General features: G+C 70.2%; 57 protein-coding genes and 1 tRNA gene (2 of these 58 running past the window's edge). 14 read left to right on the top strand and 44 right to left on the bottom strand.

The annotated features are described in order from the left end of the window. The 3 genes in view from EFK50_RS12715 to EFK50_RS12705 are tightly spaced (each overlapping or abutting the next) and all read right to left on the bottom strand, a layout consistent with a single transcriptional unit that may run on beyond the window. Positions 1 to 222, bottom strand: partial view of a PaaI family thioesterase gene (locus EFK50_RS12715; RefSeq protein ID WP_221177372.1) — the beginning only. It extends 405 nt beyond the left edge of the window; 222 of the gene's 627 nt are visible here — the first part of the coding sequence; its start codon is at positions 220 to 222; the stop codon falls past the left edge of the window. Continuing rightward, a complete protein-coding gene (locus EFK50_RS12710; RefSeq protein ID WP_123227912.1) occupies positions 219 to 2,174 on the bottom strand; it encodes an oxidoreductase in 1,956 nt (651 codons plus the stop codon). The genes EFK50_RS12715 and EFK50_RS12710 overlap by 4 nt, the downstream gene beginning before the upstream one ends. Next, positions 2,167 to 3,267 (bottom strand): NAD(P)H-dependent amine dehydrogenase family protein, encoded by a 1,101-nt coding sequence (locus EFK50_RS12705; RefSeq protein WP_123227911.1) that lies wholly within the window; start codon positions 3,265 to 3,267, stop codon positions 2,167 to 2,169. Before EFK50_RS12705 ends, EFK50_RS12710 begins: the two co-directional genes overlap by 8 nt. An 80-nt stretch (positions 3,268 to 3,347) precedes the next feature. Here EFK50_RS12705 and EFK50_RS12700 point away from each other — a divergent pair, with 80 nt between their 5' ends. Next, complete coding sequence (locus EFK50_RS12700) at positions 3,348 to 4,214, top strand: TIGR03619 family F420-dependent LLM class oxidoreductase (RefSeq protein ID WP_221177371.1); 867 nt, start codon at positions 3,348 to 3,350, stop codon at positions 4,212 to 4,214. Here EFK50_RS12700 and EFK50_RS12695 read toward each other — a convergent pair. Further along, the gene (locus EFK50_RS12695) at positions 4,204 to 4,803 is read right to left on the bottom strand and encodes a TetR/AcrR family transcriptional regulator (protein ID WP_221177370.1); all 600 of its coding nucleotides are present in this window, start codon (positions 4,801 to 4,803) and stop codon (positions 4,204 to 4,206) included. The two genes, EFK50_RS12700 and EFK50_RS12695, sit on opposite strands and share 11 nt — an antisense overlap. A 155-nt stretch (positions 4,804 to 4,958) precedes the next feature. Between EFK50_RS12695 and EFK50_RS12690 the strand changes: the two genes are divergently transcribed. After that, the gene (locus EFK50_RS12690) at positions 4,959 to 6,191 is read left to right on the top strand and encodes a cytochrome P450 (protein ID WP_123227909.1); all 1,233 of its coding nucleotides are present in this window, start codon (positions 4,959 to 4,961) and stop codon (positions 6,189 to 6,191) included. A gap of 99 nt (positions 6,192 to 6,290) precedes the next feature. Here the strand turns inward: EFK50_RS12690 and EFK50_RS12685 are convergent, their stop codons facing one another. Beyond that, positions 6,291 to 6,932 carry a TetR/AcrR family transcriptional regulator gene (locus EFK50_RS12685; RefSeq protein ID WP_183407801.1) on the bottom strand — a complete coding sequence of 214 codons (642 nt, stop codon included), beginning with the start codon at positions 6,930 to 6,932 and terminating at the stop codon, positions 6,291 to 6,293. Positions 6,933 to 7,025: 93 nt separating this feature from the next. Between EFK50_RS12685 and EFK50_RS12680 the strand changes: the two genes are divergently transcribed. Beyond that, entirely contained in the window at positions 7,026 to 8,969 is a 1,944-nt protein-coding gene (locus EFK50_RS12680) for an FAD-dependent oxidoreductase (protein WP_123227907.1), read from the top strand. Here the strand turns inward: EFK50_RS12680 and EFK50_RS12675 are convergent, their stop codons facing one another. The 12 genes from EFK50_RS12675 to EFK50_RS12620 all read right to left on the bottom strand — a co-directional run bounded on the left by EFK50_RS12675 (position 8,970) and on the right by EFK50_RS12620 (position 21,926). Next, positions 8,970 to 10,241 carry a cytochrome P450 gene (locus EFK50_RS12675; protein ID WP_123227906.1) on the bottom strand — a complete coding sequence of 424 codons (1,272 nt, stop codon included), beginning with the start codon at positions 10,239 to 10,241 and terminating at the stop codon, positions 8,970 to 8,972. A 99-nt stretch (positions 10,242 to 10,340) separates the two neighbouring features. Then, a complete protein-coding gene (locus EFK50_RS12670) occupies positions 10,341 to 11,420 on the bottom strand; it encodes a branched-chain amino acid ABC transporter permease (protein WP_123227905.1) in 1,080 nt (359 codons plus the stop codon). Beyond that, positions 11,417 to 12,289, bottom strand: a complete 873-nt coding sequence (locus EFK50_RS12665; RefSeq protein WP_123227904.1) for a branched-chain amino acid ABC transporter permease — start codon at positions 12,287 to 12,289, stop codon at positions 11,417 to 11,419. The genes EFK50_RS12670 and EFK50_RS12665 overlap by 4 nt, the downstream gene beginning before the upstream one ends. Before the next feature lie 4 nt (positions 12,290 to 12,293). Continuing rightward, positions 12,294 to 13,007: an ABC transporter ATP-binding protein gene (locus EFK50_RS12660; RefSeq protein ID WP_123227903.1), complete on the bottom strand. Its 714-nt coding sequence runs from the start codon at positions 13,005 to 13,007 to the stop codon at positions 12,294 to 12,296. Beyond that, positions 13,004 to 13,732, bottom strand: a complete 729-nt coding sequence (locus tag EFK50_RS12655) for an ABC transporter ATP-binding protein (protein ID WP_123227902.1) — start codon at positions 13,730 to 13,732, stop codon at positions 13,004 to 13,006. Before EFK50_RS12655 ends, EFK50_RS12660 begins: the two co-directional genes overlap by 4 nt. Positions 13,733 to 13,737: 5 nt before the next feature. Continuing rightward, complete coding sequence (locus tag EFK50_RS12650) at positions 13,738 to 14,940, bottom strand: ABC transporter substrate-binding protein (protein ID WP_183407800.1); 1,203 nt, start codon at positions 14,938 to 14,940, stop codon at positions 13,738 to 13,740. Between the two features lie 125 nt (positions 14,941 to 15,065). Then, on the bottom strand, positions 15,066 to 15,509 hold the full coding sequence (locus EFK50_RS12645; RefSeq protein WP_148046145.1) for a cupin domain-containing protein: 444 nt from the start codon (positions 15,507 to 15,509) through the stop codon (positions 15,066 to 15,068). 85 nt (positions 15,510 to 15,594) lie between these two features. Then, a complete protein-coding gene (locus EFK50_RS12640; RefSeq protein WP_123227899.1) occupies positions 15,595 to 16,401 on the bottom strand; it encodes an SDR family NAD(P)-dependent oxidoreductase in 807 nt (268 codons plus the stop codon). Further along, on the bottom strand, positions 16,398 to 17,582 hold the full coding sequence (locus EFK50_RS12635) for a glycine C-acetyltransferase (RefSeq protein WP_123227898.1): 1,185 nt from the start codon (positions 17,580 to 17,582) through the stop codon (positions 16,398 to 16,400). The genes EFK50_RS12640 and EFK50_RS12635 overlap by 4 nt, the downstream gene beginning before the upstream one ends. After that, positions 17,579 to 18,124: a cysteine hydrolase family protein gene (locus tag EFK50_RS12630; RefSeq protein WP_123227897.1), complete on the bottom strand. Its 546-nt coding sequence runs from the start codon at positions 18,122 to 18,124 to the stop codon at positions 17,579 to 17,581. The genes EFK50_RS12635 and EFK50_RS12630 overlap by 4 nt, the downstream gene beginning before the upstream one ends. Then, positions 18,121 to 19,851 carry a hydantoinase B/oxoprolinase family protein gene (locus tag EFK50_RS12625; protein WP_123227896.1) on the bottom strand — a complete coding sequence of 577 codons (1,731 nt, stop codon included), beginning with the start codon at positions 19,849 to 19,851 and terminating at the stop codon, positions 18,121 to 18,123. Before EFK50_RS12625 ends, EFK50_RS12630 begins: the two co-directional genes overlap by 4 nt. Further along, entirely contained in the window at positions 19,848 to 21,926 is a 2,079-nt protein-coding gene (locus tag EFK50_RS12620; RefSeq protein WP_123227895.1) for a hydantoinase/oxoprolinase family protein, read from the bottom strand. Before EFK50_RS12620 ends, EFK50_RS12625 begins: the two co-directional genes overlap by 4 nt. Positions 21,927 to 22,077: 151 nt before the next feature. On the opposite strand from EFK50_RS12620, the gene gcvH reads away from it, so the two are divergent. Next, entirely contained in the window at positions 22,078 to 22,455 is a 378-nt protein-coding gene (gene gcvH / locus EFK50_RS12615; protein ID WP_123227894.1) for a glycine cleavage system protein GcvH, read from the top strand. 176 nt (positions 22,456 to 22,631) lie between these two features. Here the strand turns inward: gcvH and EFK50_RS12610 are convergent, their stop codons facing one another. After that, positions 22,632 to 23,777 carry a pyridoxal phosphate-dependent aminotransferase gene (locus EFK50_RS12610; protein WP_221177369.1) on the bottom strand — a complete coding sequence of 382 codons (1,146 nt, stop codon included), beginning with the start codon at positions 23,775 to 23,777 and terminating at the stop codon, positions 22,632 to 22,634. A gap of 115 nt (positions 23,778 to 23,892) precedes the next feature. On the opposite strand from EFK50_RS12610, the gene EFK50_RS12605 reads away from it, so the two are divergent. Further along, positions 23,893 to 24,654 (top strand): GntR family transcriptional regulator, encoded by a 762-nt coding sequence (locus EFK50_RS12605; RefSeq protein ID WP_123227892.1) that lies wholly within the window; start codon positions 23,893 to 23,895, stop codon positions 24,652 to 24,654. A 12-nt stretch (positions 24,655 to 24,666) separates the two neighbouring features. On the opposite strand, the gene EFK50_RS12600 is transcribed toward EFK50_RS12605, so the two are convergent. Genes EFK50_RS12600 through EFK50_RS12590 form a run of 3 tightly spaced genes read right to left on the bottom strand, consistent with a single transcriptional unit; the run spans position 24,667 to position 26,956 of the window. Further along, positions 24,667 to 25,482, bottom strand: a complete 816-nt coding sequence (locus EFK50_RS12600; RefSeq protein WP_123227891.1) for an SGNH/GDSL hydrolase family protein — start codon at positions 25,480 to 25,482, stop codon at positions 24,667 to 24,669. Continuing rightward, positions 25,479 to 26,189 carry a hypothetical protein gene (locus EFK50_RS12595; protein WP_123227890.1) on the bottom strand — a complete coding sequence of 237 codons (711 nt, stop codon included), beginning with the start codon at positions 26,187 to 26,189 and terminating at the stop codon, positions 25,479 to 25,481. Before EFK50_RS12595 ends, EFK50_RS12600 begins: the two co-directional genes overlap by 4 nt. Continuing rightward, complete coding sequence (locus EFK50_RS12590; RefSeq protein WP_123227889.1) at positions 26,186 to 26,956, bottom strand: SDR family NAD(P)-dependent oxidoreductase; 771 nt, start codon at positions 26,954 to 26,956, stop codon at positions 26,186 to 26,188. The genes EFK50_RS12595 and EFK50_RS12590 overlap by 4 nt, the downstream gene beginning before the upstream one ends. A gap of 63 nt (positions 26,957 to 27,019) precedes the next feature. Between EFK50_RS12590 and EFK50_RS12585 the strand changes: the two genes are divergently transcribed. Then, the gene (locus EFK50_RS12585) at positions 27,020 to 27,523 is read left to right on the top strand and encodes a MarR family winged helix-turn-helix transcriptional regulator (RefSeq protein WP_123227888.1); all 504 of its coding nucleotides are present in this window, start codon (positions 27,020 to 27,022) and stop codon (positions 27,521 to 27,523) included. An 87-nt stretch (positions 27,524 to 27,610) separates the two neighbouring features. Here the strand turns inward: EFK50_RS12585 and guaA are convergent, their stop codons facing one another. The 11 genes from guaA to EFK50_RS12530 all read right to left on the bottom strand — a co-directional run bounded on the left by guaA (position 27,611) and on the right by EFK50_RS12530 (position 38,669). Beyond that, positions 27,611 to 29,167: a glutamine-hydrolyzing GMP synthase gene (guaA, locus tag EFK50_RS12580; RefSeq protein WP_425454383.1), complete on the bottom strand. Its 1,557-nt coding sequence runs from the start codon at positions 29,165 to 29,167 to the stop codon at positions 27,611 to 27,613. A gap of 79 nt (positions 29,168 to 29,246) precedes the next feature. After that, the gene (locus EFK50_RS12575; protein ID WP_123227886.1) at positions 29,247 to 29,654 is read right to left on the bottom strand and encodes a hypothetical protein; all 408 of its coding nucleotides are present in this window, start codon (positions 29,652 to 29,654) and stop codon (positions 29,247 to 29,249) included. A gap of 288 nt (positions 29,655 to 29,942) precedes the next feature. Next, entirely contained in the window at positions 29,943 to 31,691 is a 1,749-nt protein-coding gene (locus EFK50_RS12570) for a GMC oxidoreductase (RefSeq protein ID WP_123227885.1), read from the bottom strand. Next, positions 31,691 to 33,292, bottom strand: a complete 1,602-nt coding sequence (locus tag EFK50_RS12565; RefSeq protein WP_123227884.1) for a succinic semialdehyde dehydrogenase — start codon at positions 33,290 to 33,292, stop codon at positions 31,691 to 31,693. The genes EFK50_RS12570 and EFK50_RS12565 overlap by 1 nt, the downstream gene beginning before the upstream one ends. A 67-nt stretch (positions 33,293 to 33,359) precedes the next feature. Next, a complete protein-coding gene (locus tag EFK50_RS12560; protein ID WP_123227883.1) occupies positions 33,360 to 34,061 on the bottom strand; it encodes a hypothetical protein in 702 nt (233 codons plus the stop codon). A 30-nt stretch (positions 34,062 to 34,091) separates the two neighbouring features. Beyond that, positions 34,092 to 35,045 carry a non-homologous end-joining DNA ligase gene (ligD, locus tag EFK50_RS12555; protein WP_123227882.1) on the bottom strand — a complete coding sequence of 318 codons (954 nt, stop codon included), beginning with the start codon at positions 35,043 to 35,045 and terminating at the stop codon, positions 34,092 to 34,094. Between the two features lie 4 nt (positions 35,046 to 35,049). Next, positions 35,050 to 35,844 carry a 3'(2'),5'-bisphosphate nucleotidase CysQ gene (locus EFK50_RS12550; RefSeq protein WP_123227881.1) on the bottom strand — a complete coding sequence of 265 codons (795 nt, stop codon included), beginning with the start codon at positions 35,842 to 35,844 and terminating at the stop codon, positions 35,050 to 35,052. A 46-nt stretch (positions 35,845 to 35,890) separates the two neighbouring features. Continuing rightward, complete coding sequence (locus EFK50_RS12545; RefSeq protein WP_148046144.1) at positions 35,891 to 36,655, bottom strand: Ig-like domain repeat protein; 765 nt, start codon at positions 36,653 to 36,655, stop codon at positions 35,891 to 35,893. A 118-nt stretch (positions 36,656 to 36,773) separates the two neighbouring features. Further along, positions 36,774 to 37,367 carry an aminoacyl-tRNA hydrolase gene (gene pth, locus EFK50_RS12540; protein ID WP_123228649.1) on the bottom strand — a complete coding sequence of 198 codons (594 nt, stop codon included), beginning with the start codon at positions 37,365 to 37,367 and terminating at the stop codon, positions 36,774 to 36,776. A 5-nt stretch (positions 37,368 to 37,372) separates the two neighbouring features. After that, entirely contained in the window at positions 37,373 to 38,020 is a 648-nt protein-coding gene (locus tag EFK50_RS12535; protein WP_123227879.1) for a 50S ribosomal protein L25/general stress protein Ctc, read from the bottom strand. Positions 38,021 to 38,231: 211 nt separating this feature from the next. Beyond that, entirely contained in the window at positions 38,232 to 38,669 is a 438-nt protein-coding gene (locus EFK50_RS12530; RefSeq protein ID WP_246004139.1) for a MarR family winged helix-turn-helix transcriptional regulator, read from the bottom strand. Positions 38,670 to 38,750: 81 nt separating this feature from the next. Between EFK50_RS12530 and EFK50_RS12525 the strand changes: the two genes are divergently transcribed. Continuing rightward, positions 38,751 to 39,380, top strand: a complete 630-nt coding sequence (locus EFK50_RS12525; protein WP_123227878.1) for a maleylpyruvate isomerase family mycothiol-dependent enzyme — start codon at positions 38,751 to 38,753, stop codon at positions 39,378 to 39,380. Next, positions 39,373 to 39,990, top strand: coding sequence for a hypothetical protein (locus EFK50_RS12520; protein ID WP_123227877.1), 618 nt, complete (start codon positions 39,373 to 39,375; stop codon positions 39,988 to 39,990). Before EFK50_RS12525 ends, EFK50_RS12520 begins: the two co-directional genes overlap by 8 nt. Here the strand turns inward: EFK50_RS12520 and EFK50_RS12515 are convergent, their stop codons facing one another. Together EFK50_RS12515 and glmU are read right to left on the bottom strand one after the other, a co-directional pair. Further along, on the bottom strand, positions 39,991 to 40,971 hold the full coding sequence (locus EFK50_RS12515; protein WP_281274024.1) for a ribose-phosphate diphosphokinase: 981 nt from the start codon (positions 40,969 to 40,971) through the stop codon (positions 39,991 to 39,993). 110 nt (positions 40,972 to 41,081) lie between these two features. Further along, complete coding sequence (glmU, locus tag EFK50_RS12510; RefSeq protein WP_123227875.1) at positions 41,082 to 42,527, bottom strand: bifunctional UDP-N-acetylglucosamine diphosphorylase/glucosamine-1-phosphate N-acetyltransferase GlmU; 1,446 nt, start codon at positions 42,525 to 42,527, stop codon at positions 41,082 to 41,084. Between the two features lie 67 nt (positions 42,528 to 42,594). Here glmU and EFK50_RS22205 point away from each other — a divergent pair, with 67 nt between their 5' ends. Next, positions 42,595 to 43,611: a hypothetical protein gene (locus tag EFK50_RS22205; RefSeq protein WP_183407799.1), complete on the top strand. Its 1,017-nt coding sequence runs from the start codon at positions 42,595 to 42,597 to the stop codon at positions 43,609 to 43,611. Between the two features lie 3 nt (positions 43,612 to 43,614). Here the strand turns inward: EFK50_RS22205 and EFK50_RS12500 are convergent, their stop codons facing one another. The 3 genes from EFK50_RS12500 to EFK50_RS12490 form a co-directional block, all read right to left on the bottom strand. Continuing rightward, positions 43,615 to 44,064 carry an SRPBCC family protein gene (locus EFK50_RS12500; RefSeq protein WP_183407798.1) on the bottom strand — a complete coding sequence of 150 codons (450 nt, stop codon included), beginning with the start codon at positions 44,062 to 44,064 and terminating at the stop codon, positions 43,615 to 43,617. Positions 44,065 to 44,101: 37 nt separating this feature from the next. Next, positions 44,102 to 44,180: transfer RNA gene (locus EFK50_RS12495), tRNA-Gln, on the bottom strand. A gap of 74 nt (positions 44,181 to 44,254) precedes the next feature. Further along, positions 44,255 to 45,229, bottom strand: coding sequence for an NAD-dependent epimerase/dehydratase family protein (locus tag EFK50_RS12490; protein WP_123227873.1), 975 nt, complete (start codon positions 45,227 to 45,229; stop codon positions 44,255 to 44,257). A gap of 94 nt (positions 45,230 to 45,323) precedes the next feature. On the opposite strand from EFK50_RS12490, the gene EFK50_RS12485 reads away from it, so the two are divergent. Further along, positions 45,324 to 46,313 carry a glycosyltransferase domain-containing protein gene (locus EFK50_RS12485; RefSeq protein ID WP_123227872.1) on the top strand — a complete coding sequence of 330 codons (990 nt, stop codon included), beginning with the start codon at positions 45,324 to 45,326 and terminating at the stop codon, positions 46,311 to 46,313. Positions 46,314 to 46,315: 2 nt separating this feature from the next. Here EFK50_RS12485 and EFK50_RS12480 read toward each other — a convergent pair whose 3' ends face one another. Beyond that, the gene (locus EFK50_RS12480; RefSeq protein WP_123227871.1) at positions 46,316 to 47,176 is read right to left on the bottom strand and encodes a thioesterase family protein; all 861 of its coding nucleotides are present in this window, start codon (positions 47,174 to 47,176) and stop codon (positions 46,316 to 46,318) included. A gap of 167 nt (positions 47,177 to 47,343) precedes the next feature. Here EFK50_RS12480 and EFK50_RS12475 point away from each other — a divergent pair, with 167 nt between their 5' ends. Next, positions 47,344 to 48,303 (top strand): acyl-CoA desaturase, encoded by a 960-nt coding sequence (locus tag EFK50_RS12475; protein WP_123227870.1) that lies wholly within the window; start codon positions 47,344 to 47,346, stop codon positions 48,301 to 48,303. Here the strand turns inward: EFK50_RS12475 and EFK50_RS12470 are convergent. Continuing rightward, positions 48,293 to 48,865, bottom strand: coding sequence for a DinB family protein (locus tag EFK50_RS12470; RefSeq protein WP_123227869.1), 573 nt, complete (start codon positions 48,863 to 48,865; stop codon positions 48,293 to 48,295). The two genes, EFK50_RS12475 and EFK50_RS12470, sit on opposite strands and share 11 nt — an antisense overlap. Positions 48,866 to 48,954: 89 nt before the next feature. Between EFK50_RS12470 and EFK50_RS12465 the strand changes: the two genes are divergently transcribed. Beyond that, on the top strand, positions 48,955 to 49,551 hold the full coding sequence (locus EFK50_RS12465) for a TetR/AcrR family transcriptional regulator (protein WP_123227868.1): 597 nt from the start codon (positions 48,955 to 48,957) through the stop codon (positions 49,549 to 49,551). A 15-nt stretch (positions 49,552 to 49,566) separates the two neighbouring features. Here the strand turns inward: EFK50_RS12465 and EFK50_RS12460 are convergent, their stop codons facing one another. After that, complete coding sequence (locus EFK50_RS12460; protein WP_123227867.1) at positions 49,567 to 49,959, bottom strand: VOC family protein; 393 nt, start codon at positions 49,957 to 49,959, stop codon at positions 49,567 to 49,569. 78 nt (positions 49,960 to 50,037) lie between these two features. Between EFK50_RS12460 and EFK50_RS12455 the strand changes: the two genes are divergently transcribed. Continuing rightward, the gene (locus EFK50_RS12455) at positions 50,038 to 50,535 is read left to right on the top strand and encodes a MarR family winged helix-turn-helix transcriptional regulator (protein WP_123227866.1); all 498 of its coding nucleotides are present in this window, start codon (positions 50,038 to 50,040) and stop codon (positions 50,533 to 50,535) included. Here the strand turns inward: EFK50_RS12455 and EFK50_RS12450 are convergent. Continuing rightward, on the bottom strand, positions 50,507 to 50,821 hold the full coding sequence (locus EFK50_RS12450; RefSeq protein ID WP_123227865.1) for a hypothetical protein: 315 nt from the start codon (positions 50,819 to 50,821) through the stop codon (positions 50,507 to 50,509). The genes EFK50_RS12455 and EFK50_RS12450 overlap by 29 nt on opposite strands. A 114-nt stretch (positions 50,822 to 50,935) precedes the next feature. Here EFK50_RS12450 and EFK50_RS12445 point away from each other — a divergent pair, with 114 nt between their 5' ends. Continuing rightward, positions 50,936 to 51,964 carry a helix-turn-helix transcriptional regulator gene (locus EFK50_RS12445; protein ID WP_221177368.1) on the top strand — a complete coding sequence of 343 codons (1,029 nt, stop codon included), beginning with the start codon at positions 50,936 to 50,938 and terminating at the stop codon, positions 51,962 to 51,964. A gap of 18 nt (positions 51,965 to 51,982) precedes the next feature. Here EFK50_RS12445 and EFK50_RS12440 read toward each other — a convergent pair whose 3' ends face one another. The 3 genes in view from EFK50_RS12440 to EFK50_RS12430 are tightly spaced (at most 54 nt apart) and all read right to left on the bottom strand, a layout consistent with a single transcriptional unit that may run on beyond the window. Beyond that, positions 51,983 to 52,627: a LysE family translocator gene (locus tag EFK50_RS12440; RefSeq protein WP_123227864.1), complete on the bottom strand. Its 645-nt coding sequence runs from the start codon at positions 52,625 to 52,627 to the stop codon at positions 51,983 to 51,985. A gap of 54 nt (positions 52,628 to 52,681) precedes the next feature. Further along, the gene (locus EFK50_RS12435) at positions 52,682 to 54,463 is read right to left on the bottom strand and encodes an ABC-F family ATP-binding cassette domain-containing protein (protein WP_123227863.1); all 1,782 of its coding nucleotides are present in this window, start codon (positions 54,461 to 54,463) and stop codon (positions 52,682 to 52,684) included. Between the two features lie 34 nt (positions 54,464 to 54,497). Next, positions 54,498 to 54,683 carry the 3' end of a 4-(cytidine 5'-diphospho)-2-C-methyl-D-erythritol kinase gene (locus EFK50_RS12430; RefSeq protein ID WP_123227862.1) on the bottom strand. It continues 729 nt past the right edge of the window, so the window shows 186 of its 915 coding nt (coding positions 730-915); the start codon falls outside the window, past its right edge; the stop codon is at positions 54,498 to 54,500.

The raw sequence follows: 54,683 nt of genomic DNA, 5'->3' as shown, positions 1-54,683 counted from the left end.
GTAGTGCACGCCCGAGGCGCCCTCGATCTGGTCGATGCGCAGCTTCTCGGTGAGCGCCTCGATGGTGGCCACCGCGTCGCGGACCTCGGCGTCGCCGGCGTTGGTCCGGATCGCGGCGTCGACCAGCTCGCGCAGCGACGCGCCCAGCGGTCCGTAGCGGGCTTCGAGCGCATCCACCTCGGCGTCGCTCAGGTCGACGAACCGGAACATCTCTGAGTTCACTGCTCCTCCTCCAGCGCGGCCACCGCACGGGCGGCGTCCGCTGTTGCCTTGCGCACCAGGCCCAGTCCGGTCGCGTCCCCGATCGCCTCGACCGGTACGCCGGGCAGCCGGGCCCGGATCTCGTCGTACAGGGTGAGCTCGGGTTCGAGGACGCCGGCGATCACCACCGAGTCGCTCGGCAGCGGCCGCGGCCCGGACCCGTACGGCGCGAAGACCACGGCACCCGCCTCGATCCGGTCGACGACGGCGCCGACGTGCACGGTGACGCCGAGCCGGTCGAGCCGGTTCATCTCCTCGGTCTTCCGTTTCCAGCCGATCTCCGGCGCCAGCTCCCGGCCGGGCTCGACGACCGCGACCGCGTGCCCCCGCTCCGCCGCGAGCACCGCGAAAGCCACCCCGGCCAGGTCGCCGCCGAGCACCGTCACCCTCCTGCCCAGCGCGAGGTCCGGGCCGGCCAGCAGGGCACGCATCCCGGCACCGTCCACGACGTGCGGCAGGTCGCTGCCGGGGATCGCGGCACCGGCGATCCGGGCACCGGTTGCGACGATCACGGCGTCCGGGTCGAGCGCGGCGATGGTGTCCGCCGTCGCCCGCTCGCCGAGCCGTACGTCGACCGCGGCGGCCGCCAGCTCGGCGCGCAGGTACTCGATGAACGGCGCGTTGTCCGGATGCGCGGCGCTGGCCCAGCGGAACGCACCGCCGAGCTCGCCGTCGGCCTCCAGCAGCGTGACCCGGTGGCCCTTGCCGGCCGCGGTCCGTGCCGCCTCCATCCCGCCGGGGCCGCCGCCGACCACGACGACGTGCCGCACCGCGCGGGTCGGCCCGAGCGGGAGGTCGGCCTCGGCGCCGGTCCGCGGGTTGACGGCGCAGTCGACCGAGAACCGCTGCTCCAGCGAGTCGATGCAGTTCTCGCACGAGATGCAGCGGCGGACCCGGCCGCCGTCGCGGAGCTTGCGGGGCAGCTCCGGGTCAGCCAGCAGCGGCCTGCCCATCGCCACGAAGTCGGCACGACCGTCGGCGAGAGCCTGCTCCGCCAGGTCCGGGTCGTGCAGCCGGCCGACCGCGATCACCGGCACGTCGACGACTTGGCGCACCGCGGCCGCGGCACCGAGGTTGAGGCCGTCGCCGTCGTCGGACCCGTTGACCATCTTGCTGACCAGCCGGTCGATCACCCCGCCGCTGACGTGGAACGCGTCCACGCCGGCCTCGACCAGCGCGGGCGCCGACTGGGCGGTCTCGTACATCGGCCGGCCTCCGGCGACGCGTTCGAACCCGGAGATCCGCAGCGTGACCGGGAAGTCGTCGCCGACCTCGGCGCGGATCGCGGCGAGCGCCTCGAAGACCGCGCGGAGACGACCCTGCGGGGTGTCCCCGCGATAGGCGTCGGTGCGCCGGTTGCGCTGCGGCGCCAGGAACGAGCCGAGCATCATGTAGCCGTGCGCGGCGTGCAGCTCGATGCCGTCGTACCCGGCCTCGCGGGCGCGCCGGACCGCCGCCTTGTAGAGGTCCAGCACCGCGCCGAACTGCTCGACGCTGATCTCCTCCGACGGCCGCCCGGTCAGGTACGACGGGATCACCGACGGGCCGAGCGAGGTCACCCCGTGCATCTCCGGGCCGAGTCCGTCCGGTCCGGCATGCACGATCTGCGGCTGGATCCTCGCCCCGTGCGCGTGCACCGCCTCGACCAGTGCCCGGTGCGCCGCGACCGAGGCGTCGGTGCCGAGGTGCAGGCCTCCCGGCGTCTCCGGGTGCTGGTGGTCGATCCCGGTGGCGCCGACGGTGATCAGACCGACGCCGCCCGCCGCGCGTTCCGCGAAGTAGGCGATCGTCCGCGCCGAGGGCAGGCCGTCCGGGGTGCCGTACATCGTCTCCATCGGCGACATCACCAGCCGGTTGCGCAGCTCCATCGACCCGATCCGGCCAGGAGCGAGCAGGTGCGGGTAGTCAGGCACGGAACCTGCCACCGAAGGCTCGCAGCGGCAGGTCGGCGCTGGTGATCAGCCCGGGCCGGGCCTCGACGACCGCGCGGATCGCGTTCAGTGCCGGCATCCCGGTCACGGTCATCCCGATCGCGGCGAAGGCGTCCGCGTCGAACGGGGTGCCCGGCCGGGGGATGATCATGTGCTTGCTGTAGACGATCGGGTCGCCGTCGATCTGGGTGATGTAGCAGCCCTTGACGTCCCAGCTCGGCTCGGTCTTCGGGGTCATCTGCCACTCCAGGCCGAGCACGACCCGCGGAACGCCGCCGACCTTGCCGACGTACCGGAACGCGGCTCCGCCGACGGAGCCCTTCGGCAACCGGAACCAGCCGAGGTCGACGTCCTCGGTGCAGGCGCCGAGCTCGCCCTCGAAGTCCACGGAGTCCAGCTCCAGGCCGAGGGCGTCGGCCATCAGGTGCACGCCGTCGCCGAAGACCGTCGTCCCGAGCTCGAGCTTGCGCAGCTGCTCGGGGTCGTCGGCCGGCGCGCCGAAGCCGCAGTTCACCCAGGTGTCGACGGAGTGGTGGCAGGACACGTCGACGGACTCGATGCAGGTGACCTTCTCGATGTCGGCGACGTCGCTGGTGTGCACGATGCTCAGGACCTGCGCCAGGCCCGGGTTCATCCCGGTGCCGTAGAAGGTCGATCCGCCGCGCTGGCAGGCGGCTTCGAGGACCTCGGTCGGCACCCGGCCGTCGGGGAGCGGGTGGTTCTTGTCGCGGTGGTGGCCGGTGACCTGGTCGGCGGTGGTGACGATGTCGATGCCGGCTTCGAGGACCCGTTCGTAGAGCTCGAAGTCCGGCCAGACGCCGTGGAAGGTGACGCAGTCGGGAGCGGCGTCGATGATCTCCTCGATCGTGCCGGTGGCGACCAGGCCGATCGGGTCGATCCCGACGATCTCGCCGGCGTCGCGTCCGATCTTGTCCGCGGTGTAGCAGTGCAGGCCGACCAGCTCGAGGTCCGGGTGGCGCTGGATCCGGCCGATCATCTCGGTGCCGACGTTGCCGGTCGCGACCTGGAAGATCCGGACGCGTCGTCCGGACGTGGAGGGGTAAGGGTCAGCCATGGGCTGAGGTTCGCACACCGCGGGACGCGCATCAAGACTTTTCACAGAGGGTTCTATGAAAACTGCGGTAGCCTCGCGGGGTGGACTTCGCGATCGTAGGCGCCATGCTGCCCACCGACGAGCTACTGCCGATCGCGGTGGCCGCCGACGAGCTCGGGTACGCGAGCTTCGCGATCGCCGACCACGTCGTCGACCTGGAGACGCTGGCGACGCCGTACCCGTACGAGGCGGACGGCTCGCGCCGCTGGGACAGCAGCTGCGAGTGGCCCGACCCCTGGGTGCTGGTCGGCGCGCTCTCCGCGGTGACCACCCGGCTGACCTTCTACACCTCGATCTACGTCGCGGCGCTGCGCAGCCCGTACCAGGTCGCCAAGTCGGTCGGCACCGCCGCGGTGATGTCCGGCGGCCGGGTGCGGCTCGGCGTCGGTGCCGGCTGGTGCCGCGAGGAGTTCGACCTGCTCGGCCAGGACTTCGGCACCCGCGGCAAGCGCACCGACGAGGGCCTCGACCTGATCCGCACGCTCTGGACCGAGGAGTGGGCCTCCTCGGACGGGCCGCTGTACCCGACGCCGCGACTGACGATGCGGCCCCGGCCGGCGACGAAGGTACCGATCCTGATCGGCGGCATGACCGACGTGGCGCTCCGCCGAGCCGCCCGGTACGACGGCTGGATCGGCGACGTCTGCTCCACCGAGGACGCGATCGGGTACGCCGCGCGCCTGCGCGACCTCCGCGCCGAGTCCGGCGTGACCGAGAAGGCGGACATCGTCGTGGCGCTGAACGACGCGGTCACCCCGGAGCAGTTCGCGGCCGCCGAGGCCGGCGGGGTCACCGACGCGATGACGATGCCGTGGCTCTTCTACCACGGCTTCAAGGCCACCCTGGATCAGAAGATCGACGGGATGGAGCGGTTCGCCCGGGACGTGCTCCGGCCGCTCAACGGCTAGACAGGTAGGCGGCGATCGCGTTGCGCAGCCCGCGCTTGGCGTCGTCCATGTCCGAGTAGGTGCTGAGGTGCCGCTCGGCGGTGAGCCCCTTCATCGCTCCGGGGATCATCGCCGCCATCTCCCGGACCCGGACCGGATCGACGTCGAGGTCGGCGAACGCCTGCTGGCAGGCCTTCGTCCAACCGGCCTGGGCGGCGGCCAGCTCGGCGGCCGTCTTCGGGAAGGACCGCTCCAGCTCGTCGCGCTCCCGGGGCAGCGCGCCGCGCAGCGTGTCCATCGCGCGCGCGTCGATCGTGTCGAGACCGCGCCAGAGCAGGTCCACGATCTGACCGACCCGGTCCTCGAGCCCGGCGTCGGCGTCGCTGCGCAGGTCGAGCTCGCCGCGGCGCTCCCCGATGTACCCGAGTACGGCGGCCCAGAGGTCGTCGACGTCGCCGAACTGGTACTTCACCGCACCCCAGGTGACGCCGACCTCCTTGGCGATGTGGTTGGCCGACACCGCCTTCGGGTCGCCGGTGGCCAGCGCGCGCAGTGCCGCGTCCAGCATGTTCTGCCGGGTCTGGCTCCCTCGGCGGTTGGGACGGGTCACCCGCCGGAGCATAGTCACTGGGACCGCGATCGGGACGGTCCCGAGCAGTACCGAATTGTTCCGTGGCCTAGGTCACCCATGTTAGATTTCTTCACGGCTATTTGCTCGCCTGCGCAAATAGCCCTCACCGTCAACGAGACAAGGAATACCGCGAGATGACGATCACCGAACTGCCCGAGGGATTCGACTTCACCGACCCGGACACGATGCTCGTCGGCGTACCGCTCAGCGAGCACGCGCTGGCCCGCCAGACCTCGCCGGTGCACTGGGTCGAGCAGCCGCAGGCCTCCCGCGACGGCATGGAGGGCGGGACCGGCTACTGGGCGATCTCCCGGCACGCCGACGTGCTCCGCGTCTCCAAGGACAGCAAGAACTTCTCCAGCGCCGAGAACTCCGCGATCATCCGGTTCCCCGAGGGGATGCTGCGCGAGATGATCGAGTTCCAGCGGGTGATGCTGCTCAACCAGGACCCGCCGGAGCACTCCTCGACCCGCCAGATCATCAGCCGCGGCTTCACGCCGCGGTCGATCGCCGCCCTCGACGGCATCATGATCGAGCGTGCCTCCAAGATCGTCGCGGACGCGCTCGCCAAGGGTGACATCGACTTCGTCACCGACGTGGCGGCCGAGCTGCCGCTGCAGGCCATCGCCGACCTCCTCGGCGTCCCGCAGGAGGACCGCCAGAAGCTCTTCGACTGGTCCAACCAGATGCTGGCCGGCGAGGACCCGGAGTTCGAGGGCCAGGCCGACGTGGCCGCCGCGGAGATCCTGGCGTACTCGATGATGATGGCGGCGGACCGCAAGGAGAACCCGCGCGACGACATCGTCACCAAGCTGATCAGCGCCGACAAGGACGGTCGCGGTCTGACCGACGACGAGTTCGGCTACTTCGTGATCATCCTGACCGTGGCCGGCAACGAGACCACCCGGAACGCGATCACCCACGGCATGAACGCGTTCCTGAACAACCCCGAGCAGTGGGACCTGTGGGTCAAGGAGCGCCCCACCACCATGGTGGACGAGGTGATCCGCTGGGCGACCCCGGTGAACGTCTTCCAGCGCACCGCGATCAACGACGTCGAGGTCGGCGGGCAGCTGATCAAGGCCGGCCAGCGGGTCGGGCTGTTCTACGCCTCGGGCAACCACGACGAGGACGTCTTCACCGACCCGTACACCTTCGACATCGCCCGCGAGCACAACCCGCACCTCGCCTTCGGCGGCCACGGCGCGCACTACTGCATCGGCGCCAACCTGGCCCGCCAGGAAGTCAAGATCATGTTCGACGCCCTCGCCGACCAGTGCACCAGCATCGAGCGCCTCGGCGAGGCCGTCCGGCTGCGCCACAGCTGGATCAACGGCATCAAGGAGATGCGGGTCCGGCTGTCCTGAGCGACGCCGGACGTCGAGCTTGTCGAGACGCTCACTGCATCTCGACAAGCTCGATGTCCGCGACAGGCTCGATGGCCTCGACAGGCTCGATGGCCGCGGTCAGCCCGCCTGGAGACCGCTGCTGGTGAACAGGGCCAGCTGCTCGACGTACTCGGGATCCAGGCCGGCGGGGCCGATCGGGCGGCCGTAGCCGCCGAGGTCGGCGGCGGCCAGCGCGGTCAGCATCGAGAACATCGCGATCGGTGCGCGCAGCTCGACCGAGTTCGCCTGCAGCGCCGGTACGCCGGTCGCGGCGGAGGTGAACAGGTCGGTGATGTCGCCTTCGCCGGCCACCCCCGAGGCGATGATCTCGTCGCCCGACAGCGCCAGGGTGATCACGATCCGCAACCAGCGCACCGCGTCGGCCGGATCGCGGTTGACCTCGTCGACGAACGGGAACAGCACCGCCTCGACGAGCTCCCGGGTGGAGACGTCGGCGCGACCGCCGAGCGCGCGCAGCCGGCCGCGGACGTCTTCGGCGACCCGGTCACCGCGGCGCCAGACGACCGAGTCGAGCAGGTCCCGCTTGGTCGGGAAGTGGTGCGTCAGCGCGGCCGGCGCCACCCCGGCCTCGCGTGCGATCGCGCGCAGCGAGACGTTGTCGACGCCGTGGGTGCCGAAAAGCTCCTCCGCCGTGTTCAGCAGCACGGTCGGCACGTCGACGTCGACCCGGGGGCCGCGGCGTCGCTGGTTGTCGGTCACGGCCACACCCTAGGGGTTCGTGACCAAACCTTCCGCAGAACCCTGGACGCGCGTCTCTTTCGCAGCGCACCGGGACGCCAGTACGGTCCCCTCATGACGTTCACCGACCAGCATCTCGCCGCGCTCCGGTTGATCAGCGACACCTTCGCCCCCGGTGATGGCGCCGTTCCGCCGGCCAGCAAGGTCGGCGGGCCCGAGTTCGCCCTGGAGCTCGCCGGCACCAACCCGCGGAAGAGCGAGCTCCAGCAGCTCAGGCTGGTCCTGCGACTCTGGGACACCCGGTTCCTCGGCCTGGTGCTCACCGGTCGCCCCCGCAAGTTCTCCAGCCTGGACCAGGCCGGCCGCGAGCGGGTGCTGCTCTCGCTCTCGGACTCCCGGGTCGCCGCCAAGCGCGCCCTGTTCGCGGCCCTCAAGGGGGCCTGCCTGGCGCCGTACTACGTCACCGGCGGACCGGTGCTCTGGGACAGCATCGGGTACGCCGGACCTCCGGGACCGCTGGAGAACGCGCCGGACCCGGCGCTCAAGCCCGAGGGGGTCACCCAGGACGAGTCGATCGTCTGCGACGTGGTGGTCGTCGGCTCCGGTGCCGGCGGCGGCACCGCGGCCGGGGTGCTCGCGACCGCCGGGCTCGACGTGGTCGTGCTCGAGGCCGGCGAGTACCACGACGACCGCGACTTCGACGGCAGCGAGCGGACCGGCTTCAGCCAGCTGTACGCCGGTTCGCCGGGCGTGACCTCCGAAGGTCAGGTGCAGCTGGTGGCGGGCCGCGGCCTCGGCGGCGGCACCGTCGTCAACTACACCACCTCGTTCCCGACCCCTGACCACGTCCGCGCCGAGTGGGCCGCGCTGGGGACGCCGCAGTTCGCCACCTCCGAGTACGACGACGCGATGGCGGCCGTGAACGCCCGGCTTGGCGTCAACAAGGACCACCCGGGTGCGGGCGTCCGGGACCGGCTGCTGGAGAAGGGGGCCGAGAAGATCGGCTGGAGCCGCGGAGCGATGCCGCGCAACGTGATCGGCTGCGACGCCGGGATCGAGTGCGGCCGTTGCGGGATGGGCTGCCGGATCGGCGCCAAGCAGTCGGTCACCAAGACCTGGCTCGCGGACGCGGCCGAGCACGGCGCCCGGATCTACACCGGCGCCCGGGCGACGAAGGTGACCGTCGAGAACGGCCGCGCCACCGGCGTCGCCGCGGTCTCCGCCGACGGCCACACCCTGTCGGTCAAGGCCCGCGCGGTGGTGGTCGCCGCCGGTGCGATCCAGACCCCCGCCCTGCTCAAGCGGTCCGGGCTGACCAACCCGAACATCGGCAAGCACCTGCGCCTGCACCCCGCGACCGCGCTCTGGGGTCTGATGCCCGAGCTCGTGAACCCGTGGGAGGGGGCAATGCAGGCGCGGTACGTCGACGAGTGGACCGACCTCGACGGGGACGGCTACGGGGTGCTCTACGAGACCGCCCCGCTGACCCCGGCGTTCGGGTCCGGCTTCGTGAACTGGCGCGGCGGGGCCGAGCACCTGCGCCGGATGCGCGAGCTGAAGAACATGCTCGGCGTGGCGATCGTGGTCCGCGACAAGGGACCGGGCGGCACCGTGAAGATCGGCAAGGACGGCGAGCCGATCGTCAGCTACACCCTCTCCCCCGGCGACACCGACCTGCTGATGAAGGGTCTCGAGGGGGCGGCCCGGATCGCCGAGGCCGCCGGCGCCACCCAGATCTACACGACCCACCACCGGACGATGGGCTACGCGCCCGGCAGGAAGGGCAACCTGGAGTCGTTCGTGAAGGCGATCCGCGCCGAGGGCGCCGCGCCGGCCCGGTTGACGCTCGCCGCGCTGCACATCATGGGCAGCGCGCGGATGGGCGGCTCGCCGCAGATGTCCGCGGTTAACCCGGACGGCGAGACCTGGGACGTCAAGGACCTGGTCGTCGCCGACGCGTCCTGCTTCCCCACCGCCTCCGGCGTCAACCCGATGATCTCGATCGAATCCATCGCCTACATGAACGCGACTCGTCTTGCCGCCCGCCTGACCCGTTGATCAGGAGAGGCGGACGGGGAGCGCCTCGAGGCCGTAGACGATCGACTTGGCGTGGTACTGGAGCTCGCTCGGGTCGACCGCAAGCCGCATGTTCGGGAACCGCTTCGCCAGGGCCGGGTACGCCGCCCGCAGCTCCATCCGCGCCAGCTCGGCACCGACGCAGCGGTGCAGCCCGTGCCCGAAGGCGAGGTGGTTGGAGGACTCCTTCATCGGGCACAGCCCGGCACCGGGGGTCGAGCGCGGGTCCCGGCTCGCCGTCGGCAGGTGCGCCAGCATGATCGAGCCCTTCTTGATCTTGTGCCCGCCGACGACCACGTCCTCCTTGGCGAACCGCGGGAAGGCGATCTGGACGACGGCCAGCTGACGGAGCAGCTCCTCGACGATGTCGTCGACGCTGTCCGGGTCCTCGGCCAGCGACTTCCAGAGCTCGGGGTTCTGCAGCAGCAGCACGGTGCCGAGCGCCAGCATCGAGGCACTGGTCTCCATGCCGCCGTTGAAGGCGCCGTCGGCGAGGCCGCCGAGGTCGAAGTCGTTGATCTGGTCGCCGCTGTCCCGGATGATCTGGCCGATCAGACCCGGACCGGGGTCGTGGCGCTGACGGGCGGTCTCGGCGAGCAGGAACTCCCGGGAGGCGCCGATCGAGCCGATCGAGCCGGCCCCGCCCTCGGACATGTCGAACCGGGCCGCTCCGAGCTTGCGGAACGTCTCGCGCTGCTCGTCGGGCAGCCCGAGCAGGTCGCAGATCACCCGGAACGGCACCGGGAACGCGAAGGTCTGGACCAGGTCCACCACGCCGTCGCCCGCCTCGGCACCGGCTGCGGTCTCGTCGAGCTGCTTGTCGATGATGTCCGCGATCGCCGGCTTCAGCCGGGCCAGCCGCCGCATCGTGAACTCCGGCGTGAGCAGCTTGCGCTGGCGGGTGTGCTCCGGCGGGTCGGTGAAGCCGAGACCGCCGATGTCGCCCTTCTCGACGTCGCCGCTCTTGCCCATGTACGGGCGGATGTCGGTGGAGTGGTTGACGTTGCCGAGCACCTCGCGGGCTTCGTCGTACCCGGTGATGAGCCAGAGCTCCAGCCCCATGAACGAGGTCAGCTTCTGCACCGGGTCCTGCGCCTGGGCGGCGAGCAGCCGGTCGGTCGGGTCGACGCCGTCGCGGATCAGCGGCCAGGCGAGGCTGTCCGGGATCTTGTCGAGCTTGGTGAAGTCCACCCCGCCGGTGCGCGCGACGATGCGCTTCATGACGGCGGACTTGAAGGAGGACAGCAGGCTCATCGGTCGACGTGGCCCTTCCGGGGTGGGGATCGGCACGCAGGACTCTACCCAGGATGCCCGGCGGCCGCGGGATCCCCGGCCTACGGCCCGTGGCCCACGTCACCCCGGCTCGGGCGCGGCCACGATCTCGGTGCGGGCGGTCTCAACGTCCCGACTCGACCGTCGTACCAGTCGGTGGCCGAGCTCCCTTCCCGAGGTGATCCCTCCAGGCCGGAGCAGCAGAGTGAAGAGGAGCGTCAGGGCGAGGACTACCTGCTCGATCCCGGGATGCGGGGCGAGCGCGATCGGACCGAAGTCGCCGCCGGCTTCGACCCGGCGCAGCAGCTCGGCCAGCACGGAGATGAAGATCGTCCCGATCACAGCCCCGCTCAGGCTCCTCAGGCCACCGACGATCAGCATCAGCAGCGCCAGCAAGGTGAGCTTGAGCGAGACGTCCCCTGGCGTGAGCGCTCCGAGGAAGTGCGCATACAGGCCGCCGCCGATCCCGCAGACGAAAGCACTGATCACCAGAGCGATCGTGCGCTCGCGGCCGACCCGGACACCCAGCGATGCCGCCGCGACCGCATCTTCCCGGGAGGCCCGTAGCCGGAACCCGGAGGCGCTCACCTGGTAGGCGAGAGCGAGCACGATCGCACCGATCAACCAGGGCAGCGCTGTGCCGACGGTGAGGTCGGCGGGGATCCCGACGATGCCTTGCGAACCCCGGGTCACCTGGTCCCAGTTGCCGATCACCACGTTGACGCTGATCAGGAGCGCGAGGCTCGCGATGCCTGCTGCCATCCCGTCCAGCCGGAGCACCAAGGGTGAGCAGAGCACGCTGACGAGGAGAGCGAGCAGACCCGCGACCGGGAGTGCGGCAGCCATCCCGAGGTGCAGGTCGACGATCCAGCCCGGAAGGTCCGGGAGCAGTGCTCGCTTCAGACCGGGCTCCATGGTCATCAGTGCGGTGCTGTACGCACCCACGGCGACGAAGACGACGTGGCCGAAGGACAGCACCCCTGAGTTGCCGACGAAGATGTAGGTGCCGACACAGATCACCCCCATCACCAGCATCTGCGCCGCAGTCCGCTGGGTCGTCTCCGAACCCAGCATGGCCAGGCCGCTGATCACGAGCACGAGCAGCGTGGACAGCGCTGCGGGGGCACTCCCGGCCACCAGCGTGATCGCTCTGTTCCTCATACCCGCACCCCCTGCGGTCGACCGGCGATCCCGTGCGGCCGGAAGAGCAGGATGACGATGATGCCGAGGTAGACCAGGGCGTCGCGGTAGGCGGCCAGCCCTGTGGGTAGGTATGCCTGCAGCATCACGGAGAGGAGAGCAAGCACGTACGCGCCGATCGCGGCGGCCCAGAGCCGCCCGAGCCCACCGAGCACGATCGCCACGAACCCGAGCAGGACCGGCGTCAGACCCATGCTCGGGGTGAGCGTGCCGGTACGGGCGACGAGGAAGACGGCGGCCACGGCCGCGAACGCGCCACTCACCCCGAAGGCAGTCGCGACGACCCGATCCGCCCGGACCCCGAGCGCGCGAGCCATGGTGAAGTCCTCGGCCGCGGCGCGCATCTGCACCCCGAGCGGCGTGGCCCGCAGGAACCACGCGAGCCCGATCAGCAGCACGCCCGTCACTCCGATGATGGCGACATCCAGCTTGCCGATGGTCATGCCACCCACGTCGACGCTCGCGCCCAGGCTTCCGAGTACGTTCACGCTCTGCGGGTCGGCGCCCTCCTTCAGGAGCACGCCACCCTGGACGAGCAGGCTCAGCGCGAAGGACGTCATCAGCAACGTCTCGCCGCTGGCTCCGCGGGCAGGACGGAACGCGAGCCGTTCCATGGTCAGCGCAGCGGCGACGACGACCGCGACGGTCAGCGCGACGGCCACGGCCAACGGCAGGCCGTGGAACGCCAGCAGGGTGTAGCCGCCGATGGTGATCAGCTCGCCGTGTGCGAAGTTGATCAGGCCCATGATGCTGAACAGCAGCGCGATTCCGAGAGCGATCAAGGCGTAGAGACTGCCGAGGCTGAGCGCGTTGATGAGGTTCTGAGCCATGTGCTCACTCCATTCCGAGGTGCTTGGCGCGGAACGCCGGATCGCCGACCAGGTCCTGGGGGTTCTCCAGCCGCTCCAGCAGGCCGCCGCGCAGGGAGTACACGTGGTCGGCGAGCCTCACGGCGCGGCTGACGTTCTGCTCGACCACGAGAATCGTCCGACCCTCGTCCCGTAGCGCGGCGAGGCTGGCGAAGAGCCCGTCAAGGATCACCGGCGCCAGGCCCAGCGAAGGTTCGTCGAGGACCAGCAGGTCCGGTGAGGAGACGAGCGCCCGACCGATGGCCAGCTGCTGCCTCTCTCCTCCGGACAGCACGGATGCGCGCTGGTTCAGCCGGTCGGCCAGGACCGGGAAGAGCTCGAGCGACCGCTCGATCTGCGCAGCCGCCGTCGCCTTCTCGGCCAGGGCACAGGCGGCGAGGCTCAGGTTCTCCGCGATCGAGAGCGAGCCGAAGATGCCGCGCGACTCGGGGACGAAGGCGATCCCCGCCCGCGCCCGTCGCTCGGGCGACCAGTCCGTGATCTCCGCACCTCGCAGGCGAATCGTTCCGCTCCGCGTTCGAACGAGGCCCTGGACTGCGGAGAGGATGCTCGTCTTGCCGGCCCCGTTCGGCCCGACGATCGCGACGACGCCACCCTTCTCCACGTCCAGGGTGACCCCCCGGACGGCATCAACGGGCCCGTAGGAGATGTGCAGGTCCGCTATCTCGAGCAGGGTCATGCGTGCACCTCCTCCCCCAGGTAGGCCGTGACCACGTCCGGGTCCGTCCTGATCTCGTCCGGACTGCCCACGCGGAGGGTGACGCCGTGATCGAGCACGTGCACGCGGTGACTGAGCCCGAGGATCATCCGGACGTCGTGCTCGATGACGACCACCCCGCACCCGAGCTCAGCGTGGATGGCCCGTACCGTCTCGGCCATCGCGGCGCTCTCGTCGTCGTTCAGGCCGGCCGCCGGCTCGTCGAGCAGGAGCACGCGCGGCCTGGCGCACAGCGCGCGCGCCAGGCCGACACGTCTCTGGAGCCCGTACGGCAGGTCTCGCGCCAGGACGTGAGCACTGCCTTGGAGGTCCAGCAGCTCGAGGGCCTGCGTCGCCTGCGTGCGCGCCGTGGAACGACGTCCCCCGCAGCCGACCACGGCGACCTCGCAGTTCTCCTGCACGCTCATCTCCTCGAACAGGCGCACGTCCTGAAAGGTCCGACTGATGCCGGCCCTGGCCCGACGCGGCGCATCCCACCGGGTGATCGTGCGTCCGTCGAGCTCGACCTCCCCGACCGTGGGCCGCTGGAAACCGGACAGCACGTTGAGCAGAGTCGTCTTGCCGGCTCCGTTCGGCCCGATCAGCCCGAGAATCTCACCGGCACCGAGCTCGAGCTCGACGCCGTCGAGAGCACAGAGTCCGCCGAAACGAACGCTGAGCTGGCGGGTGCGCAGGAGCAGGGACATTCCTGTCAGCCGACCTTGCTCTTGGCGCCACGGACGTACGTCGCGACCGGGTCGAACGTGCCGTTGTCGATGCTCATGATCACCGACGGCCGGTCGGCGACGATGTGGTGCTCGGCGTCGTAGCCGGTGCGTCCGAGGATCGTGTCCAACTCGCCCAGGCCGTCGATCGCCTTGGCGAGCGCGGCACCCTCGGTGGTCTCGGCCGACTCGATCGCCTTCGCGATCACCTCGATCGTCGCGTAACCGGTCAGGGCGTACGACGTCACCGCGGGCTCGCCGAACTTCTCCCGGTAGCGGTCGAAGAAGGTGTTCACGTCCGCGCGCGGGTCGTTGCCGTAGAGCGAGCCGAAGGCGTCGTAGTAGAACTTGCTGAGGTTCGGCACGGCCTTGAGCCAGTAGTTGCCGTCCATGGCCAGGTGCGACGTCACCGGAATGTCGATCCCGGAGGCACGGAGCTCGCGGAGGGCAGCGCCAGCACCCGGGTTGTAACTGCACAGCTCGAGAACGTCGGCGCCGGAGTCGCGGACCTTGGCGATCTGGACCGCGAACGAGGTGTCCTGCTGCTGGATGGTGTCGCTGCCCACCACCTCCGCATCCGGCTTCGCCCCGAAGGCCGAGTCGAAAGCAGCACAGGTGTTCTTCGTCTGCGAGATGCTCGGGTCGAGCCAGAGGTAGGCCTTGCGGTAGCCCTGGTCGTAGGCGAACTGGGCGACGTTCTCGGCCGCAGCCCCGGCTTCGGTGCCCATCGAGTACGCGAGCGGCCCGAGCGTCGGCACGTCGAACTGCGAGGAACCTGCGCACGGCGTGAAGGCGACGACGTCCTTGCTCGTGGCAGCGATAGCGGCGGGGCTTCCGAGGTCGAAGTCACAGGTGACGACCATGACCTTCGCGGACTTGGCCAGGAGGTCGAGTGCCACGGTCGTGCCCAGCGCACGGTCCGACTTGGTGTCGCCGTAGACCAGCTTGAGCGGGTGGCCGAGAACACCGCCCTTGGCGTTGATGTCCGCGACGGCCAGCTCCGCGCCCCGGGCAGGGCCGAGGTCGTACGGCGCCGCCAGACCCGATCGGGCGATCGCCATCCCGATCTCGATCGGTCCGTCAGGAAGCGCGACGGAAGGCGAGCTTCCGGATGTTCCCTTGTCGTTGCCGCAGCCTGCGGCGACGACCGCCAGGATCGCTGCGACCAGCAGCAGCATGGTTCGCCTCATCATCATTCTCCTCTAGACGTCGATTGGTACGGCATTCTTACGTTCGTGCGATCTCAAAGTCAAGACTTGATATCTTACGATCCGGCGCAGAGCAACACGCCGTTTCCGGCGGTCGAGCGGCCCCGTCAGCGCTCGCGATTCGCGCCGACCACGACGAACACGATGTGCGTCGGCTCCTCGTACAGCCACCGGTGCAGGGCGCCGTTGCAGACGTACACGTCACCGGGGCCAAGGGTCGTTCGCGTACCGTCGCCCGCTTCGATGACGGCCCTCCCCTCGATCACCATCGCGATATCAATCGTGTCGGTCGCGTGCATCCCGGGTCGTGCGGCGTCGTGGACGAAGCCCGGCAGCACCCTCCCCAGATCCTCCAACGCGCCGACCGTGCCGCCGTGCCCGCGCAACGCGACGACGCGGACGCCACCGGCTGCCGGAAACGCAGGTTGCAGGTCGGGGCCGGAGCCCTCGGCACGCGGAACGGTCGGCAACTCGTCCCAGCCCCAGATCGGCCACGACAGCATCGAACCGTCCTCGGTCTCGACCGGCGCCACCTCCTCGACGTGCGTCATCGTGGACTCGTGGCCGCCGAGCGCGCCGACGACGACGCGTCGTACCTTCCTCACCATCTCCACTCCTTCGATGTCTCGTCGCCGGTCAGACGATCAGGTCGCCGCCGTTGATGTCGACAGCGGCGCCGGTGATGTACGCCGCGCGGTCGGACGCGAGGAAGGCCACCAGTTCCGCGACCTCCCAGGGCAGCCCCACCCGAGGAACCGGGAAGGCGCTCGCGGCCCGCTCCAGGTCGTCTTGCGGAAGGAGCGCGCGCGCCATCGGCGTGTCGATCAGGCCCGGACAGACGGCGTTGACCGTGATCCCGTCAGGACCGTAGGCCTTCGCCAAGTGCCTGGTCAGCCCGAGGACTCCGTGCTTGGCCGTCGTGTAGTGAGCTCCGCCGGCCGTGCTGATGGTCTTGCCCGCCGTCGAGGAGAAGTTCACGATCCGTCCCCAGCCTCGGCCCCGCATGCCAGGAAGAGCCTGTTGGGCGCAGAGGAAGGTGCCGTTCACGTTGACGGCGAGCACCCGGTCCCATTCGTCGTCGTCGATCGTTTCGAACGAGGTGGACGGTGCGATTCCGGCCGCATTGACCAGGATGTCGATCCGGGACGATCCGGCGAGCACCGAGGCGAACGCGCCGACCACCTGCGAGCGCTCGGTGATGTCGACGGAGAGCGTCAGAATCCGTTCCGGGAGCGCGTCCAGGCGCAGCGCGAGCTCGGCGGGGTCCGGCGCCACCAGGTCGAGCACGGCTACAGTCGCGCCGCGCCGGGCCAAAGCGTGGACGGTCGCCAGACCCATGCCGCTCGCCCCACCGGTGACGACCGCGACCCGCCCCTCGAACTCGCGGCTGTCCGCAGCCGTCGGTGCAGCCAGTCCGGTTCCGGACTCTGCTCCGGCGCTCATGCCGCACCGAGCATTCGCCGAGTGCGGCCGAAGGCGGCGACCACCTGCTCGAGCTGCTCGGGCGTGTGGGACGCGGAGACCTGCACCCTGATCCGCTCCTCGCCCGGCTGCACGACCGGATGGGCGAGAGCCAGGACCAGGATGCCTTGGAGGCGCAGCTCTGCGGCCAGGTCGCGTGCCAACGAACCTCCCCGCAGCATGACCGGGATGATCGGATGCTCACCCGGAACCACCTCGTACCCGAGGTCGCCCAGCGCCTGCCGCAACCACCGGGCGTTGGCTGCCAGCTGCTGCCGGAGCGCCGGCCGATCGTGCGCGATCTGCAGGGCGGACAGGACCGCCGCGCACAGGGCCGGAGCCATCGCATTCGTGAAGACGTACGGCCGGGAGACCTGGCGCAGCGTGTCCACGACGGCGCGGGAGCCGGCGGCGAAGCCACCGGCGGCGCCTCCCAGGGCCTTCCCCAACGTACCGGTCAGGACATCGATGCCGCCGACCAGTCCGAAGTGCTCCGCCGTCCCGGCACCCGTCGCTCCGAGGATGCCGGTCGCGTGCGAGTCGTCGACCACCAGCACGGCGTCGTAGCGACGCACCAGCTCTTCCAGTGCCGGCAGGTCGGCCAGGTCGCCGTCCATGCTGAAGACGCCGTCCGTCACGATCACGCGATGACGCGCGTCGGCAGATCCTGCGAGGTGACGCTCCAGCTCCTCGAGGTCGCCATGCGCGTAGACCCGCCGTCGCGCCGACGCGAGCCGGATGCCGTCGATCAGACTGGCGTGGTTGAGCGCATCGCTGAGAACCACGTCCTCGGGCCCCAGCAGTGCGTCGAAGACCCCCAAGTTCGCGTCGAAGCATGACCCGTACAGGACCGCTCCCTCGGTTCCGACGAGCGCGGCGAGGCGTTCCTCGAGCCGGTGGTGGACCTCTCGATTCCCGCACAGAACCCTTCCCGCAGTCGTCCCGAGGCCCAGCTCCGTCACCGCCTGGCGAGCCGATTCGAGCACCTCAGGGTCACCGGCGAGACCGAGGTAGTCATTGGATGCGAGGTTCACCACCTGCTGGCCGCCGAGACCGACCAGCGGACCTTGCGGCCCGGACACCACCAAGTCCTCACGCAGGCCGACCCCGTCGCGACGCACGTCGAGGTCGACACGGAGCCGATCCAGGAACGCCTGGTTCATGCGTGCCACTCGGCACAGCGCACGACCTCGACGCCACGACTCGGGAAGACCTCGCTCATGAAGAACTCGTGCATCGCCGGGTCCGCATCACCGCAGCCGTCACGCAGCACGGTGACCCCGTAGCCCCGGTCTGCAGCGCCGTAGACCGTAGCCGCCACCATCGCACTGGTCGCCACGCCGGCGATCACGACGTGGTCCACCCCTGCCGCGCGAAGGACCAGGTCGAGGTCGGTGCCGTGGAACGCGCTCGCACGTCGCTTGAGCACGACGACGTCCTCGTCAGAGACCGCCAGGGCGATCTCGGTGCCCGCCGACCCTTCGTGGAAGTCGCTGCCCGCCTCGAAGAACCCCCGGAGCAGCGGACTCGCCGGCGGTACGTCGGATCCGTTGCCGCGAAAGGCGAACCGCACGAAGACGACGAGCGCGCCCGCCGTACGGGCTCGTGGAAGCAGCTCGGCGAGGGGCGGGACGACGCGTTCCGCGAACGGGTACGCGCCCGTGATCCCCTCCTGGACGTCTCCGATGATCAGTGCGGTAGTCATGCCCTGCTCCCTTCGAGGCGGTCGGCGCGCAGCCGTGAGGTTCCGCTGGAATCGATCGTGCCGTCCGGATCGATCAGGACGCCATAGTCACGCGCGGCGCCCGCGTGGGTGACCTTGCCGTCGAGGACGTCCTCCAGGACGCGGTCCGGGTCCCGGTCGAACGGATCGCCGTGCCCACCGCCGCCTGCCGTCACGTGCCGGTGCGAGGTCCCCGCGGTCATCACGAACTGCGGCTTCGAGCTCAGCATGCGCTCATCGGGCCCGTTCGGGTCGAGCATGTTCAGCGAGGGCGAGCCCGGCGCGCCGCCGGCAAGCCCGTACGGCAGGAACATCCGTCGATCGGACCTGATCTGCACGCTTGCCTCCGGCGCCAGCATCGTCATGTCACGGAAGGTCGACATACCCCCGCGCCAGCGGCCCGCGCCACCGGTGTCCGGGACGTACCCGTAGCCATCGATCCGGATGTAGCCCGATTGCTCGAGCTCCTCGATCGGCGTGTTGGTGAGGTTGGCGCCCAGGGAGCTGATGCCGTCGACGCCGTCCCGGTCCGGCCGCGCGCCCCAGGCACCGGACAGGGGATCCCAGAGCACGACCGATCCGCCGTCGTCGCGGACGATGCCGATCGCGATGCCGTTCGGACCGCCGTCGCCGGCAGCCGGAACCCGGCCGGGGAAGACCGGAGCCAGCGCACCGAGCACGGCGTCCACGATCCGGAACCCGACCAGGCCGCGAGCGCCTCGGGCGGACGGGCGCCGCCCGTTGAGGATGGAGGCATCCGGGATGACGAAGCTGAACGGCCGGTAGAAGCCGCTGTTGGCAGGGATGTCCGACGGAATGACGCCTTGGAGCGCGGCGTAGCAGGCCGACCGGGTGAACGACTCGGTCGCATTGAGGGCGGAGGCAACCTGGGGCGCAGACCCCGTGAAGTCGAGCTCGATCCCCGACCCCGACAGCGTCACTTGCACCCGGATGGGGATGGGGCCGGACCCGAGGCCGTCGTCGTCGATGTGGTCGGTGAACTCGTAGGTGCCCGCGGTCGCTTCCGCGAGCGCTGCTCGGAACAAGGTCTCGGAGTAGTCGAGCAGTTCGTCGATCAGGGATTCGTAGTGCTCGACACCGTGCTTGGCGGCCAGCGCGCGCAGACCCTCGGCTCCGGTGTGGCACGCCGCCAGCTGCGACTCGAGATCTCCGCGCAACAGGTCCGGCTCACGCACGTTGCGGAGGACCAGCTGCAGGAAGGTCTCGTTCAGCACCCCGGCCTCGAGGAGACGCAGCGGCGGGATCTGGATGCCCTCGGCGAAGATGCTCGTCGACTGCACCGCCATCGAACCAGCAGCCCAGCCACCGACGTCGGTGTGATTGACGACCGTGACCGAGAAGCCCAGCAGGGTCGGACCCTCGAAGACAGGAGCGATGACGAAGATGTCGGGGAGGTGCATCCCGCCGAGGGACGGGTCGTTGAGCAGGTAGATGTCGCCCGGCTGGATCCTGCCCTCGAACTCGTCGAAGATCGCGTCCATCGCGCCGGGGATCGAGCCTAGGTGCACCGGGAGGGTGTTCGCCTGGGCGATGATCCTGCCCTCCCGGTCACACAGGGCCGCGGAGAAGTCCATGCTGGTGGCGACCAGCTGCGAGTGCGCTGTCCGGAGGACCGTGATCGCCATCTCGTCAGCCAGTCCGGTCACGGCATTGCGGAAGACCTCGAAGGTCACGGCGTCGCGAATCAAGGTGCGCTCCAGGTGATCACGATGTTGTTGAACCGGTCGCGGAAGACCCGCGCACCGGGTGGAACAAGCGTGGTGGCGTCCATGTCCTCGATGACGAGCGGCCCTTCGACGGGATCCGAGCCGAGGTCGGCCCGTCCGATCACCGGCGTCGCCACGAGCTCGTCGAACCGGCACGACCGCGTGGCCGCCGCGCGGCCCGGATCGGCAGGCAGGTCGAGGACGTCGGCGACGGCGACTGCGGTCGGTATCCATCCGCGTACCCGCAGGTTGACCAGCTCCACGAGGTCGTCGGCTCCGACGCGCCCGTAGGTTCGCTGGTGCTCGGCGTGGAACCGTGCCCGGGTCTCGGCGAGCAGCTCCTCGGTCAGCTCGCCGTCCGGGACCCGAACCCGCAGCTCGAATCGCTGGCCCCGGTACCTCATGTCGACCAGACGGTCGATCTCGGCATCGCCGCCCAGCTCGTCGACGACCTTCGCCGCGAGCCTGTCGAACTCACCGGCGAGCACCCGCAGCTCAGCGTGCTCCGGACGATAGGACGTCAGCTCGTGGTGCTCGGTGTCCGCGACCAGCAGTCCGAGGCTGCTGAACAAGCCCGGGTAGACCGGCACGATCACCGTCGTGATCCCGAGCTCACGCGCGAGCGAAGCAGCGTACAGCGGACCGGCACCACCGAACGCGACCATCGTCGCGTCACGCGGGTCCCGTCCGCGTTCGCTGGTGACCGCCTTGACCGCGGTGGTCATGTTGGACACGGCCACCTGGTAGGCACCGCGCGCCGTCTCCTGCACGTCCGCACCGAGCTGGTCGGCAACGGGGGCCAGCGCCTTGGCGGCGAGGTCGGGATGGATCGTCACCGTGCCGCCGGCGAGCGACGTCTGGCTGAGGTAGCCGAGAGTGACGTTCGCGTCGGTCAGCGTCGGCAGCTCACCGCCGTGGCCGTAGCACGCCGGGCCGGGCCGGGAGCCCGCACTCGAAGGCCCGACGTGCAGGGCGCCGGCAGGGTCGACAGCGATGATGCTGCCACCACCGGAACCGACCTCCGCGATGTCGATGGAAGGCGCGCGCACGGGGTACCCGGCCCCCGAGGCCAGTCCGCGGGCGATGTTCATGCCGCCACCCACCTCGTAGTCGGCCGACACGAACGGCTCACCGTCCTCGATCAGCGAGGCCTTCGCCGTCGTACCGCCCATGTCGAACGCGACCACCGTCGACAGCCCGATCATCTCGGCGAGCTTCTGGACCGCGGTCACGCCAGCCGCGGGCCCCGACTCGATGATCTGCACCGGGCGCTCCGCGACCGAGCCAGCGTCCATCAGGCCTCCGCTGGACTGCATGACGAGCAGCGGGGCGACCACGCCTTCATTGCGCAGTCCGGCCTCCAGACGGGTTAGATACCCGTGCACCGCGGGACCGACGTACGAGTTGACCGCCGCCGTGCTGGTGCGTTCGTACTCCTGGAGCTGCGGCGACACGTCGACCGAGGCCGTGACGTAGACGCCGGGCAGCTCAGCACGCAGCAGGTCGGCGACTCGGCGCTCCTCATCGGGCCGGACGTAGGAGTTGAGCAGGCACACGGCAACGGCTTCGATCCCGTCTGCGCGCAGCCGGCTCGCGAGAGCGCGGACCTCGTTCTCCTCGGCCGCAGGCTCGAGCAGCCCACCGGACGTGATCCGCTGGTCGAGCTCGTAGCGGTGGCGCCGCCGCGCCAGCGGCTCGGGCCGGGACCACGACAGGTCGTAGAGGGATGGACGGCGCAACCGACCGATCTCGAGCACGTCCCGAAAGCCACGGGTGGTGACGACCGCCGTGAGGGCGCCGTTCTTGGAGAGGATCGCGTTGGTCGCGACGGTCGTGCCGTGCAGCATCGCCACCACGTCCCGCGGCTCGACGGAAGCCGCCGCAAGGACGGACATGGTCGCCGACACCACGCCGGCTCCGTAGTCGGGCGGCGTGGACGGCACCTTCATCGGGACGACCTCGCCCGCCGGGCCCAAGGCGATCACGTCGGTGAACGTGCCGCCGATGTCGGCGCCGACTCGCCAGCCGCTGGATCGCAGATCGTGACTGCCAGGCACTTGGAACTCCTTCGATAGGCGTGAGTGAGATCAGAGTAGAGGTTTCTTAATATCTTAACAAGCCCAGCTGTTGTACTATTTGAATCCCTGCTGCGACGTGGTCGATCGAGCACCGCAGCCCACGCCGACCGACCAGCCCCTAGGAGTGCCCATGGCGCCGAGCCCTGCCGACCTGAAGTACACCGCCGAGCACGAGTGGCTCGACGTCGACGGCACCAGGGCGCGCGTCGGCATCACCCGCTTCGCCGCCGACGCCCTGGGCGACATCGTCTTCGTCGAGCTGCCCGAGGTCGGCGCCCTCGTGACCACCGGATCGACCTGCGGCGAGCTGGAGTCGACCAAGTCCGTCAACGAGCTGTTCGCGCCCGCCGACGGCGAGGTGGTCGCGGTGAACCACGCAGCGCAGGAGGATCCCGGGCTGGTCAACTCCGATCCGTACGGCGCTGGCTGGCTGTTTGAGCTGCGCATCTCGCGGGCCGACGGCCTGCTCGATGCGGCCGCCTACGACTCCCACGTCGGGGAGCGCTGATCCTTGTCCGAGATCACCTGCGCCGGGCCGACACCTCCCGGGGACCCCGACGCGGCCCCTCCCGATCCCGCCGGCAATAACGGCTCGCCGAGCCGGAGCAAGGCGCGAGCGGTGAGCTGCACGAGGCCGGCGCTGTCGTCCCCGTCGAGCGCGGAGCACCGGCTCGGCGGCTGACGCTACGCCTCCTGGACCGCCCGGGTGATACCGCGGACCACGTCGGCCAGGACGTCTTCGTCCGAGCCGAAGACCAGCCGGACGTAGTTCCCGGGCGCGTGCAGGTCAGCACCGCGGATGGAGGAGATGCCGTTGCGCAGGAGGGCGGCGTCGATGGCCTCGGCGGTCTCCCCGAGGCGGGCGCAGTCGACGAGCAGGAAGGCCCCCGCCTCTGGTCGCTCGGGCACGCTGAGGCCGCTCGCTGCGATGCCGTCGCAGACGTAGTCACGCTTGACCTGGTAGGTCGCACGTGCCGATTCCAACCAGTCGCGGGGCCCCGTCAGGGTCGCAGTCGCGGCCGACTGGGACACGATTCCGCAACACACCGCTTCCCACTGGAGGCGGCACTCGAGTGCGTCGACGACCTCGGGCGGGGCGATCACGTAGCCGACCCGCCAGCTGGCCAACGCGTAGTACTTGCTCAGACTCATCACCGTGATGATGTGCGGCCAGCGATCGGCGAAGGACTCCAGCGGCGTGTACTCGCGGCCGTCGTAGGTGAAGTGCTGCCATGAGTCGTCGGAGATGATCAGCAGCCCGTGTCGAGCCGCGAGGGCGACCACCGCCTCCAGCGTCGCAGCGTCCGGAAGGTGCCCGGTCGGGTTGTTCGGGTTGCAGATCAGCAAGGCACGGGTCCGGGTCGTGATCGCGGCTTCGAGCCTCGCTACGTCCAGAGCCCACCCGTCGGACGCCAGGGTCGGAACATGGACAGGACGGGCGCCGCTCTCCCTCAGGAGACCGTCGAAGAAGAACGTGGGCGTGGGCACGACGACCTCGTCCCCCGGAGCGAGCACGGTGCGGAACACCAGGGAGAGGCCCTGCATCGCACCGTGGGTGACGATGAGGCGCCGCTCCGGATCGACGTCCAAGTCGTGCACGCGTGCCAGGTCGTCGGCGATCGCCGTGCGCAGCTCGGGGAGGCCGCGACTGTCGCGCGGATCCGGCCGGTTCAAGGCCTCGGCTGCCGCCCGTCGCACGTGCAGGGGCATCGGGAGGATCGGAGCACCGACGAGGGGAAGCATGCGAGCACCGTCTCGGCCCGCACGCATCGCGCGCTCGCGCGCGCTCATCGCGCCCATCACCGGGAGCCCGGCCGTCGGAGGCAGCACCCAGGATTCTGTTCTGCTTGTCTGCATGCAGGGAAGGTACCATTGAGATACTAATCGTCGCACTACATATCTCAGACGTTGCCATATCAATATCTGATACTGGTATGCTCGCGCGATGCCCGACTCTGTCATCACCGGAATGACCCACGTCCCCGCGCTTCTCCTGGTCGGCACGGACGACACCAACCTCGACCGAACCAGCCAGGCCTATCGTGCGATCCGGCGCCAGATCATCGACCTGACGCTGCCGCCGGGCAGCAGCTTCACCGAGTCCTCACTCGCCCAGCAGTGGAACATCAGCAAGACCCCCGTGCGCGAGGCCCTCGCCCGCCTCCGGCGGGACGGCCTGGTGAACGCGATGCCCCGTGCCGGCTACGTCGTCAGCCCGGTGACCCTCGAGGACACCGACGACCTCTGCGGCCTGCGCACCCTGCTCTCCAGCGAAGGTGCGGCCGTGGCCGCTCGGAACGGACTCGACAACCTGGCGCTCGACCAGCTGGACGCGTTCGCCGAGGTACCGGTGGCCCTGGCCCAGGGCGACACAGGTCTGGAGGAGTCGCTGCGAGCAGGGATCGGCTTCGAAGCCATCGTCGCCAACGGTGCCGAGAACAACCGGCTCGGCAAGGCGATCGTCGACGTGATCGACGAGCTGGAGCGAGTCCTGCGAATGGTCGCCTTGATCGCTCCGAACGCGTCGAGCCCTCCCGGCGAGCTCCGGGCCATCGCGGAGCAGCTCCGCGAGCGCAACGAGGAAGGCGCTCGAGAGGCCATGGCGAAGCGGTGCGAGCGGGTGCGTCGCGACGTGCTCAAGGTGCTCGCGAAGAGTGCGTCGGTCAGCCGGGCGCCTATCGAGATGCCTCCCCCGGTCACCTCGTAGGCACTTCGCCCGTCAGCCCTCGTCCGCCGCGATGCCCGCGAGGACCGCGACGACCAGTCGCTTCTGGGTCTCGACCGAGGGGTGCACACCGTCCTCGATGAACGCGCCGGGGCCGTAGGTGACCGCCGCCGTGTCGATGCGGAGATCTCCCAGCCCGCCGATCGAGGCGGCCAGGTCGTCGACGTCCGCGTTCGACCAGCTGATCCCGGCCGCGCCGAAGAACGGGAAGCGTGCGACCGCCGCCTCGTCGACCCTCGTCGGCGTGACCCACACCCAGGTCGTCCCGCCAGAAGGCTGCCGCCGCCGCAACTCCGTCAGGTTGCGGACGGTCTCCTCGTTCCGGACCAGGCGCGGACCGTCGGCACCGTCGAAGCGCTGCAGATCGTTGCTCCCGAGCATGCAGAAGGTCCAGTCCCCCTGCACGCGCCGGAGGGCCGGCAGGCCGGCCAAGGTCTGGGTCGTGGTCGCGCCCGAGACGGCCGCGTTGACGAGGCTCAGCTCGAGGTCGGGCCGTTCGGCGGCGACGAGAGTCGAGAGGATCTCGAACCAGGACAACCGATCTGCCGTCGTACTCTCACCGATCGCGACGATTCGCTGCCCTCGTTCGAACGGCAGCCGGTCCAGGTGGAGCCGGACGGCCGGATCCGCGGCCAGCTGGGCGGCTGCCTCCCTCCGCTGCTCCTCGAGGCTCGCCACGACCTGGAGGTACGTCGCCGGGTCGGTCCCGAAGATCGCGGCACGCGTCGTGTCGTCCAGGCCCCGGGCGTACCCCAGCGTGCGTTCGGGATCCTGGAACCGGACGAGCTTCTCGATCATGGCGCTCGTCATGCGACCTCTCCTGCCGTGCGGTTGGCGGCGGCACGGTGCTGCGGAAGCAGGACGGCGGACGCGATGAGCCAGAGGAAGCCGGGGAACCGTGCGATCGGGAGCAGGAACGCGAGGTCCGAGAACCGGACGGCGAGGATCGAGATCATGGCGATGCCCGCCAGCACGAGCCCGGCGAGCGCGAACCACCGAGGCAGCAGGCCCGCCAGGAGACCGGGTACGGCGATGCCCGCGACAAGGAGGCCACCGGGCACCACGACGCCGGGACCGCCCGAGATGAAGGCCAGGTCGTGCAGCAACCGGACGAGCTCGGCGTGCTCGAGCGTCTCGGGTCGACCGACCGCCCAGGTGAGCATGGCGCTGAGCAGCATCGAACCCGCGGCGAGCACCCCGCCGGCCAGGGCGATCGTCGCGCCGGGAGCGCGGACACCCAGGCGGTTCAGGCGGACCGAGACCGTTGCGGCGAAGACCGCGAACGGAATGGCGGCCGCGAACTGGAGAAGTGCCATCAGCTGCACCGACGACCGATGGTCGGCGAAGTAGTCGAGCGCGGCCTGTCCGCTGCCGAACGGCGAGGGGTAGACGTCGCCGCCGGCGATGATCGTCGGGACCACCAGGGAGGCCATGAAGAGTGCGACGGCGGCGATGGCCACCGGCGCGAGCGGCGGCCCTCCTTGGGCGATGCGGCGGGACTGGTTGTCGGTACTCATAGCGTCATTCCTCCAGTGATGTCGAGAGTCGTTCCGGTGATCCAGGACGATGCGCCCGCGGACAGGTAGGCGATCGCCTGGGCGACGTCCGCGGACTGGCCGAGACGCCCCAGCGGCACGTGGGCCGCGAGCGCATCGAGCTGGTCCGCCGGCATCCGTGACCGCAGGGTGTCGGTCTCCACGACCGACGGCGCCACGCAGTTCACCCGGACTCCGGCGGCCGCGTACTCCTTGGCCAGGTGCTCGGTGAGCATGACCACGCCTGCCTTTGCGGCCGCGTAGGCAGCGTTCGCCCGGGACGCACGCCGGCCGGCCGTCGAGGCGACGGTGACGATCGAGCTGTCCCCGGCCTTGAGGAGCTGGGGCAGGGCGGCGTGGATCGTCAGGAAGGTCGAGGTCAGGTCGGTCTCGATGACCTCCCGCCAGCGATCGGGGGCCAGGTCGGCGGAACGCTCGGGCGATCCGTCTCCGCCGGCCAAGGTCACCAACGTGTCGATAGAGCCGAGCTCCGCCTCCACGGCGCGCGCCGTGCCGGCGAGGTGGCTCGCGTCGGTGACGTCTCCGACGAAGGCACGCGCGGTGCCACCGGCGGCACTGATCTCCTCCACCAGGCGGGCCAGCCTCGCCTCCTGCCGACCGTGGACGGCGACCGACGCGCCACGGGATGCGAATACCCGGCTGACTTCCGCGCCCAGCGATCCGGACGCTCCCGTCACCAGGGCGACCCGGCCCCGCAGGGACCAGGCCTCCGGTGCCTGTCGATCCATATTCGTTCTTGTCATAGAATCATTCATAGCACAGAATGATTCTGCTGCGTTAGTCTCTTTCCCATGAGCGAGCAAGAACCAGGCCCGGTCTTCGGCCGGGACCCGTCGACTCGCGTCGCGTTCCTGCTCTCCCAGGTCGGCTCGATGGCCGCGTCCCAGTTCGCGGATCGGCTCGCCGACCTGGGCCTCCAACCCAGCGACATCGGCATCCTGCGCCTGATCCTGCTGAACCCCGGGATGAGCCAGCAGGACCTGGCCTCCAAGCTCGGCGTCGTGCCCAGCCGCGTGGTGTCGCTGGTCGACGGGCTGGAGAGCAAGGGCCTGGTAGAACGTCGGCGGAGTACGCGAGACCGCCGCAACCAGGAGCTCCACCTGACCGAGTACGGCGGACAGATCATGGGTCGGATGCGGGACATCGGGTCCGCCCACGAGCGGCACGTGGTCCAGGCTCTCAGCGAGGACGAGCGGCTCGTCCTCGGCGAGCTGCTCGCCAAGGTCGCTGCCAGCCACGGCCTCGCAGCAGACGTCCACCCCGGCTACCGGGCCGCGCCGCCGAGCTCTCCGTAGTCCTCAGCACGCGCATAGGAGTCGAGGAGCTCGACATCCGAGATCCCCTGCCCGAGGCAAGCAAACCCCCAGGTCAGAGCCGGTGGCTCATTCCCACTCGATCGTCCCCGGCGGCTTGCTGGTGATGTCCAGCACGACGCGGTTGACGTCCTTGACCTCGTTGGTGATCCGGGTCGATATCTTCTCCAGGACGTCGTACGGGAGGCGGCTCCAGTCGGCCGTCATCGCGTCCTCGCTGGAGACCGGGCGGAGCACGATCGGGTGGCCGTAGGTGCGGCCGTCGCCCTGGACGCCGACGGAACGGACGTCGGCGAGGAGGACGACGGGGAGCTGCCAGATGTCGCCGTCGAGTCCCGCGAGCGCGGTCTCCTCGCGGACGATCGCGTCGGCGGCGCGGAGGATCTCCAGACGCTCGGCGCTGACCGCGCCGACGATCCGGATCGCCAGTCCGGGACCGGGGAACGGGTGCCGGCCGACGATCGCCTCGGGGATCCCGAGCTGGCGACCGACCTCACGCACCTCGTCTTTGAACAGGGTGCGCAGCGGCTCGATCAGGCTGAACTCCAGGTCGTCGGGCAGACCGCCGACGTTGTGGTGGCTCTTGATGTTCGCCGCGCCCTCGCCGCCGCCGGACTCGACCACGTCGGGGTACAGGGTGCCCTGGACCAGGAACTTCACCGGCGCGCCGGGGGTCGCGAGGACCTCGCGCTCGGCGGCCTCGAAGACCCGGATGAACTCGCGGCCGATGATCTTCCGCTTCTCCTCGGGGTCGGTGACGCCGTCGAGGAAGCCGAGGAACTGCTCGGCGGCGTCGACGACCTTCAGGTCGACCCCGGTCGCCTCGACGTAGTCCTTCTCGACCTGCTCGGCCTCGCCCTGGCGCAGCAGGCCGTGGTCGACGAAGACGGCCGTCAGCTGGTCACCGATGGCGCGCTGGACCAGGGCGGTGGAGACCGCCGAGTCCACCCCGCCGGAGAGCGCCGAGATGACCCGCGCGTCACCGACCTCGGCACGGATCCGCTCGACTTGTTCATCGACGATGTTCGCGCTCGTCCAGGTCGGCTTGCAGCCGGCGATGTCGTAGAGGAAGTGCTGGAGGATCTCCTGGCCGTGCTCGCTGTGCAGCACCTCGGGGTGCCACTGGACCCCGGCGATCCGGCGCTCGACGTGCTCGAAGGCGGCCACGGTCGCGCGCGGGGACCGGGCGTTGACGGTGAACCCCTCGGGCGCCGCGGTGACCTCGTCGCCGTGCGACATCCAGGAGACCAGCGTCTCGGGGAGCCCGTCGAGCAGGGTCCCGGCCTCGAGCACCGAGACGTCGGTGCGCCCGTACTCCCGCTGGCCCGTGTGCGCGACCTCGCCGCCGAGCGTCTGGGCCAGCGCCATGAAGCCGTAGCAGATGCCGAAGACCGGCACCGTCCCGTCGACCAGCGATGCGTCGAGGCGCGGGGCGCCTTCCTCGTAGACCGACGACGGACCGCCGGAGAGGATGATCGCGGTCGGGTTCTTCGCCAGCATGTCCGCCGCCGGCATGGTGTGCGGAACGATCTCCGAGTACACCTGGGCTTCGCGGACGCGGCGGGCGATCAACTGGGCGTACTGCGCCCCGAAGTCGACGACGAGGACGAGGTCGTGGTCGGTCAAAACCGGCCCCTTCTGCAGCGCGTGTGGGATAGCCGGAGTCTAATCGGTGCCGATCGACCTGGCGTCGTCGCGTCCAGGCTCAGGAGCAGCGGCGGTGGACGGCGTTGACAGCCTTGTCGAACGCCGTGATCGCCTTGACACCGTCGGCCTGGTCGGGACCAGCGCGGCCGACCGCACCTGTGCTCTCCGCGAGCACCCGGAACAGCTGGAAGTCGGCGTCGCTGAGGCCTGCCGCGAGACCGGCGGTGACGGCCGCGGCGTGGACCTGGCCGAGGCCCTCGCTGTAGTCGTTGGAGGTGCCGTACGACGCGTCGTCGCGCATCCCCTTCAGCAGCGTCAGGTCGTCGTCGCCGATCTGCAGCACGTAACCGCGGCAGGCCGCCGTGCGGGCGTCCTCCGGGCTCGGGATCGGAGCGGACTCCGCACCGCAGGACGAGACAGCGAGAGCGGTGACGGTCAGCAGCAGCACCCGAGGCATCGTCTTCATGCCGAGGACACTAACCATCTGGTCGAGGTTTCGCGGGCGCGGTGGCGAGTGTCGGGCTCGGGCCCGAACTCCTGAACTGCGCCGGAAAACGACTCAGGACCCAGCCGGGGAGGGAGGGAGGCTGGGTCCTGATTGTCCACGTGGTGTGAACCGTGTCGAGATCGGGCCTGGGAGGGAGCGATGCACCCGATCTGCACTGATAAACGACCGCTCCGCACCCGGGTTATGCCGGTTGCTGAAATATTTTCGAGGAACCGCCCGATAACGGATTTCGGGAGGAAACGGGCTTTACGAGACCGCCACGATCGGCAGGTGCAACGCCCCCGGGGCTCCGGTCGGAACCGCCGGTGACACCGGCTGCACCGGCGCGATCCGCTCGTACGCCGACCCGAGGGTCGGGCGCGGGTCGACCTCGCCCTTGTTGGGCCAGAACGACATCGCCCGCTCCGCCTGAGCCGTGATGGTCAGCGACGGGTTCACGCCCAGGTTCGCCGAGATCGCCGAGCCGTCCGCGATGTGCAGACCGGGGTGGCCGTAGACCCGCTGGTACGGGTCGATCACACCGGTCGCAGGCGAGTCGCCGATCGTGCAGCCGCCGATGAAGTGGGCGGTCAGCGGCCGGTTGAAGGGCTCGCCGATCGACCCGCCCGCGGTGCCGCCGACGATCTCGGCCATCTTGGTGACGGCCTCGTTGGCGACCGGGATCCAGGTCGGGTTCGGGGTGCCGTGGCCCTGGCGCGAGGACATGTACCGGATGTTCGTGCCCGGGATCTTCTTGTTGAACGTGGTGATCGAGTTGTCGACGGTCTGCATCACCAGGGCGATCACGGTGCGCTCGGACCAGTGCTTGAAGTCGTAGAGCTCGCGGACCTCGCGGCGCTTGCTCCACATCTCCTTCAGCCACTTCTGCCAGCGCGGCTCCGGACCGGAGTCGTCGGTGAGCACCGTCTGCATCAGCGACATGAAGTTCGAGCCCTTGCCGTAGCGGACCGGCTCGATGTGGGTGTGCTCGTCGGGGTGGAACGACGACGTGATCGCGACGCCGCGGGAGTAGTCGATCTTGCTGTCGGAGGGGGCGATCGCGCCGAGGATCGACTCGGAGTTGGTCCGGGACAGGTAGCCCAGCCGGTCCGACAGCCCGGGGAGGTGACCCTCGTCCTTCATCGTGTGCAGCAGCCGCTGCGTGCCCAGGGACGCGGCCGCGACGATGACCTGCTGGGCGGTCAGGGTGCGGGTCGAGCGAGCCGTCGAACGCTTGGCCTTGGTGAACTTGACCTTGAGCTCGTAGCCCGACCCCTTCGGCGTGATCCGGGTGACCGTGGTCAGCGGCATCACCCGGGCACCCTTGGCCTCGGCCAGGTACAGGTAGTTCTTGACCAGGGTGTTCTTGGAGTTGTGCCGGCAGCCGGTCATGCACTCGCCGCAGGCCTTGCACGGCACCCGGTCCGGGCCGGCCCCGCCGAAGAACGGGTCCTTGATGGTGTCGTGGTGAGTCTCCCCCGGTCCGCCGAAGAAGACGCCGACGGGAGTCGGGTGGTAGCTCTCCTCGACGCCCATGTCCTGGGCGACCTGGTACATCACGTCGTCGGCCGCCGTGCGGAGCGGGTTCTCGACCACCCCGAGCATCCGCTTCGCCTGGTCGTAGTACGGCGCCAGCTCGGACTTCCAGTCGGTGATGTGCGCCCACGACGGGTCGCGGTAGAACGCGTCCAGCGGCTCGTAGAGCGTGTTCGCGTAGACCAGCGAGCCGCCGCCGACCCCGGCGCCGGAGACGATCATGCAGTCCTTGAGCGCGTCGATCCGCTGGATGCCGTAGCAGCCGACCTCGGGACGGAAGAGGTAGCGCTTCACGTCCCACGAGTTGTCGGCGAAGTCCTCGTCGCGGAACCGCGCCCCGGCCTCCAGTACGGCGACCTTGTAGCCCTTCTCCGCCAGCCGAAGCGCACTGACCGAGCCCCCGAACCCCGACCCGACGATGATCACGTCGAAGTCGAACTCGGAAGCCGGCGTACCGGATCCGTCGATCTTCGCCGGCATCAGGCGCGCCCCAACTTCTTCATCACCCGCAGGCTGACCGTCATCATCTTGGCGTACTGCTCGTCGCTCAGCCCGAACTGCGCACTGAACCGGAGCACCGACTGCGAGGCGACGGCCTGGGTCTCGGTGTAGCGGTGGATCCCCTCGCTGCCCTGACGACGTCCCATGCCGGACTCGCGCATGCCGCCCATCGGGGCGTCGATGCTGGCGAAGGTGGCCCCGAAGGCCTCGTTGATGTTGACGGTGCCGCACTTGATCTGGCGCGCGATGATCCGGGCGCGCTTGACGTCGCGGCTGTAGATCGACGCGTTCAGGCCGTACTCGCCGTCGTTAGCGCGCGCGATCGCCTCAGACTCGTCGCTGAACCGGTACAGGCTGATCACCGGCCCGAAGGTCTCGTTGCCGAAGCAGGTCATCTCCGGGGTGACGCCCTCGAGGATGGTCGGCTCGTAGTAGAACGGGCCGAGGTCAGGACGGGCCTTGCCGCCGGCGAGGACGACCGCGCCCTTCGCGACGGCGTCGTCCACGTGCGCGGTCACCGTGTCGAGCTGGTCCTGGCTGATCAGCGAGCCCATGTCGCTGCCCCACTCCAGGCCGGCGGAGAGGTTCATCGCCTTGGTCGCGGCGACGAACTTCTCCTTGAACCGGTCGTAGACCTGGTCCGCGACGAACATCCGCTCGGTGGAGACGCAGAGCTGGCCCGCGTTGGAGAAGCAGGCCCGGACCGCGCCCTCGGCCGCCTTGTCGAGGTCGGCGTCGCGCAGGATCATGATCGGGTTCTTGCCGCCGAGCTCCAGCGAGCAGCCGATCAGGCGGTCGGCGGCCTGCTTGGCGATGATCTTGCCGGTGGCGGTCGAGCCGGTGAAGCAGATGTAGTCGGCGCGGTCGATGATCGGCGTACCGAGCTCGCGGCCCGGGCCGGCCACGACGTTCCAGAGGTCGCGCGGGAAGCCGGCCTCCTCGAGGAGCTGCGCGCCGAGCAGCGCGGAGAGCATCGTCTGCGCGTCCGGCTTGGTGACGACCGCGTTGCCGGCGAGCAGCGCCGGCAGGCCGTCGCACAGCGCCATCGTGAACGGGTAGTTCCACGGCGAGATGATCCCGACGACGCCCTTGGGGACACGGTTGACCTCGGCCCGGGTCAGGCCCGGGATCACCCCCATCCGGCCCTCGGTGTCGAGGTGCTGGTGCGCCGTACGGGCGTAGTAGCGGGCGGTGAGCGCGATGTGCAGCGGCTCGTCGAAGGCGTGCTTGCGCGCCTTGCCGGACTCCCAGCAGATCAGGTCGATGATCTCGTCCTGACGGTCCAGCACGAGGTCGTGCAGCCGGAGCAGCAGCTCGGCGCGGTGGTCGAGCGAGGTGCGCTGCCACGACTGCTGCGCGCGCCGGGCACGGGCGTAGGCCTCCTTGACGTCCGCCTCGGTCGACTGCGGAATGACCGCGAGCGGCTTGCCGGTGGCAGGCGCGTACGACGTCACGCCGGTGCCGGCGGTGGCGATCAGCCGGTCGGTCAGCGCAGCGACGTACTCCGGCTCGAACGCGTACGACGCCCGCGGGTCGTGCTCGGGGTCGGCAGGGAGCTGGGTCGAGGGGTTCACACTCATGACCGGAGCCTAAACCCGCGGGTAACTTGACACAATAGAGCGTCTTGTAAAGCGGGAGCCCTCGCGGTCAGCGCAGCCGGAAGTACTGCCAGGCCGCCCGGTTCCCGCGGTTCCACTTGTCCCCGGCGAAGGTGGCGCGGACCCGGAAGCGGACGCCGGAGGGGTGCTTGCCCAGCCACTTCCAGTCGACGACCGAGCGCTGCTCGGCCCGGCACGCGCTGGTGAAGACCGGCTTCCACCCGGAGGCGTAGCGGCGCTGGACCTGGTGCCGCAGGCAGCGCGGCGCCACCTTGCCGGTGAGGTCGCGGCTGCGGAAGACCGGCCTGCTGCGCTTCGGGAAGACCGCATAGGCGCCCGAGTAGCCGAGGAACCCGCCCTTGGGATCGGTACTGAGGTTGGCCAGCTGGACGACGGTGAGCTGTGCGGAGTCCAGCAGCTCGTCGGTGGTGGTGTCGACGAGGTCGGCGCGCAGGACGTGGTTGACGTACGGCGCGTAGGAGAAGCGCGACGGGACCTCGTTGACGATGCTGCTCTCCTCGAGGACCTTGCTGGTGCCGTTGGGCAGCAGCAGCGTGATCCGCAACGCCTCGGGGTTGCCGCCCTCGATGCCGCTCGCGACCACGGTGATCTTCTCGGTCTGACCGGACACGTAGTACGCCCGGTCCTTGGTCATCGTGACCGACGGCGGCGGATCCTCCGCACTCGCCGGCGCCATCCCGCTCAGGGCGCACGTCAGCACCAGCGCGATCAGTACGGCCGGACGCCTCATGGACTGATCAACGCAAAACGGGCGAACAAGTCACGACTGCTCGGGCTCCGGCGGCGTCTCGCTGCCGGCCGCCTCGTCCCGAGCGGCCCACTCCAGCAGCGGCGCGAGGTCGAAGACGTGGTCGTCGATGTCGTGGTGCAGGTCGCCGAGCTCGGCGAACCGGTCCGGCATCGTCGCGATCGTGAAGTCCCCGGGCACCACCGTGTCGATCTCGTCCCAGGCGATCGGCGCGCTCACCGTCGCCTCGGCGTTGCCGCGGACCGAGTACGCCGCCGCGATGGTGTGGTCGCGGGCGTTCTGGTTGTAGTCGACGAAGAGGTCGGCCGGGTCGCGGTCCTTGCGCCACCAGGCGGTGGTCACCTTGTCGCAGCGGCGCTCGACCTCGCGGGCGAAGGCCAGTGCGGCCCGGCGTACGACCTTGTGGTCTCCGTCCGGCTGGATCCGTACGTAGATGTGCATGCCGGAACCACCGCTGGTCTTCGGGTAGCCGACGGCGCCGAGCTCGTCGAGCACCTCCCGGCTGACGTGCGCGACCTCGCGCACCGTCGACCAGTCGCACTCGGGTCCCGGGTCGAGGTCGATCCGCCACTCGTCGGGGATCTCGACGTCGGCCCGGCGGCTGTTCCAGGGATGGAACTCGACGGTGCTCATCTGCACCGCCCAGACCACCTGGGCGATCTCGGTGACGCAGAGCTCGTCGGCCGTCCGCTTCCACCGCGGGAAGAAGACCTGCACGGTCTCCATCCACTCCGGAGCGCCGGAGGGCAGCCGCTTCTGGTGCACCTTGTCACCGGTCACGCCCTTCGGGAACCGGTGCAGCATGCACGGCCGCTCGCGCAGCGCGTTGACGATGCCGTCGCCGACCGCGAGGTAGTACTCGACCAGGTCGAGCTTGGTCTCGCCGCGCGCCGGGAAGTAGACGCGATCGGGGTTCGAGATCCGGACGACCCGGTTCTCGATCTCCAGCTCGATCGCGGCGCTCATCGACCTAGTCGACCCCGTGCTCGCGGATGAACGCCAGGATCGGCTCCGCCAGCTCGGGGCGGCAGACGATCAGGTCCGGCAGCCGCACTTCCTTCTGGTTGTACAACAGCTCGGTGCCGTCGACCCGGCTGGTGAAGAGGCCGGCCGCACGGGCGACCGCCACCGGGGCGGCGGAGTCCCACTCGTACTGACCGCCGGCGTGGACGTAGGCGTCGGTGACGTCCCGCGCCACCGAGATCACCTTCGCACCGGCCGAGCCCATCGCCACCAGGTCGGCGCCGATCTCCTCGGCGAGCGCCTGCACGAAAGCCGGCGGGCGGGTCCGCGAGACGGCGATCCGGGGACGCGGGGCGGTCCGCGCGGGGACGACCAGCGGCTGGCCGGTGTGGAAGGTACGGCCGAGCCCCGGCTGCGCGACGGCACCTGCGACCAGGGCGCCTTCCTGCCAGAGCGCGACGTGCACGGCCCAGTCGTCGCGGGGAGGCTCGGAGTACTCGCGGGTCCCGTCGACCGGGTCGATGATCCAGACGCGCGGGGTGCTCAGCCGGTCGCGCTCCCCCGCCGTGCCGCGGTGCTCCTCCTCGGACAGGACCGCGTCCTCGGGCTTGTACTGCGCGAACAGACCCATCAGCAGCTCGTGCGAGGCCAGGTCACCGGCGTCCTTGAGCTCCTTGCCCTCCAGGCCGCTGGTGCGGACCTTGAGCAGCAGCTCGCCCGCGACGGTGGCAGTCCAGGCGGCGAACAGGTGGTCGTTCTCGAGCGCCTCGGCGGGCGGCGTACCAGGATCGAAGTCAGTCACGTGCAGACCCTATCGTCGGTACGCCGCCGCCCCGCGGCGTACCGGCTCAGCCGAGGCCGAGGATCGGCATCCGCACGCTCTCGTACACCGGGAACACCGCGTGGTTGGCCCAGGCCGAGGTCGTCAGCAGCGTCACGATCGACGCCATCGGCGCCGGCGCGGTGCAGCTGGCGTAGCCGGAGGCATCGACGATTCCGACGCAGACGTCGACCGGCTCGACGTAGTTCGGATCCATCCCCGGGTGCCCGCTGGCTCCCGCGGCGCGGTTCTTCTCGGTGAAGAGGATGGCCTCGCCCACCGCCGGCGCCCCGTCCGAGGCGTAGTTCACCTTGACGCTGAAGGTGCGGGTGAGGATCTTCAGCCCGAGCGGGCCGCCGATGTGCAGGATGGTGCCGATCGGCTTCATCTTCACCGACTCCCCGAACGGGTTCACGTAGCCGGTGCTGTTCGCCCAGCCCTCGGCGCCGGTGAACTCGGCCATGTAGTTCAGCGGCCAGTCCGGCGTGTTCGGAAGCGTGATCGAGGCCGCGCCGGCGCTGTCGACGGCGACCGGACCACCGAGCGGCGAGGGCGGCGGGCCTCCCGGGCTGGGGCGCGGGTAGAAGGTCACCGTGCCGGCCGGGACGCCGGCAGCCGACCAGACGCTGGCGGTGAGCACCAGGTCGGCACCGCTCTTGGCCGCGTGCACGCGGGTCGTGGTGGCGTTGGGCGTCGCGGCCTGGGCCGGTACGGCGTACGCGAAGGCGGCGACGAGGACGGTGAAGAGCGCCAGGACGACCATGCGTCCCGAGATACGGCTGGTTCGAGCCACGGTGGGAGCCTCTCGTGAGATCCCTCCCAGGATTCACGACACGCAGTGCAGGTTTCGGACGCTACTCCCGCCTTACGGTCCTGCCTAGTCCCCTAAACCGGGAGAGTTCGGGCACCTTTCAGCGGTTGAACCGCTGCTGCGTCTCCTCGAGGCCCTTCTCGATCAGGCACTCGACGGCATCCGCGGCCGAGTCGATCTGGAACGGCAGCTCCTTGCGCTCGACCGTCGAGTAGTTGCCGAGCACGAAGTCGGCCGGGTCCTGACGACCCGGAGGGCGGCCGACACCGGCGCGCACCCGGTAGAAGTCGCCGGTGCCCAGGGAGGCGCGCATCGACTTCAGGCCGTTGTGGCCGTTGTCGCCACCCCCGAACTTGGTGCGCAGGGTGCCGAAGTCGATGTCCAGCTCGTCGTGGATCGCGATGATGTGCGCCGGGTCGACGCTGTAGAACTTGGCCAGCGTCGAGACCGGGCCGCCGGACTCGTTCATGTAGGTCCGGGCCCGGCCGAGGACGACCTTCGGGGCCGGCGCCCCGGGCGGGGCGAGCCGGCCCTCGAGCACCTCGGCGCGGCCGGACTTGTGCGCCTTGAGCGACCCGCCCATCCGACGTACCAGCTCGTCGACGACGAGGTAGCCGATGTTGTGGCGGGTGCCGGCGTACGCCGGGCCGGGGTTACCCAGCCCGACGATCAGCCAGACATCCGCGTCGTTCACCGGACTCACTCGGAGTCGCTGGACTCCTCGGCGGCGGGCTCCTCAGCCGCCGGGGCGTCGCCGGCAACCTCGGCGGTGGCCTCGGCCAGCTCGGCCTCGGCAGCCGCGGCGCTCTTGGCCTGGGTGACGTTGACGATCAGCAGCTCGGCGTCGCTGATCAGGGTCGAGCCCTTCGGCAGCGTCAGCTCGGAGGCGTGGATCTGCAGGCCCGGCTCGGCACCCTCGACCGAGACCTCGATCTGCTCGGGGATGTGGGTGGCCTCGGCCTCGAGGGTGACCACGTTGTTCTCGAGCTGGACGAAGGCCTCCTTGTTGGCCTCGCCGACGAGGTGGACGGGCACCTCGACGGTGACCTTCTCGCCCTTCTTCACCGCGACGAAGTCGACGTGCTCGAGGAAGCCCTTCAGCGGGTCGGCCTGGACCTGCTTGGTCAGCGCGAGCTGGACGGTGCCGTCGACCTCGATGTTGAGGACCGCGTTGGCGCCGCCGTGCTTGAGGGCCATCAGGGTGTCGTGCGCCGGCAGCGTCACGTGGACGGGGGCCTCGCCGTGGCCGTAGATGACCGCGGGGACCTTGTTGTCGCGGCGGATGCGGCGGGCCGCGCCCTTGCCGAACTCGGTGCGGGCCTCGGCCTTGATCAGGTCTTCAGACATGGTGCTCTCCTGGAACGTGGTTCGGTGGATTCAAGTCGGTGGCTGTCCGGTGCGAGACCGCCCGGAGACACGAAATGCACCGCGCACGACGGGCACGGTGCATGACTTCACGAACCGACCGCGTCGATCACGGAACATCCCTGTCGGGGCGCTCCCTCGCCGAGGCAACCTGGAAATACTAGCCCGCCCGCCGAGGCATGGGAAATCGAGATCAGGCGTACGGATCGGTGATCTCGCGCAGCGCCTCCAAGGCGGACCGCAGCGCCTCCATCTGCTCCTTGCCGAGGTGTCGCTCCCAGTCCCGCTCGATCGCCCGCTCGGTCCTCCGCGCCCGAGCCTGTACGGCGGCGCCGCGCGGTGCCAGGCGGACCAGGCGGGCCCGTGCATCGGTGGGGTCGGGCACCCGCTCGACGTACCCGGCCTTCTCCAGCTGGTCGACGAGGAACCCGGCGCTCTGCTTGGTGATCTGGGCCTGCTCGGCCAGGTCGGTCAGCCGGGTGCCGTTCGGGCCGATCCGGGCGGCCACGCGCCCCTGCGCCAGGGTCAGGTCGTCGAAACCCGCGGCGGCGACGTCGGCGACGATCCGCGCCTCCGCGGACCGGAACGCGATGAACATCAGCAACGCCGGATGCAGCCGCGGATCGGGCACAGGACACCTCTTGACAAGTTGATCAGACCGACTGACTATTTTGATAAGTCTATCTGACTAGATCTCTCTCGGAGGCGACACATGGACCACGACACGCTGTGGCGGCACATCCATGAGCAGCGGGCGGCGCTGGCCACCCACCTCGCCGGACTCGCTCCTCCGGACTGGGAGCACCCGACGCTCTGCCCCGGCTGGAGCGTCAAGGACGTCGCGGCGCACGTGATCAGCAATCCGCAGGTCCGGGCGCGCGACGTGGCCGTGATGATGGGTCGCAACCTCGGCCGCGGCTACAACACGATGATCGACCGGGAGACCAGGCGCCGCGGCCGCGACCAGACGCCGGCCACCGTGCTCGCCGACTTCTCGACGTACGCCGACTCGCGCCGCAAGGTGCCGATCACCACGACCGTCGAGCCGTTGCTCGACGTGCTCGTGCACACCCAGGACATCCTCCGGCCGCTCGGGATCCGGCACGAGATGCCGCCCGAGGCTGCCGTCGTCGCGGCCGACCGGGCCCGGCTGCACGCGGTGATGATGGGCTGGCGGTCGGCACGGAAGGTGCGCCTGGAGGCCACCGACACCGACTGGACCCGCGGCAACGGTCCGACCGTTCGCGGCCCGATCCAGGAGCTGCTGATGATCAGCACCGGACGGGCCCCTGATCCCGCGCTGGTCAGCGGCGACGGACGGGAGCTGATCTCCCATGAGTGAGCAGACCCGCCGCCGTCGCTGGATCACCCCCGGGACCGTGCTCGGCGGCCTCGCCCTGGTCGTCGCCTCGGTCCAGCCCGCTCAGGCGATCGCGGAACGGCTCGGCGCGGGCAGCGTCGGCACCCGCGAGCTCAAGACCGGTGCCGTCACCACCCCGAAGCTGCGCGCCAGCGCGGTCACCGGCGCGAAGGTCCGCGACGGCTCGCTGGGCACCGCGGACCTGGCCGCGAGCGCCCGGCCGCGGCTGCCGCGCGCCTACATGGTCCGGAAGAAGGGGTTCCTGGGCGACACGGTGAACACCCTGACGAACGTCGCCACGATCTCGCTGCCCGCGGGCACCTGGATGGTCACCGCCAAGGTCGGCACCTACTTGGCCGGGACGACGACCAACACCTACTGCACGCTCGACGACGGATTCGAGTGGGACGACTCGGAGGCGGCCAGCGGCTTCAACAACGGCACCGTCAACACGTACCAGGTCCAGACCCTCACCCTGATGGCGCGACCGACCTACACCAGCACGCGCACCATCGCCCTGAAGTGCATGGGCAACGCCTCCACGCTCGGCGACGCCATGCTGGTCGCCACCGAGGTGGTCAAAGCCAACTGATCAGGCGTGACCGTCGAACATCGAGGTGACCGAGCCGTCCTCGAAGACCTCCTTGATCGCCCGCGAGAGCAGCGGGGCGATCGAGAGGCAGGTCAGCTTGTCGAACTCGCAGTCCGCGGAGAGCGGCAGCGTGTTGGTCACCACGACCTCGACCGCCGAGGAGTTCTTCAGGCGGTCGACGGCGGGGTCGGAGAGGATCGCGTGCGTCGCGGCGATGATCACCCCGGCAGCGCCGTCCTTCATGAGGGCTTCGGCGGCCTTCACGATGGTGCCGCCGGTGTCGATGATGTCGTCGGTGAGGACGCACATCTTGCCGGTGATGTCACCGACGACCCGGTTCGCGACGGTCTCGTTCGGCCGGGTGATGTCCCGGGTCTTGTGGATGAAGGCCAGCGGCACGCCGCCCAGGCGCTCGGACCAGCGCTCGGCGACCTTGATCCGGCCGGCGTCCGGCGACACCACGGCGAGCTCCTGGTCGCCGTACTTCTCCTTGATGTAGTCGGCCAGGATCGGCAGCGCCATCAGGTGGTCGACCGGGCCGTCGAAGAAGCCCTGGAGCTGGTCGGCGTGCAGGTCGACCGTGATGATCCGGTCGGCGCCCGCGGTCTTGAACAGGTCGGCCATCAGGCGAGCCGAGATCGGCTCGCGGCCGCGGTGCTTCTTGTCCTGGCGGCTGTAGCCCCAGAACGGCATCACCACGGTGATCCGCTTGGCCGAGGCACGCTTGAGCGCGTCCACCATGATCAGGTGCTCCATGATCCACTCGTTCACCGGGGCGGTGTGGCTCTGGATCACGAAGGCGTCGCACCCGCGCACGGACTCCTCGTAGCGGACGTAGATCTCCGAGTTGGCGAACTCGTACGCCGACGTCGGGACCAGCGGGGTGCCGAGGGCCTCGGCCACCTCAGTCGCGAGATCGGGGTGCGCCCGTCCGCTGAAGACCATCAGGTTCTTCTCGGTGGCTTTCTTCATTCCGCTCACGCTGGCTAACTCCTCGCGGACCCTCGGCGTTCAACGTTCGTCTGTCAGATTGTCACCCACCGACACGACGTCGCCCAACACCGAGTCGGGGTCGTGCCAGCATCTGGACGCTACTCGGGGTCGGCGGGCGCGCGCCGGGCCGCGTCGGCGGCGGCCTTCGCCTGGGCGGTGCCGGCGCGCTTGCGCTGGGCCCACTCGTCGAAGTGCCGCTGCGGTCCGCTGGTCACGGCCAGCGATCCCGGGGGTACGTCGCGGCGGATCACGCTGCCGGCCCCGGTGGACGCGCCGTCGCCGACGGTCACCGGAGCGACGAAGGTGTTGTTGCTGGCGGTCTTGGCGTGCGCCCCGATCACGGTGCGGTGCTTCTCGACGCCGTCGTAGTTGGCGAAGATCGTGCCGGCGCCGATGTTCGCGCCCTCGCCGATGGTGGCGTCCCCGACGTACGAGAGGTGCGGCACCTTGGCGCCGTCGCCGATCTGGGCGTTCTTGGTCTCCACGAACGCGCCGATCTTGCCGCCGGCGCCGAGCTCGGTCCCGGGTCGCAGGTAGGAGAACGGGCCGACGTTCGCGCCGGCGCCGATCACCGCCAGCTCGCCGTGGGTCCGGACGACGCGGGCCCCGGCGCCGACCTCGACGTCCTTCAAGGTGCTGTCCGGCCCGATCACCGCGTCCTCGGCGACGACGGTGGCACCGAGCAGCTGCACCCCGGGGAGCAGGGTGACGTCGGCGGCCAGCTTCACGTCGACGTCGATCCAGGTGCTGGTCGGGTCGACGATCGTGACGCCGGCGCGCATCCAGGCGTCCAGGATCCGCTGGTTCATCTCCGCGGCGAGCGCGGCCAGCTGGGCCCGGTCGTTGGCGCCCTCGGTCTGCATCACGTCGTCGAGCTCGAAGGCGCCGACGGTGCGCCCGTCCTCCCGGGCCAGGTGCACGGTGTCGGTCAGGTAGTACTCGCCGTTGGCGTTCTCGTTGCCGATCCGGGGCAGTGCGGCGTCCAGGAAGTCGGCGTCGAAGGCGAGGATGCCGCTGTTGATCTCGCGGATCGCGGCCTGCTCGTCGGAGGTGTCCTTCTGCTCGACGATCGCCTGCACCCCGCCGTCGGCGTCGCGGAGGATCCGGCCGTACCCGGTCGGGTTGCCGACCACGCCGGTCAGGATGCTCATCGCGTCGGCCGAGGACCGGTGGAAGTCCGCGAACGCCCGCAGGCTCTCGCCCTGCAGCAAGGGGGTGTCGCCGTACGCGACGATCACGGTGCCGGTCCGGGCCTCCGCGGGCAGCGCCTCCCAGGCCATCCGGACGGCGTGACCGGTCCCGTCCTGCGCCTCCTGGACGGCGAGCACGACCCCGGGGACGAGCGCCTCGATGTGCGGCGCCACCTGCTCGCGCTGGTTGCCGACGACCGCGACGATCCGGGTCGGCTCCAGCGTGACGGCCGCGTGCAGGACGTGCCCGATCATGCTGCGTCCCGCGATCGGGTGCAGCACCTTCATCGTCTTCGACTTCATCCGGGTGCCGCCACCAGCGGCGAGGACGATGATCGTCAGGTCCTGCGACAAGGTGTCCTCCAGGGTCGGTGGATCGGTCCCACAACCCTATCCGCCCGGCACTGCCTAGGATTCGTCCATGCCCGCTGACTCCTTGGCCGATCGCCTCCTCGACGCTCAGGTGGGCTGGCTGCTCGGCCAGCTGACGGGTCCCGGCCTTCCGGACGCGATCGCCCGCGACGTCGACGCCCTGCTGGCGATCGGCTCCAGGGCCACCGTCGGCGAGCTGGTCGACGCCGGCGAGGTCAAGCAGCTGGCCCGGCTGATCGTGACCGCGGTGCCGCCCAGCACCGCCGCCAGCACCCTGGTCGCGACCGCGGCCGACGTCGCGTACGACGGGCCGACCGAGTCGTTCGCGCTGGCCGACCTGATCGACCGCGAGAACGTCGAGAGCCTGGTCGACGAAGCCCTCGGGATGACCGACCTGGCGGAACGGTTCCTCGACGAGCTGACCGCGAGCCCGCTGGTGGCGACGCTGGCCTCGCGGTTCGTCGGCCGGATCGTCGGCGACATGGTCCAGGCGAACCAGGCGATGGCGGACAAGATCCCCGGCCTCGGCTCGCTGGTCTCCTTCGGCACCAGCGCCGCCGGCAAGGTGGTCGGCGCCGCCGACAAGCAGCTCCAGCAGGTGCTCGGCGACACGGCCGGCAAGGGCGCCGCGTTCGCGATGCGGCGCCTCAACAAGGTCGTCATCGACACCCTGAAGGACCCGACCGCGCGCGACGCCGTGCTGGAGGTCTTCGACCTGTACGCCGACAAGCCCGTCGTCCGGCTCGACCAGCTCGGCGACCGGGAGGACGCCCGGCGGGTCGCCGGCCTGCTCCAGGACATCGTGATCGCCGGTGCCCCGACCGAGCCGGTGCTGGCACTCGTGGATGCGCTCATCGACGGCTTCTTCTCGGTGTACGGCGACAGCACCGCGACGACCCTGGTCGAGGAGCTGGGCCTCACCCGGGACGACTTGGTCGGGCACGCGCAGGTGCTGGTCCCGCGGATCATCGGGGCCGCGCACGAGGCGGGCGAGCTCGAGCCGCTGCTGCGGGCGCGGCTGGAGCCGTTCTTCAGCTCGCCCGAGGTCGCCGCGATCCTGGCGTAGCGGTCAGGCTCCGCGCCGACTCTCGACCATCCGCACCAGGGTCTCGCTGGTGTGCTTGATCGCGATCCCGACGAACGGCTTCATCGCCGCGGCCATCGCGGCGCCGGCCGGCCCGCCGGGGAGGGTGTAGGAGATCCAGGCGTCGACGCGGGTCCGGTCGCCGTCGAGGGCGGAGAAGGTCCATCGCTGGGTGTTGCGGATCCCCTTGACGGAGGTGAGCTCGATCAGCCGGTCCAGCTCCCAGCCGGTGCACCTGATCCGCGAGGTCAGCGAGACGCCGACCTTCATCACCCCGTCGTACTCGGCCCCGACGCCGCGGAGCTGCTCGGTGACCGGCTCGATCTTGTGCAGCCCGTACATCCAGTCCCGGGTGGTGCTGAAGTCGTCGACGTAGGCGAACACCTCGTCGACCGGTGCCGCGATCTCGACGCTCTGCTCCACGATGGTTGCCACCGCAGGATCCTGGCACAGGAGCGGAGCGGGCGCTTTGCTCCCCGGGTAGGAGTCGAACCTACGTCGCTAGTCCTGATTCAAAGTCAGGCGGGCCCTGCCGGCAGACCAACCGGGGAATGTAGGGCACAGGCTATCGGGAGTTGGTCCGCCGACAGCGCCCGCCTGCGGGGCGGCGCACATTCTGGGGCGGCTACGACTCAACCGACCCACCGAGGCGCGCGACCTGATCCACGTGCGCGGCGTACTGCGCCTCGAGACCGGCGCGCAGACTCGTGCGCGGTTCCCAACCGAGCAGCGCCCGCGCCGCGTCGGTGGCGCCGGACGTACGGCGCGCCTCGCCCGTCGCGGCCGGCCGGCGCTTCAGCCGCACCGGGGACCCGGCCAGCTCGGCGACGACGTCGAGCGCCTCCAGCACGCTCGCCTGCACCCCGCCGGCGATGTTCAGCACCGTGCCGGGCTCCGGGTCCGCGGCAAGGGCGGCGAGGTTCGCTTCCGCCACGTCGCCGACGTAGGTGAAGTCGCGGACCTGCTCACCGGTGCCGAGGAGCGGGAAGGCCGGGCCGCCGGTGGCGGCGGCGATCATCCGGTGGAACGCCATGTCGGGTCGCTGACCGGGACCGAAGACGGTGAAGTAGCGCAGGCACACCACCGGCACCCCGTGCGCCGACGCGTAGGCGACGGCGAGCCGCTCGGCCGCCAGCTTGCTCACGCCGTACGGGCTCAACGGGGTCGGCAGCGCGTCCTCCCGGGTCGGGTACGACGCCGCGTCGCCGTAGACCGACGACGAGGACGCGACCACCACCCGCCGGATCCGCGGCTCGCCGGCGACCGCGTCGAGCAGGTTCTTGGTGGCCGCGACGTTGTCGTCGAGGTAGGAGCCGAAGTCGCCTCGCCAGGAGTCCCGCAGACCCGCGCGGCCGGCCTGGTGGGAGACCGCGTCGACGCCGGCGACGAGATCGGCGACCGAATCCCGGACCAGGTCGCGCTCGTGGAAGGTGAATCGGGGATCTCGGAGCAGGCTGCGAAGGTTGTCGCGCTTGAGGTCGGGCGAGTAGGTCGCCCTCATCGCGTCGACTCCCAGCACGTCCAGCCCGGCGTCGAGGTACGCGCGCGCCACCGCCGAACCCACGAAACCGGCCACCCCGGTCACCAGTGCCACGCCCATGAACGCACCCCCTCCGGGCGAACTCTAGCGATTCCGGGAGGTGGGGGCAGCGCTTGTGCGAGCCTTGGCCCCACCAGATTTTCGAGGAGAACCGATGACAGACCACCCGCCGAAGCGGGCGGTGTACACCGCGCTGATCGGCAGCTACGAACGGCTGCTGGAGCAGCCCGCCGCCATCACCTCCGACGTGCCGTTCATCTGCCTCACCGACGACCCCGACCTGACCAGCAACACCTGGCAGGTGCGCCTGATCGAACCCGCCTTCCTGAGGGACGCCTCCCGCTCCAGCCGCTTCCTCAAGATCATGGGAGGCGGGCACCCGCTCGACGAGTACGACGAGACGCTGTGGATCGACAACCGGATCGTGCTCAGCGAGGATCCCGCCGTCATCCTGGACGAGGTGCTGGCGGACGCCGACCTCGCGGTGATCCACCACAGCTACCGGGAGACGGTGGTCGCCGAGTTCGACGAGGTGACCCGCGCCGGCCTCGACGACCCGGCCCGGATCTACGAGCAGCTGATCCACTACGCCGAGTCCAAGCAGCACGTACTCGACCTGCGTCCGTACTGGGGCGCGTTCATCGCCCGGCGCTGGACCCCGTCGATCCGGGACGCGATGCAGACCTGGCTCAACCACGTGCTGCGGTACTCGCGCCGCGACCAGCTCTCGATGCGGTACGCGCTCGACGGCGTCCCGCGGGTGCTCGCCCTCGACCTGGACAACTACAAGTCCTCCTGGCACACCTGGATCAGCGACCAGGACGTGATCGCGCGGGACTACTCGATGCGCAACAACTCGTTCCGCACCTCGATCCGCGCCCCTCTCGCCGCCACGACCACGCTGAACGCGGAGATCGCATCGCTCCGGGCGGAGCTCGACGCGGAGCAGGAGCGCTCACGCAAGGCGCTGGAGCGCGTCGCCCACCTGCGTGCCCGGGTCGAGCGGCTGCTCAAGCGGGTCGACCGCCTCACCCGGAAGCTCGCGGTCGAGCGGGACCGCTCGGCGCGGCTGCGCGCCCAGGTGGACCGGCGGCCCGGGAAGCGCGCCGCCGACGCCGTACGACGGGCGCTCACCCGGCGCTGACCCTAGGCGCCGTTGATCGAGTCCTCGGTGAAGTCGTGCTGGGTGAAGTCGACCGCCCGACGGGCGTTCGAGACCGAGGTGACCGTGCTGGTGCCGATCGGCCCCTGGCGGTCGAAGACCCGCGCCGTACCGGTGGAGATGCCGTCGTGCGAGGTCCAGCTGGTCGCGGACAGCCCGATCTCCTGGCTGACCGGCACCCGGGAGATCGCCAGGGTGATGTCGGTGTTGATGTACTGCACGCCCTCGGTGCCCCAGTTCACCACCATGCTGGTCGAGTCGGCCGCACCCGCGAGGCCCTGGAACGGGGTCGGCTTCTCCCCGACCACGATCGCCAGCGCCGACTGCCAGGTCTGCTTGCGGCCGCCGTTCTGGTGCTCGGCGAAGTTCTGCGACCAGCCGATGCCGTCGCTGAAGAAGATCGGCACCCGCGGCTCCTCGGAGACGGGGGCGATCTCCAGCGGTGGCGGGGTCGGCTCGTCGGTGGGCGCCCAGACCTGGCCGGGCGGGTTCTCGGTGGCCTTGAGGAACATCGCGCTCCCCCGGGCCACGATGTCGCCGTCCTGGGAGAGGGTCGCGTCGACCAGCATCAGCCGCGAGCCCTCCCGGACCACGGTCGACTCCAGGCGGCACGGACCCATGCTCGGCGCCCGGAAGAGGTCCACGGTGTAGCGCGCCGGCCGCAGGTCGTCGCGACCCGCCGCGGCCACCGCCCGCTCCAGCTCACGGGCGAGCGCGCCACTGGTGGCGACCCCGTGCATCTGGTCCTCGCGCCAGAGGCTGCGGGCGATGTCCTGGGGAACCAGCAGGTCTCCCTCGGCCCGGAACAGCGCGTACTTCGTGGCGGCCGGCGTGCTCTGCGTCATGGCGCCATTCTCCCGGCGAGCTAACGGACCCCGTCACGGACCCCGGCCCGATGTGCAATAGGCCTCATCGATTCCCGACCTACGCAGCCGTAGGTTACGGTTTTCGCATCTGCGTCTCCATGCCGGTGGAGACCTGCCCGTAGGGGCACCTCCGTGAAGGATGAACGATGACCGCCTCCCCCGTCCTGGACGAGCCGATCACCCAGCACGCCACCATGGGCGGCGACACCCAGTCGCTGACCGAACAGGTTGCTCTGGGCATCTTCATCGCCGTTCCGTTCCTGGCGCTGCTCGCCGCGATCCCGATCGCCTGGGGCGGTTGGCTCGGCTGGTCGGACCTGCTGATCATGGGGGCGATGTACTGGTTCACCGGGCACGGCATCACGGTCGGCTTCCACCGGCTCTTCACGCACAAGTCCTTCAAGCCCAATCGGTTCGTGAAGAACGCCCTCGCCGTCGCCGGCTCGATGGCCGTCCAGGGGCCGCTGGTGCGCTGGGTCGCCGACCACCGCAAGCACCACAAGTTCTCCGACCGCGACGGCGACCCGCACAGCCCGTGGAAGTACGGCACCAACCTGCGCGCGCTCTGGAAGGGCTTCTGGCACGCGCACATGATGTGGCTCTTCGACTCCGAGCAGACCGTGCAGCGCAAGTACGCCCCGGACCTGCTCAAGGACCGCGACCTGATCCGGATCTCCCGGCACTTCTGGGCCTTCGTGCTGCTCTCGATGCTGCTGCCCGCCGCCCTCGGCGGCCTGATCACCTGGTCCTGGCAGGGCGCGCTGACCGCGTTCTTCTGGGGCTCCCTGGTCCGGGTCGCGCTGCTGCACCACGTGACCTGGTCGATCAACTCGATCTGCCACACCATCGGCGACCGCCCGTTCGTCTCCCGCGACAAGTCCGCCAACGTCTGGTGGCTGGCGATCCCGTCGATGGGCGAGTCCTGGCACAACCTGCACCACGCCGACCCGACCTGCGCCCGGCACGGCGTGCAGCGCGGTCAGCTGGACACCTCCGCGCGACTGATCTGGCTGCTGGAGAAGGCCGGCTGGGTCAAGGAGGTCCGCTGGCCCGTCGCCGAGCGGATCCAGGCCAAGCTGGTCAGCGCGCAGCCGGTCAGCTCCTGAACCTCTCCGCGGCCGCCTGGATCGTCGCGACGTAGTCGTCCCAGTAGGCAGCGTCGCCGATCTCGGCCCGGTCCGCCTGCCCGGACCCGTCGATTAGCTCCCGGCAGAGATCGGCGTGCCCGGCGTGCTGCGCGGTCTCGCTGACCATCCGGATCAGCAGCACGCCCAGCGTCGTCGCCCGGCGCTCCTCGGGCCAGTGCGGCACCGAGCCGACCGCGTCCAGGTCGAGCGCGGCGAGGGTGGCGTCGCCGTGGGCGCAGGCACGCTCGTAGAGCGCGATCAGGTGCTCGCGGGACTCCTCCGCCGTCGCCCACATGTCGGCGCCGTCCCAGATCGAGCCGTCCGCGACCCACGGCAGCACGTCCGGCGGCGTGCGCCCGAACGCCTCCCCGAGGTAGACGTGCTCGTTGCCGGTCATGTGCTTGACCAGGCCGAGCAGGTTGGTGCCGCTCGCGGTCATCGGCCGGCGGGCGTCGTACTCGCTCAGACCCGCGAGCTTGTCCAGGAGCACCGCCCGGGTGCTCCTCAGCTTCTCGTGCAGCTCCGCCTTCAGGTCCGTCATGCTCCGACCCTAGTCAGCGGTGCCGACACTGGCAGGATGGCCGGGTGCCCTCCCGCGACGAACGATCCAAGAAGCCTGCCCGCAGCCGGATGACGGCGGCCGAGCGCCGCGAGCAGCTCATCGAGATCGCCCGCACCGTCTTCTCCGAGAAGGGCTTCGACGGGGCGTCGGTCGAGGAGATCGCCTCCCGCGCCGAGGTCTCGAAGCCGGTCGTCTACGAGCACTTCGGCGGCAAGGAAGGCCTGTACGCCGTCGTCGTCGACCGCGAGGTCCGGCAGCTGCTCGACATGATGCGCCAGGCGCTGACCGCCGATTCCCCTCGGGTGCTCATCGAGCAGGCCGCCTTCGCGCTGCTCACCTACATCGAGCAGTCCTCGGAGGGCTTCAGGATCCTGGTCCGCGACACCCCGCTCGGGTCCGCGTCCGGCTCCTACGTCTCGATCATCAGCGACATCGCCACCCGGGTCGAAGGGATCCTGGTCGACCAGTTCAAGCGCCGCGGCTTCGATCCGAAGGCGGCGCCGATGTACGCGCAGATGCTGGTCGGCATGGTCGGCACCACCGGGCAGTGGTGGCTGGACGCGCGCAAGCCGGCCAAGGAGGTCGTCGCCGCCAACCTGGTCAACCTCGCCTGGAACGGCCTCTCCGGGCTGGAGGCCAAGCCGGAGCTGCGGCTCAAGAACTGATCCGCGGTCCCCGGCTCACTCCGGCGCCACCCGGTGGCAGACCGCCTCGACGTTGTTGCCGTCCGGGTCGCGCACGAACCCGCCGTAGTAGTGGTCGTGGTACTCCGGGAAGTGCCGCGGCTCGTGCAGCACCTCGGCCCCGAGGCCGACCGCGGCCTCGACGAACGCACGGACCGTCGCCGCGTCCGGGGCGCTGAACGCCAGGTGCATCTCCCGGTTGGGTCCGAGGTCGTCGCTGAACCGGGAGATCCAGAAGTCCGGCTTGGTGGTGCCGTACCCGATGGCGCCGTGCCCCTGGTCGTCGGAGAACTCCTTGAGCCGGGTGTGCCCGAGGGTGGCCAGCACGGTGTCGTAGAACGTCGTGGCGGCGTCCAGGTCTGCGCAGTTGATGCCGAAGTGATCGATCATGCCGCCATCGTCGCCCGGGTCGCCGACAGTTCCCAGACTTCTCTCGATATCAAGAATCTTTCCGACTAAGATGCCTGCATGCCAGCCAGCGAGTCCGACGAGGTCGACGCCCTGGTCCAGGCGTGGAAGCGCGAGCGGAACGACCTCGACCTGGCACCGGTCGAGGTGTTCAGCCGGATCAGCCGGCTCGCCCGGCTGCTCGACCTGGCCCGGCGAGAGGCGTTCACGGCCGAGTCCATCGAGCCCTGGGAGTTCGACGTCCTCGCGGCGCTGCGCCGCGCCGGCGAGCCCTACCAGCTCAGCCCCGGCCAGCTCCTCCGCGAGACGATGGTGACCAGCGGCACCATGACCAACCGGATCGACCGGCTCACCCAGCGCGGCTTCGTCGACCGCTCCCCTGATCCGGACGACCGGCGCGGCGTCCTGGTCGGGCTCACGGCCTCCGGCAAGAGCGCCGTCGACGGCGCCTTCGAGACCCTGATCGCCAGCGAGCGCGACCTGCTTGCGGAGCTGTCCGCGGCCGAGCGTCGCGACCTGGCCGGCCTGCTCAAACGGCTGATGGGGCCGCTGCGGTAGGCACCCGCTCCTCGACGAGCTCGTGGAGCGTCGGCGAACCGTGCGCCACCAGCTGCTCCTGGGACTGCGGCGTCCGCCAGATCTGCTCCAGGGCACCGCGGAAGGCGGTCGCCTCCTCGGCGGTGTCGAAGGTCAGGTCGATCGCCACCTGGTTGCCGTCCTCGACCCGACGGGTCAGGCGGTACGACCGCACCCCCTGGTCGGCACGGAAGCGGTCGAACTTGTCGAAGGCCGCCTTCCAGGACTCGTAGTCGTGGACGGTGTTCTCGATGTGCAAGGTGATCATCACGGGCTCCTCGGGTTGCCGGATCGGACCACCAGCCTGTGCCGCCTGCCGACGCCGCGGTATCCCTGATCCTGGGGATTCCGCCGCCTCCGGCACGCCCCTAGGGTGGGGCGGGTGAGGGCGACAGGCGGCCTGAACGGCCGGATCGAACGGCTGTGCTCCGAGCGGCACACCGCGAAGGCCCTGCGCGAACGGGTGCTGGAGCTGCTGCGCCCGGCGGTCCCGTACGACGGCCACGTCTTCGCGCTCACCGACCCGGTGACGAGGGTGGCGACGGCCCCGCACGCCGACGTACCGATGCTGCCGTGGGACCGGCTCCCGGAGACGATCCGCTGGCGCTACCTGACCACGCTGAACCGGGTCGACCAGCTGGTCGGCCGACCGGCAGCCTCCCTGCTCGGCACCGGCGACGCATCGGACTCGCCGCTCTGGCAGCACGTGCTGCGGGAGGTCGGCGTCGTGGACACCGCGACGGTCGCCTTCGCCGACCCGTACGGGACCTGGGCGTACCTCGACCTGTGGCGTACGACGGAGCCGTTCACCGCCGCCGACCTCGCCGTGCTGACCGGCCTGGTCGGCCCGGTGACCGCCGGCCTGCGGGCCGCCCTCGCCCGCACCTTCGTCGACCCGGCCGAGCAGCTGCTCCCGGTCGGGCCGGCGGTCGTGCTGCTGGGGCCGGACCTGGTCGTCCACCAGCTGACCGAGGGCGCCGCCACCGCGCTGTTCACGCTGCTCCCGCCGGACGAGCTCCGGGCACCGATCCCGGCGGCCGCCTACAACCTCGCCGCCGCGCTCCTCGCCGAGGAAGCCGGCATCCCGGTCGGCGAGCCGTGGTCCCGGGTGCACCTCGGCGGCAGCCGCTGGGTGACGGTGAAGGCGTCCCGGCTCGGCGCGGAGATCGCGGTCTCGATCGAGCCCGCCACCACCGCCGAGCGACTCGACCTGTTCGCCCGGGCGCACGGTCTCTCGGACCGCGAGGCCCAGGTGATCGGCCTGCTCGGCATCGGTCTGGACACCCGCGAGATCGCCGGACAGCTCTTCCTCTCCGAGCACACCGTCAACGACCACGTGAAGGCGGTACTGGCAAAGGCCGGGGCGCGCACCCGGCAGGTGCTGCTGGCCCGGATCGCCGGAGCCGCCTGAGCGCGGCCCGGCCCGAGGTCAGTGTCCGTCGCCGGTGACGGCGAGCGCGACGCCGAGGCCGATCATCGAGACGCCGCCGACCGTCCCCATCGCCTCGCCGCGCTTGGCGGAGCGGTTGAACCAGGTCCGCAGCTGCGAGGCGATCAGCGCCCAGATGCTGTCCGAGAGCAGGCCGATCGTGGTGGCCACCAGGCCGAGCAGCAGCATCTGCAGCTGCAGGTGACCCTCGCCACGGTCGATGAACTGCGGCAGTACGGCCGCCATCATCATGTAGCCCTTGGGGTTCGACGCGCCGACGACGAAGCCCTGCCGGATCGCGCGCGGCCAGGTCATCCGCGGCCCGGCGTCGTCGGGACCGCCCGCGGTCAGGAACTCCTTGCGCCGACGTACCGCTTCGACACCGAGGTAGATCAGGTACGCCGCCCCGGCGAGCTTGAGGATCGTGAACACCACGATCGACTCCTGCACGATCACGCCGAGGCCGGCCGCGACGAGCACCACGATCGTGACCAGTCCGAGGGTGTTGCCGATCACCGAGGCCAGCGCGACCCCGCGGCCGTAGGCGAGCGCCCGGCCGACGACGAACACCACGCTCGGTCCCGGGATCACGATGATGATGAACGCGGCGAGGCCGAACGTCAGGAACTGGTCGATCGAGATCACCCGGTCACGGTACCGACGGCACCCCCGGCGGTCGAGCCATATCCGGCCGCTGTCTCACTCGAGGACGGCCGAAGCCTCCAGCCACTCCAGCTCCAGGACGTCCCGCTCGGCCTGGGCGGCGCGCAGCTCCTCGGCCAGCTTCGCCATCGCCTCGTAGTCGTCGGCGACCTCGGCGATCGCGGTGTTCAGCTCGGTCTCCCTCGCCAGCAGCCGGGCGATCTGCTTCTCGACCCGGGCGATCGTCTTGCGAGCCGCGCGCTCCTCGGCGCCGCCGATCCTCGCCTTGGACTTGGCGCTACCACCGGGCATCTCGACAGGCTCGATGTCCGAGCCCACAAGAGCGGCCTGCGACTTCCGCAGCTCCAGGTACTGGTCGACCCCGTTGGCCAGCATCCCGATGGTCCCGTCGCCCATCAGCGCCCAGATCGAGTCGGTGACCCGCTCCAGGAAGTACCGGTCGTGGGAGACCACGATCAGCGTCCCGGGCCACCCGTCCAGGAAGTCCTCCAGGACCGCGAGCGTCTCGATGTCCAGGTCGTTGGTCGGCTCGTCGAGCAGCAGCACGTTCGGCTCGGAGAGCAGCAGCTTGAGCAGCTGGAAGCGCCGCCGCTCACCACCGGAGAGGTCGCCGAGGCGAGCCGTCAGCCGGTCGCCGGTGAAGCCGAACCGTTCCAGCATCGAGGTCGCCGAGATCTCCTGCCCGCCGGCGTTCTTCGCGACCCGGCGGATGTCCTCGATCGCGCCGAGCACCCGTTGGCTCGGGTCCTCGGGGGTCACGTTCTGGGTCAGGTGCTGCAGCGCCACCGTCCTGCCCTGCTTCACCTTTCCCCTGGTCGGCGCGAGCGTCCCGGAGACCAGCGAGAGCAGCGAGGTCTTGCCGGCGCCGTTGACGCCGACGACACCGACCCGGTCGCCCGGACCGAGCCGCCAGGTGGCGTGCTGGAGGAGAGTGCGCTCGCCCCGGACCAGGTCGACGTCCTCGACGTCGATCACGTCCTTGCCGAGGCGCTGGGTGGCGAACCGCTCCAGCGCCAGCCGGTCCCGCGGCGGCGGCTCGTCGGCGATCAGCTCGTTGGCGGCGTCGATGCGGAACTTGGGCTTCGACGTACGGGCGGGCGCGCCGCGGCGCAACCAGGCGAGCTCCTTGCGCATCAGGTTCTGCCGGCGCTGCTCGCTGGCGGCCGCCTGCCGCATCCGCTCGTTCTTGGCGAGCACGAAGGCGGCGTACCCGCCCTCGTAGTAGTCGATGGTGCCGTCGTGGACCTCCCAGGTCTGCTCGCAGACCTCGTCGAGGAACCACCGGTCGTGGGTGACGACGACCAGGGCCGACGTACGACGCTTGAGGTGGTCGGCGAGCCAGGCGATCGCCTCGACGTCGAGGTGGTTGGTCGGCTCGTCGAGGATCAGCAGGTCGTCCGGCTCGAGCAGCAGCTTCGCGAGCGAGCAGCGCCGGCGCTCACCGCCGGAGAGCCCGTGCACCTCGCGGTCCAGGCCGATCCCGTCCAGGAGCACCTCGACGACCTCACGGGTGGTCGCGTCCGCCGCCCACTCGTGGTCCGCCTTGCCGCCGAGGACGACCTCGCGGACGGTGTGGGTGTCGTCGAGCAGGTCGCGCTGGTCGAGGTACCCCAGGTGCAGGTCGCGGGAGCGCGAGACCCGGCCGCTGTCGGGCTCCTCGCGGCCGGTCATCAGGTTCAGCAGGGTGGTCTTGCCGTCGCCGTTGCGCCCGACGATGCCGATCCGCTCCCCGACCCCCACGCCGAGGCTGATCTCGTCGAGCAGGATCCGGATGCCGAAGGACTTGGAGACCTTCTCGAGGTTGAGCAGGTTGCTCATGCACTATCTTTCATCGTTGAGTCGGGCGTTCTGGCTAGGCGTACTGGACGACGTGGGCGCCGGCGACCGGACCGGTCGCGACCAGGACGCCGGGATGGCCGGCGTCGAGCAGCGCCTCACGCACCTCGTGCGCGGAGTCCTGGTCCTCGACCAGCCCGAGGAACGTCGGACCGGAGCCGGACAGCAGAGCGGCCCGCGCTCCCGCGCCGACCAGGTCGGA

Origin of the sequence: Nocardioides marmoriginsengisoli (assembly GCF_003725695.1) — a bacterium.
In the GTDB taxonomy this organism is placed as follows: Bacteria; Actinomycetota; Actinomycetes; order Propionibacteriales; family Nocardioidaceae; genus Marmoricola; species Marmoricola marmoriginsengisoli.
Note: the sequence above shows the minus strand (reverse complement) of the source record. Positions and strands in the feature narration are given on the sequence as shown.

Coding starts and splice junctions, on each gene's coding strand:
- EFK50_RS12480 (WP_123227871.1), bottom strand. CDS start 47,176: ATGACGCAGAGCACGCCGGCCGCCACGAAGTACGCGCTGTTCCGGGCC.
- EFK50_RS12435 (WP_123227863.1), bottom strand. CDS start 54,463: ATGAGCAACCTGCTCAACCTCGAGAAGGTCTCCAAGTCCTTCGGCATC.
- EFK50_RS12590 (WP_123227889.1), bottom strand. CDS start 26,956: ATGGATCGACAGGCACCGGAGGCCTGGTCCCTGCGGGGCCGGGTCGCC.
- EFK50_RS12630 (WP_123227897.1), bottom strand. CDS start 18,124: ATGACTACCGCACTGATCATCGGAGACGTCCAGGAGGGGATCACGGGC.
- EFK50_RS12535 (WP_123227879.1), bottom strand. CDS start 38,020: ATGTCTGAAGACCTGATCAAGGCCGAGGCCCGCACCGAGTTCGGCAAG.
- EFK50_RS12560 (WP_123227883.1), bottom strand. CDS start 34,061: ATGAGGCGTCCGGCCGTACTGATCGCGCTGGTGCTGACGTGCGCCCTG.
- EFK50_RS12690 (WP_123227909.1), top strand. CDS start 4,959: ATGACGATCACCGAACTGCCCGAGGGATTCGACTTCACCGACCCGGAC.
- EFK50_RS12490 (WP_123227873.1), bottom strand. CDS start 45,229: ATGGGCGTGGCACTGGTGACCGGGGTGGCCGGTTTCGTGGGTTCGGCG.
- EFK50_RS12575 (WP_123227886.1), bottom strand. CDS start 29,654: ATGAAGACGATGCCTCGGGTGCTGCTGCTGACCGTCACCGCTCTCGCT.
- EFK50_RS12465 (WP_123227868.1), top strand. CDS start 48,955: ATGACGGCGGCCGAGCGCCGCGAGCAGCTCATCGAGATCGCCCGCACC.
- EFK50_RS12455 (WP_123227866.1), top strand. CDS start 50,038: ATGCCAGCCAGCGAGTCCGACGAGGTCGACGCCCTGGTCCAGGCGTGG.
- EFK50_RS12485 (WP_123227872.1), top strand. CDS start 45,324: ATGACAGACCACCCGCCGAAGCGGGCGGTGTACACCGCGCTGATCGGC.
- EFK50_RS12595 (WP_123227890.1), bottom strand. CDS start 26,189: ATGAGTACCGACAACCAGTCCCGCCGCATCGCCCAAGGAGGGCCGCCG.
- EFK50_RS12680 (WP_123227907.1), top strand. CDS start 7,026: ATGACGTTCACCGACCAGCATCTCGCCGCGCTCCGGTTGATCAGCGAC.
- EFK50_RS12640 (WP_123227899.1), bottom strand. CDS start 16,401: ATGAGCGCCGGAGCAGAGTCCGGAACCGGACTGGCTGCACCGACGGCT.
- EFK50_RS12520 (WP_123227877.1), top strand. CDS start 39,373: ATGAGTGAGCAGACCCGCCGCCGTCGCTGGATCACCCCCGGGACCGTG.
- EFK50_RS12460 (WP_123227867.1), bottom strand. CDS start 49,959: ATGATCGATCACTTCGGCATCAACTGCGCAGACCTGGACGCCGCCACG.
- EFK50_RS22205 (WP_183407799.1), top strand. CDS start 42,595: ATGCCCGCTGACTCCTTGGCCGATCGCCTCCTCGACGCTCAGGTGGGC.
- EFK50_RS12600 (WP_123227891.1), bottom strand. CDS start 25,482: ATGACGAGCGCCATGATCGAGAAGCTCGTCCGGTTCCAGGATCCCGAA.
- EFK50_RS12470 (WP_123227869.1), bottom strand. CDS start 48,865: ATGACGGACCTGAAGGCGGAGCTGCACGAGAAGCTGAGGAGCACCCGG.
- EFK50_RS12660 (WP_123227903.1), bottom strand. CDS start 13,007: ATGACCCTGCTCGAGATAGCGGACCTGCACATCTCCTACGGGCCCGTT.
- EFK50_RS12675 (WP_123227906.1), bottom strand. CDS start 10,241: ATGAGCCTGCTGTCCTCCTTCAAGTCCGCCGTCATGAAGCGCATCGTC.
- EFK50_RS12665 (WP_123227904.1), bottom strand. CDS start 12,289: ATGGCTCAGAACCTCATCAACGCGCTCAGCCTCGGCAGTCTCTACGCC.
- EFK50_RS12565 (WP_123227884.1), bottom strand. CDS start 33,292: ATGAGTGTGAACCCCTCGACCCAGCTCCCTGCCGACCCCGAGCACGAC.
- EFK50_RS12655 (WP_123227902.1), bottom strand. CDS start 13,732: ATGTCCCTGCTCCTGCGCACCCGCCAGCTCAGCGTTCGTTTCGGCGGA.
- EFK50_RS12645 (WP_148046145.1), bottom strand. CDS start 15,509: ATGACGCACGTCGAGGAGGTGGCGCCGGTCGAGACCGAGGACGGTTCG.
- EFK50_RS12705 (WP_123227911.1), bottom strand. CDS start 3,267: ATGGCTGACCCTTACCCCTCCACGTCCGGACGACGCGTCCGGATCTTC.
- EFK50_RS12650 (WP_183407800.1), bottom strand. CDS start 14,940: ATGAGGCGAACCATGCTGCTGCTGGTCGCAGCGATCCTGGCGGTCGTC.
- ligD (WP_123227882.1), bottom strand. CDS start 35,045: ATGAGCGCCGCGATCGAGCTGGAGATCGAGAACCGGGTCGTCCGGATC.
- EFK50_RS12670 (WP_123227905.1), bottom strand. CDS start 11,420: ATGAGGAACAGAGCGATCACGCTGGTGGCCGGGAGTGCCCCCGCAGCG.
- EFK50_RS12585 (WP_123227888.1), top strand. CDS start 27,020: ATGAGCGAGCAAGAACCAGGCCCGGTCTTCGGCCGGGACCCGTCGACT.
- EFK50_RS12475 (WP_123227870.1), top strand. CDS start 47,344: ATGACCGCCTCCCCCGTCCTGGACGAGCCGATCACCCAGCACGCCACC.
- EFK50_RS12525 (WP_123227878.1), top strand. CDS start 38,751: ATGGACCACGACACGCTGTGGCGGCACATCCATGAGCAGCGGGCGGCG.
- gcvH (WP_123227894.1), top strand. CDS start 22,078: ATGGCGCCGAGCCCTGCCGACCTGAAGTACACCGCCGAGCACGAGTGG.
- EFK50_RS12570 (WP_123227885.1), bottom strand. CDS start 31,691: ATGCCGGCGAAGATCGACGGATCCGGTACGCCGGCTTCCGAGTTCGAC.
- EFK50_RS12635 (WP_123227898.1), bottom strand. CDS start 17,582: ATGAACCAGGCGTTCCTGGATCGGCTCCGTGTCGACCTCGACGTGCGT.
- EFK50_RS12450 (WP_123227865.1), bottom strand. CDS start 50,821: ATGATCACCTTGCACATCGAGAACACCGTCCACGACTACGAGTCCTGG.
- EFK50_RS12605 (WP_123227892.1), top strand. CDS start 23,893: ATGCCCGACTCTGTCATCACCGGAATGACCCACGTCCCCGCGCTTCTC.